The sequence below is a fragment of the Bradyrhizobium sp. SZCCHNR1053 genome (assembly GCF_032381235.1).
In the GTDB taxonomy this organism is placed as follows: domain Bacteria; phylum Pseudomonadota; class Alphaproteobacteria; order Rhizobiales; family Xanthobacteraceae; genus Bradyrhizobium.
Window position 1 is genome coordinate 855644 of sequence record NZ_JAUHJM010000002.1, and the last position, 56570, is coordinate 912213.

General features: G+C 66.3%; 54 protein-coding genes (2 of these 54 running past the window's edge). 37 read left to right on the forward strand and 17 right to left on the reverse strand.

Going from position 1 to position 56570, the window contains the following annotated elements; genetic code table 11:
- Positions 1–266, reverse strand: the 5' portion of a protein-coding gene (locus tag QX051_RS08795) for a xanthine dehydrogenase family protein molybdopterin-binding subunit (RefSeq protein WP_315775785.1). 2017 nt of this gene lie to the left of the window's left edge; the window shows 266 of its 2283 coding nt (coding positions 1–266); it begins with the start codon at positions 264–266; its stop codon lies beyond the left edge, outside the window.
- Complete coding sequence (locus QX051_RS08800; protein WP_315735504.1) at positions 263–751, reverse strand: (2Fe-2S)-binding protein; 489 nt, start codon at positions 749–751, stop codon at positions 263–265. Before QX051_RS08800 ends, QX051_RS08795 begins: the two co-directional genes overlap by 4 nt.
- A gap of 299 nt (positions 752–1050) precedes the next feature.
- Between QX051_RS08800 and QX051_RS08805 the strand changes: the two genes are divergently transcribed.
- Both QX051_RS08805 and QX051_RS08810 read left to right on the forward strand, forming a co-directional pair.
- On the forward strand, positions 1051–1365 hold the full coding sequence (locus tag QX051_RS08805) for a hypothetical protein (protein ID WP_409998078.1): 315 nt from the start codon (positions 1051–1053) through the stop codon (positions 1363–1365).
- A 32-nt stretch (positions 1366–1397) separates the two neighbouring features.
- Complete coding sequence (locus QX051_RS08810) at positions 1398–2069, forward strand: dienelactone hydrolase family protein (RefSeq protein ID WP_315735508.1); 672 nt, start codon at positions 1398–1400, stop codon at positions 2067–2069.
- A 161-nt stretch (positions 2070–2230) separates the two neighbouring features.
- Here QX051_RS08810 and QX051_RS08815 read toward each other — a convergent pair whose 3' ends face one another.
- The 3 genes from QX051_RS08815 to QX051_RS08825 form a co-directional block, all read right to left on the reverse strand.
- Entirely contained in the window at positions 2231–2947 is a 717-nt protein-coding gene (locus tag QX051_RS08815; RefSeq protein WP_315735510.1) for a polysaccharide biosynthesis/export family protein, read from the reverse strand.
- Positions 2948–3129: 182 nt separating this feature from the next.
- Positions 3130–3786, reverse strand: coding sequence for a peptide-methionine (S)-S-oxide reductase MsrA (msrA, locus tag QX051_RS08820; protein ID WP_315735512.1), 657 nt, complete (start codon positions 3784–3786; stop codon positions 3130–3132).
- Between the two features lie 184 nt (positions 3787–3970).
- Positions 3971–4288, reverse strand: a complete 318-nt coding sequence (locus QX051_RS08825) for a hypothetical protein (protein WP_315715027.1) — start codon at positions 4286–4288, stop codon at positions 3971–3973.
- 358 nt (positions 4289–4646) lie between these two features.
- Between QX051_RS08825 and rpsT the strand changes: the two genes are divergently transcribed.
- Positions 4647–4913, forward strand: coding sequence for a 30S ribosomal protein S20 (gene rpsT / locus QX051_RS08830; RefSeq protein WP_315715026.1), 267 nt, complete (start codon positions 4647–4649; stop codon positions 4911–4913).
- A 539-nt stretch (positions 4914–5452) separates the two neighbouring features.
- Here the strand turns inward: rpsT and QX051_RS08835 are convergent.
- Positions 5453–5773, reverse strand: coding sequence for a hypothetical protein (locus QX051_RS08835; RefSeq protein ID WP_315758097.1), 321 nt, complete (start codon positions 5771–5773; stop codon positions 5453–5455).
- A 489-nt stretch (positions 5774–6262) separates the two neighbouring features.
- On the opposite strand from QX051_RS08835, the gene dnaA reads away from it, so the two are divergent.
- From dnaA to QX051_RS08875, 8 genes are all read left to right on the forward strand, one after another.
- On the forward strand, positions 6263–7702 hold the full coding sequence (gene dnaA / locus QX051_RS08840) for a chromosomal replication initiator protein DnaA (protein ID WP_315735520.1): 1440 nt from the start codon (positions 6263–6265) through the stop codon (positions 7700–7702).
- A gap of 323 nt (positions 7703–8025) precedes the next feature.
- Positions 8026–9144: a DNA polymerase III subunit beta gene (dnaN, locus tag QX051_RS08845; RefSeq protein WP_315775786.1), complete on the forward strand. Its 1119-nt coding sequence runs from the start codon at positions 8026–8028 to the stop codon at positions 9142–9144.
- A 69-nt stretch (positions 9145–9213) separates the two neighbouring features.
- Positions 9214–9501 carry a GIY-YIG nuclease family protein gene (locus QX051_RS08850; RefSeq protein WP_315775787.1) on the forward strand — a complete coding sequence of 96 codons (288 nt, stop codon included), beginning with the start codon at positions 9214–9216 and terminating at the stop codon, positions 9499–9501.
- A 62-nt stretch (positions 9502–9563) separates the two neighbouring features.
- The gene (recF, locus tag QX051_RS08855) at positions 9564–10700 is read left to right on the forward strand and encodes a DNA replication/repair protein RecF (protein WP_315775788.1); all 1137 of its coding nucleotides are present in this window, start codon (positions 9564–9566) and stop codon (positions 10698–10700) included.
- A gap of 541 nt (positions 10701–11241) precedes the next feature.
- A complete protein-coding gene (gyrB, locus tag QX051_RS08860) occupies positions 11242–13677 on the forward strand; it encodes a DNA topoisomerase (ATP-hydrolyzing) subunit B (protein ID WP_315775789.1) in 2436 nt (811 codons plus the stop codon).
- Positions 13678–13850: 173 nt separating this feature from the next.
- A complete protein-coding gene (murA, locus tag QX051_RS08865) occupies positions 13851–15146 on the forward strand; it encodes a UDP-N-acetylglucosamine 1-carboxyvinyltransferase (protein WP_315715017.1) in 1296 nt (431 codons plus the stop codon).
- Positions 15147–15325: 179 nt separating this feature from the next.
- The gene (locus QX051_RS08870; RefSeq protein ID WP_315775790.1) at positions 15326–15805 is read left to right on the forward strand and encodes a DUF2867 domain-containing protein; all 480 of its coding nucleotides are present in this window, start codon (positions 15326–15328) and stop codon (positions 15803–15805) included.
- Between the two features lie 803 nt (positions 15806–16608).
- A complete protein-coding gene (locus QX051_RS08875) occupies positions 16609–17994 on the forward strand; it encodes an MATE family efflux transporter (RefSeq protein ID WP_315775791.1) in 1386 nt (461 codons plus the stop codon).
- A 5-nt stretch (positions 17995–17999) separates the two neighbouring features.
- On the opposite strand, the gene QX051_RS08880 is transcribed toward QX051_RS08875, so the two are convergent.
- Positions 18000–19142, reverse strand: a complete 1143-nt coding sequence (locus QX051_RS08880; RefSeq protein WP_315775792.1) for an FUSC family protein — start codon at positions 19140–19142, stop codon at positions 18000–18002.
- A gap of 121 nt (positions 19143–19263) precedes the next feature.
- On the opposite strand from QX051_RS08880, the gene QX051_RS08885 reads away from it, so the two are divergent.
- Positions 19264–20634: an MmgE/PrpD family protein gene (locus tag QX051_RS08885; RefSeq protein ID WP_315775793.1), complete on the forward strand. Its 1371-nt coding sequence runs from the start codon at positions 19264–19266 to the stop codon at positions 20632–20634.
- A gap of 8 nt (positions 20635–20642) precedes the next feature.
- Here QX051_RS08885 and QX051_RS08890 read toward each other — a convergent pair whose 3' ends face one another.
- Both QX051_RS08890 and QX051_RS08895 read right to left on the reverse strand, forming a co-directional pair.
- Positions 20643–22043, reverse strand: coding sequence for a serine hydrolase (locus tag QX051_RS08890; RefSeq protein WP_315775794.1), 1401 nt, complete (start codon positions 22041–22043; stop codon positions 20643–20645).
- Positions 22044–22184: 141 nt separating this feature from the next.
- A complete protein-coding gene (locus tag QX051_RS08895; RefSeq protein WP_315775866.1) occupies positions 22185–23261 on the reverse strand; it encodes a helix-turn-helix domain-containing protein in 1077 nt (358 codons plus the stop codon).
- A 140-nt stretch (positions 23262–23401) separates the two neighbouring features.
- Here QX051_RS08895 and QX051_RS08900 point away from each other — a divergent pair, with 140 nt between their 5' ends.
- Both QX051_RS08900 and QX051_RS08905 read left to right on the forward strand, forming a co-directional pair.
- Positions 23402–24319 carry a pirin family protein gene (locus QX051_RS08900; RefSeq protein ID WP_315775795.1) on the forward strand — a complete coding sequence of 306 codons (918 nt, stop codon included), beginning with the start codon at positions 23402–23404 and terminating at the stop codon, positions 24317–24319.
- Positions 24320–24361: 42 nt separating this feature from the next.
- Positions 24362–25276, forward strand: a complete 915-nt coding sequence (locus tag QX051_RS08905) for a phosphoribosylaminoimidazolesuccinocarboxamide synthase (RefSeq protein WP_315775796.1) — start codon at positions 24362–24364, stop codon at positions 25274–25276.
- Between the two features lie 1149 nt (positions 25277–26425).
- Here QX051_RS08905 and QX051_RS08910 read toward each other — a convergent pair.
- The 4 genes from QX051_RS08910 to QX051_RS08925 all read right to left on the reverse strand — a co-directional run bounded on the left by QX051_RS08910 (position 26426) and on the right by QX051_RS08925 (position 29399).
- A complete protein-coding gene (locus QX051_RS08910) occupies positions 26426–27103 on the reverse strand; it encodes a nitroreductase (RefSeq protein ID WP_315775797.1) in 678 nt (225 codons plus the stop codon).
- 121 nt (positions 27104–27224) lie between these two features.
- Positions 27225–27890 (reverse strand): HAD hydrolase-like protein, encoded by a 666-nt coding sequence (locus QX051_RS08915; RefSeq protein WP_315775798.1) that lies wholly within the window; start codon positions 27888–27890, stop codon positions 27225–27227.
- A 141-nt stretch (positions 27891–28031) separates the two neighbouring features.
- Positions 28032–28661, reverse strand: a complete 630-nt coding sequence (locus tag QX051_RS08920; protein WP_315775799.1) for a glutathione S-transferase — start codon at positions 28659–28661, stop codon at positions 28032–28034.
- Between the two features lie 48 nt (positions 28662–28709).
- Positions 28710–29399, reverse strand: coding sequence for a phytanoyl-CoA dioxygenase family protein (locus QX051_RS08925; protein ID WP_315775800.1), 690 nt, complete (start codon positions 29397–29399; stop codon positions 28710–28712).
- Between QX051_RS08925 and QX051_RS08930 the strand changes: the two genes are divergently transcribed.
- Positions 29398–29577 (forward strand): hypothetical protein, encoded by a 180-nt coding sequence (locus tag QX051_RS08930; protein WP_315775801.1) that lies wholly within the window; start codon positions 29398–29400, stop codon positions 29575–29577. The two genes, QX051_RS08925 and QX051_RS08930, sit on opposite strands and share 2 nt — an antisense overlap.
- A gap of 141 nt (positions 29578–29718) precedes the next feature.
- The gene (locus tag QX051_RS08935; RefSeq protein ID WP_315775802.1) at positions 29719–30321 is read left to right on the forward strand and encodes a hypothetical protein; all 603 of its coding nucleotides are present in this window, start codon (positions 29719–29721) and stop codon (positions 30319–30321) included.
- Between the two features lie 17 nt (positions 30322–30338).
- Here the strand turns inward: QX051_RS08935 and QX051_RS08940 are convergent, their stop codons facing one another.
- Both QX051_RS08940 and QX051_RS08945 read right to left on the reverse strand, forming a co-directional pair.
- Complete coding sequence (locus tag QX051_RS08940) at positions 30339–31832, reverse strand: NAD-dependent succinate-semialdehyde dehydrogenase (RefSeq protein ID WP_315775803.1); 1494 nt, start codon at positions 31830–31832, stop codon at positions 30339–30341.
- A gap of 153 nt (positions 31833–31985) precedes the next feature.
- Positions 31986–32306, reverse strand: a complete 321-nt coding sequence (locus QX051_RS08945; RefSeq protein WP_315758115.1) for a hypothetical protein — start codon at positions 32304–32306, stop codon at positions 31986–31988.
- A 343-nt stretch (positions 32307–32649) separates the two neighbouring features.
- Between QX051_RS08945 and QX051_RS08950 the strand changes: the two genes are divergently transcribed.
- On the forward strand, positions 32650–33843 hold the full coding sequence (locus QX051_RS08950; protein WP_315775804.1) for a serine hydrolase domain-containing protein: 1194 nt from the start codon (positions 32650–32652) through the stop codon (positions 33841–33843).
- 185 nt (positions 33844–34028) lie between these two features.
- Here the strand turns inward: QX051_RS08950 and QX051_RS08955 are convergent, their stop codons facing one another.
- Positions 34029–35030, reverse strand: a complete 1002-nt coding sequence (locus QX051_RS08955; RefSeq protein WP_315775805.1) for an adenosine kinase — start codon at positions 35028–35030, stop codon at positions 34029–34031.
- 70 nt (positions 35031–35100) lie between these two features.
- On the opposite strand from QX051_RS08955, the gene murJ reads away from it, so the two are divergent.
- The 16 genes from murJ to QX051_RS09035 all read left to right on the forward strand — a co-directional run bounded on the left by murJ (position 35101) and on the right by QX051_RS09035 (position 50626).
- Entirely contained in the window at positions 35101–36660 is a 1560-nt protein-coding gene (gene murJ / locus QX051_RS08960; protein WP_315775806.1) for a murein biosynthesis integral membrane protein MurJ, read from the forward strand.
- A 49-nt stretch (positions 36661–36709) separates the two neighbouring features.
- Complete coding sequence (gene trpS, locus QX051_RS08965) at positions 36710–37762, forward strand: tryptophan--tRNA ligase (RefSeq protein WP_015663202.1); 1053 nt, start codon at positions 36710–36712, stop codon at positions 37760–37762.
- Positions 37763–37950: 188 nt separating this feature from the next.
- Positions 37951–38445, forward strand: coding sequence for a universal stress protein (locus tag QX051_RS08970; protein WP_315775807.1), 495 nt, complete (start codon positions 37951–37953; stop codon positions 38443–38445).
- Between the two features lie 108 nt (positions 38446–38553).
- Positions 38554–39123 carry a NifU family protein gene (locus tag QX051_RS08975; protein ID WP_315735567.1) on the forward strand — a complete coding sequence of 190 codons (570 nt, stop codon included), beginning with the start codon at positions 38554–38556 and terminating at the stop codon, positions 39121–39123.
- 438 nt (positions 39124–39561) lie between these two features.
- Positions 39562–40263 (forward strand): tRNA (adenosine(37)-N6)-threonylcarbamoyltransferase complex dimerization subunit type 1 TsaB, encoded by a 702-nt coding sequence (tsaB, locus tag QX051_RS08980; RefSeq protein ID WP_315775808.1) that lies wholly within the window; start codon positions 39562–39564, stop codon positions 40261–40263.
- Positions 40260–40742, forward strand: coding sequence for a ribosomal protein S18-alanine N-acetyltransferase (gene rimI, locus QX051_RS08985; RefSeq protein ID WP_315735571.1), 483 nt, complete (start codon positions 40260–40262; stop codon positions 40740–40742). Before tsaB ends, rimI begins: the two co-directional genes overlap by 4 nt.
- Before the next feature lie 43 nt (positions 40743–40785).
- Entirely contained in the window at positions 40786–41238 is a 453-nt protein-coding gene (locus QX051_RS08990; protein WP_315716937.1) for a Fur family transcriptional regulator, read from the forward strand.
- On the forward strand, positions 41231–41950 hold the full coding sequence (locus QX051_RS08995; protein ID WP_315775809.1) for an HAD family hydrolase: 720 nt from the start codon (positions 41231–41233) through the stop codon (positions 41948–41950). Before QX051_RS08990 ends, QX051_RS08995 begins: the two co-directional genes overlap by 8 nt.
- Before the next feature lie 55 nt (positions 41951–42005).
- Positions 42006–43403 (forward strand): tRNA (N6-isopentenyl adenosine(37)-C2)-methylthiotransferase MiaB, encoded by a 1398-nt coding sequence (gene miaB / locus QX051_RS09000; protein ID WP_315775810.1) that lies wholly within the window; start codon positions 42006–42008, stop codon positions 43401–43403.
- Positions 43404–43467: 64 nt separating this feature from the next.
- Positions 43468–44445 carry a PhoH family protein gene (locus tag QX051_RS09005; protein ID WP_315735578.1) on the forward strand — a complete coding sequence of 326 codons (978 nt, stop codon included), beginning with the start codon at positions 43468–43470 and terminating at the stop codon, positions 44443–44445.
- A gap of 62 nt (positions 44446–44507) precedes the next feature.
- Positions 44508–45017: an rRNA maturation RNase YbeY gene (gene ybeY, locus QX051_RS09010; protein WP_315775811.1), complete on the forward strand. Its 510-nt coding sequence runs from the start codon at positions 44508–44510 to the stop codon at positions 45015–45017.
- A 2-nt stretch (positions 45018–45019) separates the two neighbouring features.
- Positions 45020–46189, forward strand: a complete 1170-nt coding sequence (locus QX051_RS09015) for a hemolysin family protein (protein WP_315775812.1) — start codon at positions 45020–45022, stop codon at positions 46187–46189.
- The gene (gene lnt / locus QX051_RS09020) at positions 46186–47796 is read left to right on the forward strand and encodes an apolipoprotein N-acyltransferase (protein ID WP_315775813.1); all 1611 of its coding nucleotides are present in this window, start codon (positions 46186–46188) and stop codon (positions 47794–47796) included. Before QX051_RS09015 ends, lnt begins: the two co-directional genes overlap by 4 nt.
- 231 nt (positions 47797–48027) lie before the next feature.
- Entirely contained in the window at positions 48028–48444 is a 417-nt protein-coding gene (locus tag QX051_RS09025) for a helix-turn-helix domain-containing protein (protein ID WP_006615449.1), read from the forward strand.
- Between the two features lie 320 nt (positions 48445–48764).
- Positions 48765–49895 (forward strand): M20 family metallopeptidase, encoded by a 1131-nt coding sequence (locus QX051_RS09030; RefSeq protein ID WP_315775814.1) that lies wholly within the window; start codon positions 48765–48767, stop codon positions 49893–49895.
- On the forward strand, positions 49892–50626 hold the full coding sequence (locus tag QX051_RS09035; protein ID WP_315775815.1) for a tRNA (guanine(46)-N(7))-methyltransferase TrmB: 735 nt from the start codon (positions 49892–49894) through the stop codon (positions 50624–50626). Before QX051_RS09030 ends, QX051_RS09035 begins: the two co-directional genes overlap by 4 nt.
- Positions 50627–50647: 21 nt before the next feature.
- Here the strand turns inward: QX051_RS09035 and QX051_RS09040 are convergent, their stop codons facing one another.
- Positions 50648–51724 (reverse strand): DUF2336 domain-containing protein, encoded by a 1077-nt coding sequence (locus QX051_RS09040; RefSeq protein ID WP_315775816.1) that lies wholly within the window; start codon positions 51722–51724, stop codon positions 50648–50650.
- A 423-nt stretch (positions 51725–52147) separates the two neighbouring features.
- Here QX051_RS09040 and rimP point away from each other — a divergent pair, with 423 nt between their 5' ends.
- From rimP to infB, 4 genes are all read left to right on the forward strand, one after another.
- On the forward strand, positions 52148–52909 hold the full coding sequence (gene rimP, locus QX051_RS09045) for a ribosome maturation factor RimP (protein WP_315735592.1): 762 nt from the start codon (positions 52148–52150) through the stop codon (positions 52907–52909).
- 14 nt (positions 52910–52923) lie between these two features.
- On the forward strand, positions 52924–54546 hold the full coding sequence (gene nusA / locus QX051_RS09050; protein WP_315735594.1) for a transcription termination factor NusA: 1623 nt from the start codon (positions 52924–52926) through the stop codon (positions 54544–54546).
- A gap of 80 nt (positions 54547–54626) precedes the next feature.
- Positions 54627–55340, forward strand: a complete 714-nt coding sequence (locus QX051_RS09055) for an RNA-binding protein (protein WP_315773313.1) — start codon at positions 54627–54629, stop codon at positions 55338–55340.
- Positions 55341–55434: 94 nt separating this feature from the next.
- A protein-coding gene (infB, locus tag QX051_RS09060; protein WP_315735598.1) for a translation initiation factor IF-2 crosses the window boundary here: on the forward strand, positions 55435–56570 show its 5' end (the start). Its footprint extends 1624 nt past the window's final position; 1136 of the gene's 2760 nt are visible here — the first part of the coding sequence; its start codon is at positions 55435–55437; the stop codon falls past the right edge of the window.

Genomic DNA, 56570 nt, shown 5'->3' on the forward strand with positions numbered 1-56570 from the left:
CCGAGCTCCTCGCAGACGATCTGCGCCATGGTCGACGCAATGTGCTGGCCCATGTCGGCCTTGCCGCAGGTCACGGTCACGATGCCATCCGGCGCAATCGCGTACCACACGCTGGGCTCGAAGTTCGCAGGTGCCGCTGCTGCGAGCGCGTGATCAGGCAGCCCGGCATAGCCGAGCACGAGGCCGGTGGCGGCGGTGCCGACCAGGAAGGAGCGGCGGCTGAGATCGGTGGCCATCGTCGGCGATGCTTTCACATGCTGGTTCATGTCGCCCTCCGGTCGCTCGTGTTGGACGCGGTGCGCATCTCGGACGCGGCGCGCTGGATCGCCTTCTGGATCCGCGAATAGGTCATGCAGCGGCAGAGATTGCCGTCCATATGCGCGACGATCTCCTCCTTGGTCGGGCTCGTGGTCTTGGCGAGCAGCGAGGCCGCCTGCATGATCTGGCCGGACTGGCAGTAGCCGCATTGCGGCACCTGCTCGGCGATCCACGCCTTCTGCAACGGATGATCGCCCTTCTGCGACAGCCCCTCGATGGTGGTGATCTTCTTGTTCGCGACGTCGCCGACCATGGTCTGGCACGAGCGCACGGCCTCGCCGTTGACATGAACGGTGCAGGCTCCGCACAGCCCGGCGCCGCAGCCGAACTTGGTGCCGGTCATCTGCAACTGCTCGCGGATGACCCATAGCAGCGGCGTGTCATGCGCCGCGTCGACGGACATGGTCCGCCCGTTGATGGTGAGATTGGGCATTTGGTTTCTTCCCCGCCCGGCGTGCGACTTCGCTTAGGGCGAAGTTCGGTTTTATCGATTCGCTGGGACCCACCGGATAGATGCCAGCCATCATAAGAATGATCGCGTTGCCACGACGACGCAACGGGATTTGACCGCCGGCTTGCGAATTGAATTGGCATTTTACGTTGTGCAGCGCGAACGATGCTGGGCTGATGGCGCCGGGCACGCTAGGAAGAGGTGCAGCCAACGCCGACAGCGAAAGGAGATTTCAGCCCATGAGACCATCCGCACGTATGACGCTGTGCCTGGCTGCGGCCATGCTGCCGAGCCTGTCGGCCGTTCCCCCTGCCGCGGCAGGGCAGACGCTGGGCGTCGCCGACGCGCCTTTCACGGCGACGTCATCCAACGTCACGCCGCTTGCCTTCGGCATGGATGTCGGTGAGACATCGCGCGTGCTGGAGCAGCCGTTGATCTATCTGAACGGCACGCCCGGCAACGAGGCCTTTCTGGCACTGCGCAATCTCGGCGGCAGCGGACTGGTCTCGCACCATCACCGCCTCTACCTGAAGTTCCGCAGGGGACGGCTGACCGGCTGGAAAGAGGACTACGGCACCAACTGGATGTGGCGCTGACACGCGCCTGACGACCGCAAAGAGGACAGAACGTGGGACAAGACATCAAGCTGACGGCATCTGATGGCTTCCAGCTCGGCGCCTACCGCGCCGATCCGACCGGAACTGCAAAGGGCGCGCTGGTCGTCATCCAGGAGATCTTCGGTGTCAACCATCACATCCGCAACGTCTGCGACCGCCTCGCCGCCGAGGGTTACGTTGCGATCGCGCCGGCGATCTTCGACCGCGTCGAGCCCGGCTTCACCTCAGGCTATTCGCCCGACGAGATCGCGGTCGCGCGCAAGTTCGTCGCCAATCCGGATTGGGCGGCCTTTTTGCGCGACACCCAGGCCGCAATCGACGTCGTGAAGAATGTCGGGCCGGTCGGCATCATCGGCTTCTGCCTCGGCGGCAGCATCGCCTATGCGGCTGCGACCAAGCTGTCGGGCCTCCGCGCCGCCGTCGGCTATTATGGCGGCGCTGTCGCGCGGTTCGCCGACGACAAGCCGACGGTGCCGACTCAGCTGCATTTCGGCGAGAAGGACGCGGGCATTCCCTTAAGCGACGTCGAGACCATCAAGGCCAAGCGGCCGGACGTCGAGATCTTCATCTACCCCGGCGCCCAGCACGGCTTCGGCTGTGACGAGCGCGCCAGCTACGACCAGCCGAGCGCTGACCTCGCCTGGACGCGCAGCCTGGCGTTCTTTGCCCAGCATCTGCGCTGATCACCGCACCACCGTCATTGCGAGGAGCGAAGCGACGAAGCAATCCAGAGCGTCGCGTGCGACTCTGGATTGCTTCGCCTCGCTCGCAACGATGAAAGAAGAGGGGGGCGCATCGTTCTGCGCCACGCGTCATCGCGAGCGTGCAGCGATTCCTATGGAGGTCAGAACCAGCGCTCGCCGACCTGGATGGTGTCGCCCGGCTTGAGCGAGGTCCCGAGCGGCACCTCGTAGCGCGCGGCGCCGGAGGCATCGGTGTGGGTCAGGGTGACGACGTCGCGCCGCGCCCGCGGCGAGAAGCCGCCGGCAATCGCGATCGCGCTCTCGACCGTCATGTTGGGAACGTAAGGATACTGGCCGGGCGCCTGCACCTCGCCGAGGATGAAGAACGGGCGATAGGCTTCGATCTCGACCGCCACCGAGGGCTCGCGGATGTAGCCGTTGCGCAGCTTGGCGGTGATCTCGGCGGCGAGGCCGGCGGTGGTGCGGCCGCGCGCCGGCACGCTGCCGATCAGCGGCATCGTGATCGATCCGGACGCATCAATCGCATAGGTGTTGGTCAGACCCTCCTGGCCGTAGACGACGACGCGCAGCTTGTCGCCGGCATCGAGATGATAGGCGGAGTCGCGGCGCGTCGGCGCATAGCCGGCGGGAACGACATAGGCGTCTGCGCGGGTGGCGGCAGCGAACGAGTTGCGCAATGTAGGGATCGCTCCACCCTGCCCGGTGGCGGCAACCGGGCCAGTGGAAGGCGTTCCATAGGCCATCGCGTCGAGATCGCTCTGCGGCTGGACGGCAGCGACGGGGGAGATCGTCTGCATGCAGCCCGACAACAGGATCGCGGACAGGACGGTAATGACCGGAACAAACAACGCGCGCACTCGAACAATCCTTGAATGAGGATGTGCGCTAGTCATGCGCGGTTAAGGTTAACAAACCGTTGGCGCGTGTAGTCCCCCCGTCGCAAACGGGCCGCGGTGAAAGCGGCCCGGAAAAAAATCCACCTCCCACGGCGTGGGAGAGGGATCCGATGTTCACGGTGATCGGGCGCGCTCGGCCCGGCCTATGCGCTCACGCCGACACCGATCGGGCACGCGACGCCAGTGCCGCCGAGGCCGCAATATCCGGCCGGATTCTTGGCCAGGTACTGCTGGTGATAATCCTCGGCGAAATAGAACGGCCCCGCCGGGACGATCTCGGTCGTAATCGCTCCGAGCCCCTTGGCGCGCAGCGCCGACTCGTAGGCCGCCTTCGACGCCTCGGCCGCCTCGCGCTGCGCGTCGCTGAACGTGTAGATCGCTGAGCGATATTGCGTGCCGACGTCGTTGCCCTGACGCATGCCCTGGGTCGGGTCGTGGCTCTCCCAGAACGTCTTCAAGAGGCGCTCGTAGGACATGATCTTGGGATCGAACACCACCAGCACGACCTCAGTATGCGCCGTCTGCCCCGAGCACACCTCCTCGTAGGTCGGGTTCGGCGTATGGCCTCCGGCATAGCCGACGGCGGTGACGTGGATGCCGTCACCGAGCTGCCAGAACTTGCGCTCCGCGCCCCAGAAGCAGCCGAGCCCGAACACGGCCTGCTCGAGGCCGTCCGGATAGGGCGGCAACAGGCGGCGACCGTTGACGAAATGCGTCGCGGCGGTCGGGATCGGCAGGGCGCGGCCGGGCAGCGCCTCGGCGGCAGACGGCATGGCAGGGGCTTTGCGCATGAAGAACATGGGATGTCTCCGCTCATGGCCAGCGCCCGCGGGACGGCCCACGGCGCGATGACCTCTTGTCAGGGGAATATATAGGGCTCTACGGGACGAGCAGTAGCGCCGTTACGCCGCGCCGGCGGTTCCCGCGTCACGCTCCGAGCAGAATCCAGTACTGTTGCCGGCGCGGCGAGACGAACCGCCGCGCTCAGTCGCGCCCATAGCCGATCAGCGGCTTGCGCGGCCGGAACAGCAGCATCAGCAGGATTCCGAGCAGGCCAAGCACCGCAAACACCGGCTGGTCCAAAAACACCTTGACGATCCACTCCCACAAGAACGGGGCCTTGGCCTCGATCCAGGCCTTGAAGGCGGCTTGGCTCGCCTGGTGGACGTCGTTCCAGAGCTGGCCGAACCGGGTGAACTGCAGGGTCTGGTCGGCCACCCAGCGCGCGCCGTCATAGACCAGGAAGATGAAGCTTCCGGCCAGCAGCAACAGCCCCACCAGACGGAAAAAACCGCGGATCATGCCTCACCTGCCCTCTCTCGCACGCCCTCTCGGGCAGCAAGGCCATAGCGGGGGCCCCGCAGAAATTCAACCTCGTCAGGGGCTTAGAACCGGGTTTTGGCCGATTCCAGCCGCGGCGGGGCGCTCCGAGACCGTTGACGCTCGCCAGGGCTGCCCCTATAAGGTCGCCAATGGCGGTGGGCGCAATCCCGCCGCCGCTGTTCTTTGAGCAGCGCCGATCCGCCGAGCAACTGCTCCGGTCATGGCATTCTCAGAGAGGCGTCCGAACAACCCACCGCGTCGATGGGGCCGCGTCAAGCGGGCCGCGCGCGTACCCGCAAGAGCGGCGACTGCTCGCCGCCGAAGGATATTTGAGAGCATGGCCAACACGACTTCCGCGAAGAAAGCGACGCGCAAGATTGCCCGCCGCACCATCATCAACAAGTCGCGCCGCACCCAGATGCGCGGCGCGGTTCGCTCCGTCGAGGACGCGATCAAGAAGGGCGATCGCGACGCCGCGCTGAAGGCGATGGCCAATGCCGAGCCGCAGCTGATGCGCGCCGCACAGCGCAACATCATTCACAAGAACAACGCGAGCCGCAAAGTGTCGCGCCTCACGCATCAGATCGCCAAGCTCGCGAAGTGACGCGATCGCGCGGCTGACGAACTATCAAGATGCAAACAGCCCGGCTCGCGCCGGGCTTTTCTTTTGTGCCATTTTCAATTGCGCGTTCCGCTGTCGCGCATCCCTCCATCGCTCGCCGCGCCTTCTCCATTTGATGGTCACATCTTGATGGTGATATCGCATCGCGAATACGATCTTCGCGCGTGGTGGAACCCGCGCGATATCGTGCGCGCCTGACACAGGTTCCGTCGGAACTACGTGAAGTTCCGTATTTTTACGCAGTGACAATATTGTCTCATCTGAAACAGCTGCGAATCTGCGCGCCGCGCTTGCGCATCGCTGTCAAGAGCGCGCAATGCGCCGCTCACTTTGCGCACCGCGCACTGCGGGAGTTACCCGCTTCGAGCAATCGCGAAAAACATCGTTTCGAAAATGACTTAAGTGCATAGCGCGACCAAGTGATTGGAAAAGCGGGTGAGGCCGGTCGAAACATAAAAAAATTATGAAGAAATTTTGGGCAGACGATGTTGTTTGTCACATCCGAGATTCCTCGCGATGATTCAAAACGTTGCTTTCTTAACGCGCAACACCGCGTCGCAACCGCCGCGAAGACTCGTAACGCGTGCTCCGATCTTATGGATTGCGAGTCCCGACGCATCGTGTATTTCTTTAATCACTCGCGGCGCCCACGATCTTGAGACCAGCGCGGTTTTAGAAACGGGGCGGACGTGCAAATCGGCGGCGGTGTGCGCGTTGGCGACGCTTTCCAAAGCGATGGCCGGATCTGTACCCATAGCAATATGGGGAACGACTGAACTTTGTCGAAATTTCTCGGGCGCAGCATCATCGTTGCGCCGCTTTGAACAAGAGAGATACGACATCGGTCGACCCGGCTGAAGCTCGTGGCGGCTTCGCTCACCGAGTGGACAAGTTGGACGGGATGTACGGCGGTGCGGCTGAATCTTGGGGTTCAGGCGCGGCGGCATTGGGATGACAACTTGCCGTGAGCAATCACGGCAGGGCGGGGAGGTTGCATGTTTTACGGACACATTGCGGGCACACACCATAGGCTGGTTCCGGATAACGCACCCTTGGCGGTCAACACTGAAGTGATCGACATCTCCAGCCCGGCCATTGCCAGCACGGCGATCGGCCCTCCGGCGTCCATCGCGCATCTGAGTATGCGCTGACCTCGCGGAGAAGCTTCTTCCACCAGCATTGATGGCCCGACGGCGTCCGCGCCGAACGGCGAGCCATGTCTGGAGTTGAGCCTCCGCTCGAGGTCTCGCTGCGGCACACGTGTCCTTTCACGGGACGTCTGCCCGGCGATCACACGACACCACCACTCAATTCGAAAAGTTGCGACTGCCATGACAAATTCGGAACAGGATCGCTGGTCTCGCGTGAAGGGGCGGCTGCGCTCGACCGTCGGCGAGGACGTCTATACGAGCTGGTTTGCCCGCATGGACCTCGAGGCCGTTCAGAACGAAAGCGTCCATCTGTCGGTGCCGACGCGTTTCCTGAAGAGCTGGATCCAGGCGCATTATGCCGAGCGCGTGCTGTCGTGCTGGCAGGCCGAGATGCCGGAGGTGCACCGCATCGATCTGTCCGTTCGCACCGCAATGCGCTGCGCGACGCCGGTCAAGGAAGCCCCCGTCGCCGTCGAAGCCCGCCGGGCCGAGCGTAACGACAACCGGCCGGCGACGAGCGCCGACACGCGAACTGCGTCGGCTGCGGCTTCGCTCGCCACGAGCCATGACGCGCTCGGCGGCTCGCCGCTCGATCCGCGGCTGACCTTCGCGAGCTTCGTCGTCGGCCGCGCCAACACGCTGGCCCATGCCGCAGCGCGCCAGGTCGCCGACGGCCGCCGCGGCGATCCCGTGATGTTCAACCCGCTCTACATCCATGCCGGCGTCGGGCTGGGCAAGACGCATCTGCTGCAGGCGGTCACCTGGGCCGGCAACGCCGGCGGCGAGCGCAAGGTGCTGTACCTGACCGCCGAGAAATTCATGTACGGCTTCGTCGCGGCGCTGAAATCGCAGACCGCCCTGGCCTTCAAGGAAGCGCTGCGCGGCATCGACGTGCTCGTGATCGACGACCTGCAGTTTCTGCAGGGAAAATCGACCCAGGCCGAGTTCTGCCACACGCTGAACGCGCTGATCGATGCGGGACGACAGGTCGTCATCGCAGCCGACCGGCCGCCGTCCGACCTCGAAAGCCTCGATGATCGCGTCCGCTCGCGGCTTGCCGGCGGCCTCGTCGTGGAGATGGGCTCGCTCGGCGAGGATCTGCGCCTCGGCATTCTCAAGTCGCGCGTCGCCGCGGCCCGCGCGCATCATGCGAGCTTCGACGTGCCGGAGCCGGTGCTCGACTATCTCGCCCGCTCCATCACCCATAACGGCCGCGATCTCGAAGGCGCGATCAACCGCCTGCTGGCGCATTCCAAGCTCAACAACCAGCCGGTCACGCTCGACATGGCCGAGCGCGAGGTGCGCGACCTGGTGCGGCCGCAGGAACCGAAGCGCATCAAGATCGAGGACATCCAGCGCGTCGTGGCGCGGCAATACAACGTCAGCCGCTCCGACCTGTTGTCGTCGCGCCGCACCGCCAACGTGGTGCGTCCGCGCCAGGTCGCGATGTACCTCGCCAAGACGCTGACCCTGCGCTCGCTGCCCGAGATCGGCCGCCGCTTCGGTGGACGCGATCACACCACCGTGCTGCATGCGGTGCGCAAGATCGAAGCGCTGGTCGGCAAGGACATCGCGCTGAACGACGAGGTCGAGTCGCTCAAGCGCCAGTTGCAGGACTAGACGGCACGCACGGCCAGGGGAGCGGACAGAAGGTTCGCCCCCAGCCGGGCCGTTGTCCCGGCCCTTCGACGCTGTCCTCGGACGTCATGCTCGGACGTCGTTCTCGGACCCGGCCTGCGGATCGCGGAAGCACCTGCCGAAACGTGGGAAATCGGCCCGCCATCCCTTGCGCTCGGGCCTCATCCGCGCCACTTTACGCCTCCCCCTCACGCTCCTGGACGCTGGCCAAGCGCCGTTCGGGCGCGAGGTGCCATCGGCCGCGGCGCTGTTCAGCCCGCCGGCATTCCAGGACAAGCTCAGTTGGAACGGGCGGGTATAGTGCAATGAAGGTGACCGTCGAACGCGCACAGCTCCTGAAGTCGCTGGGCCACGTCCATCGTGTGGTCGAGCGGCGCAACACCATCCCGATCCTGGGTAACGTGCTGGTCCGCGCCGAGAATGCCCGGCTGTCGCTGCGCGCGACCGATCTCGATCTCGAAGTGACGGAAACCCTGGCCGCCGAGACTGCCACCGCGGGCTCAACCACCGTTCCGGCGCACATGTTCTACGACATCGTCCGCAAGCTGCCGGACGGCTCGCAGATCGTGCTGGAGAGCGACGGCGAGCGCGCAGTGCTCGCGATCCGCGCCGGCCGTTCCAAGTTCACCTTGCAGACCCTGCCGGAGAGCGACTTCCCGGATCTCGCCGCGGGCGACATGACACATGCGTTCGGGGTTCCCGCCAAGGACGTCAAGAGCCTGATCGACCGCACGCAGTTCGCGATCTCCACCGAGGAGACGCGCTATTACCTGAACGGCATCTATCTGCACGCCGGCGGCACCACCAAGCAACCGACCCTGCGCGCCGTCGCCACCGACGGCCACCGCCTCGCCCAGGTCGACCTGCCCCAGCCTGCCGGCGCCGCCGAGATGCCGGGCGTGATCGTGCCGCGCAAGACCGTGGGCGAGGTGCAGCGGCTGATCGAGGACAATGACAGCGAGATCAGGATCGAGCTGTCGCAGGGCAAGATCCGGTTCACGCTGGGACAGGTGGTGCTGACCTCGAAGCTGATCGACGGCACCTTCCCGGATTACGGCCGCGTCATTCCGCAGAACAACGACAAGGAGCTGGTCGTTGACAAGGCCGATTTCGCCGCCGCCGTCGACCGCGTCTCCACCATTTCCTCCGAGCGCGGCCGCGCCGTGAAGCTCGCGCTCTCCCCCGGCAAGCTGGTGCTCTCCGTCACCAACCCGGATTCCGGCAGCGCGACCGAAGAGCTCGAGGTCGAGTACGCCTCGGACGCGCTCGATATCGGCTTCAACTCGCGCTATCTGCTCGACATCGCCGCGCAGATCGAGGGCGAGGTCGCCGTGCTCCGGCTCGCCGATCCGGGCTCGCCGACCCTGATCCAGGACCGCGACAACCGCAACGCGCTGTATGTGCTGATGCCGATGCGGGTGTGAGGCGAGACTGCTGCGAGATCGAGTTTAACCCGTCATGGCCGGGCTTGACCCGGCCATCCATCCTTACAAATGGCCTACTGGGTTTACATTCTCGCGAGCAAGCCGGGCGGCACGCTGTATGTCGGCGTGACCAATGATCTCGTCCGGCGCGTCTATGAGCACCGCGAAGGTCTCGCAGAGAGCTTTACGCGCCGCTATGGCATCAAGCGCCTCGTCTACTTCGAGACGCATGAAACAATCGCGGCGGCGCTGCAGCGTGAGAAGAATATCGAGCACTGGTCGCGTGAATGGAAGATCGACCTGATCGTCGCGAGCAATCCTGACTGGCGCGATCTATATGATGAAATAGTCCGCTGACGCGGACGATGGATTGCCGGGTCAAGCCCGGCAATGACGAATCAAGGTCCCAGCTCCTCCCGATGACCCCCTCCCGCATCAACCGCCTCGCGCTGACGCATTTCCGCAGCTATCGCGCTGCCAGCGTGAGCGTGCAGGCGGACATGGTCGCGCTGGTCGGGGCCAACGGCGCCGGCAAGACCAATTGCCTGGAGGCGATCTCGTTCTTCGCGCCGGGCCGCGGCCTGCGCCGTGCCACCCTGGAGGACGTCGCCGACAACCAGGGCGACGGGTCGTGGGCGGTCTCGGCGGAGGTCGAGGGCGCGCTGGGGCTGACGACCTTCGGCACCGGCATCGAGCCGCCGCGCAACGATGCGAACACCACGCGCCGCTGCCGCATCGACCGCGAGCCGGTCGGCTCGGCGGCCGCCTTCGGCGACCACATTCGCATGGTGTGGCTGACGCCGGCGATGGACGGCCTGTTCATGGGCGCGGCATCGGAGCGACGGCGCTTCTTCGACCGCCTGGTGCTGGCGATCGACAGCGCGCATTCGAGCCGGGTGTCGGCGCTGGAGCGCTCGTTGCGCTCGCGCAACCGGCTGCTCGAGGTGCGCAATTTCGACGACCATTGGTGTGACGCCATCGAGCGCGAGACTGCGGAGCTCGCGGTCGCCGTCGCTGCCAGCCGCGGCCAGACCGCGGTGAAGCTCGCTGCGATGCTGCGTCAGCGCGGTGCTGCCTCCGCGTTCCCGTCCGCCGAGATTGCGCTCGACGGCTGGATGGAGAATGCGCTGCTGACCGAACCCGCGCTCGCGGTGGAGGACCGCTATCGCGCTGTCCTGCGCGACAATCGCGCGCGCGATGCCGCCGCCGGCCGCACGCTCGACGGCCCGCATCTCACCGATCTCCATGTCGTCTATGCGCCGAAGAACATGCCGGCGCGCGACGCGTCGACCGGCGAGCAGAAGGCGCTGCTGATCGGTCTCATCCTTGCGCATGCGACGCTCGTGGCCGAGACCACCGGCATCGTGCCGATGCTGCTGCTGGACGAGATCGTGGCCCATCTCGATCCCGGCCGCCGCACCGCTTTGTTCGCCGAGCTGGGCACGCTCGGTGCCCAGGTATGGCTGACCGGCGCCGATCCCGCGGCGTTTGCCGAACTACGCGAGCTCGGCGAGATCTTCGACGTCGAGGCGGGGCGGATCAGCGCGCGGCGGTAACTCGCTCCGCCGCTGAACCTGTCAGTTCGCCGGTTCAAGGAGCTGTCGTTGGACGGCAGGCACCTGCCGGCGCCCAAGCGCTCGGCGACGAGCCCCACATCCCTGCCGAGAGCCAGAGCGATGCCCGTGCTCGGCAAGGTCGGCGACTGAAGATCGCCCGGCGGCCCGCCGTGAGCGACACGCTGGAGCTCGCCGCCGGCGTGCCTCGGGCCTGATGGTTGGCCCGGGTGGCACCGCCCTGCCGCTCCCGCTCTACTGAGGAGGCGCCTGCCGCGGCACACGTGACTCGTTCCCTGAATCGCACGCGAAAGCGCCCCGCTGCACGCCTCAAAACCAGCCGCGAGAAGGGCCTGAATCCGGCTTTCGGAGGGGACGAAAACGACCCTCGCCAGGCCTTGAAAAACCGTTAAAAAGCGCTATCTCTTCAATGTCTTACGAAGTACCACTTTGCGCTAGGCGCGTGGCTTCTTTCGTGAGAGAAAGAGCGCTCTCGGCATGCGATCTGCGATGCCGATTCGACCACCCCTTCCGAAGGCCCCACATGACCGAACCCGCCCGGCAAACCATCGCCGACAACGAGCCTGCAACCGCGAACGAGTACGGCGCAGAATCGATCCGGGTGTTGAAGGGCCTGGATGCCGTGCGCAAGCGCCCGGGCATGTATATCGGCGATACCGATGACGGCTCCGGCCTGCATCACATGGTCTACGAGGTCGTCGACAACGCGATCGACGAGGCGCTGGCCGGTCACGCCACTGCGGTCGAGGTGGTGCTCAATCCGGACAATTCGGTCACCGTACGCGACGACGGCCGCGGCATTCCGGTCGACATTCACAAGGGCGAAGGTGTGTCCGCCGCCGAGGTCATCATGACCCAGCTGCACGCCGGCGGAAAGTTCGACCAGAACTCCTACAAGGTGTCCGGCGGTCTACATGGCGTCGGCGTCTCCGTGGTCAACGCGCTGTCGAGCAAGCTGCAGCTTCGGGTCTGGCGCGACAACAAGGAGCATCTCATCGAGTTCGCCCATGGCGACGCGATTGCGCCGCTGAAGGTGGTCGGCGAGGCCAAGGGCAAGCGCGGCACCGAGGTGACGTTCCTCGCCTCGACGGAGACGTTCAAGAACGTCGAATACGACTACGCCACGCTCGAGCATCGCCTGCGCGAGCTCGCCTTCCTCAATTCCGGCGTCAACATCGTGCTCTCCGACATGCGCCACGCGGTCGAGAAGCGCGAAGAGATGCGCTACGACGGCGGCGTCGAGGAGTTCGTCAAATATCTCGACCGCAACAAGAAAGCGATCGTCCCGGCACCGATCATGGTGCGCTCGGAGGTCAACGGCATCACCGTGGAAGCGGCGCTGTGGTGGAACGACAGCTATCATGAGAACGTGCTGTGCTTCACCAACAACATTCCGCAGCGTGACGGCGGCACGCATCTCGCCGGTTTCCGCGGCGCGCTGACGCGCCAGGTCAACGGCTACGCCGAGGCCAATGCGAAGAAGGAAAAGATCGCGCTGACCGGCGACGACTGTCGCGAGGGTCTCACCGCCGTTCTTTCCGTGAAGGTGCCGGATCCGAAATTCTCGTCGCAGACCAAGGACAAGCTGGTGTCCTCGGAGGTGCGGCCCGTGGTCGAGAACGTGTTGAACGAGGCGCTCGCCGCCTGGTTCGAGGAGCATCCGGGCGAGGCCAAGACGATCGTCGGCAAGGTGATCCAGGCCGCGGCGGCACGCGAGGCCGCGCGCAAGGCGCGCGAGCTGACCCGCAAGAGCCCGCTCAGCGTCTCCTCGCTGCCCGGCAAGCTCGCCGACTGCCAGGAGAAGGATCCGGCCAAGTCGGAGCTGTTCATCGTCGAGGGCGACTCGGCCGGCGGCAGCGCCAAGCAGGGCCGCAACCGCGAGTTCCAGGCGGTGCTGCCGTTGCGCGGCAAGATCCTCAATGTCGAACGCGTGCGTCCGGACAAGATGCTGTCGAGCGAGCAGATCGGCACGCTGATCACCGCGCTCGGAACCGGCATCAGCGACGATTTCTCGATCGACAAGCTGCGCTATCACAAGATCATCGTGATGACGGACGCCGACGTCGACGGCGCCCACATCCGCACGCTGCTGCTCACCTTCTTCTACCGGCAGATGCGCGAGATCATCGATCGCGGCCACCTCTACATCGCGCAGCCGCCGCTCTACAAAGTGACGCGCGGCAAGTCCGAGCAGTATTTGAAGGACGAGCGCGCGCTCGAGGACTACCTGATCGGCACCGGCCTTGACGATTGCGTGTTCAAGACGGCGGAAGGCGAGGAGCGCAAGGGCCGCGACCTCCTGGCGCTGGTCGAGGAAGCGCGTCTCGTCCGCAACATCCTGCGCAACCTGCACACGCGCTACGACCGCAAGGTCGTCGAGCAGGCCGCGATCGCCGGCGTCCTGCGCCCCGACATCACCCGCGATATCCCGACGGCGGACGCCGCGGCCGCCTACATCGCAAAACGGCTCGACGTGCTGGCCGACGAGGTCGAGCGCGGCTGGATCGGCCACTTCGTCGAGGGCCAGGGCTTCACCTTCGAGCGCACCGTGCGGGGCGTCAAGGACGTCGCAGTCATCGACGACGCATTGCTCGCGTCCGTCGATGCCCGCAAGCTGGACGAATATGCGGCCCGCCTGCAGGAGGCCTATGCGAAGCCCGGCGCCTTGCGCCGTGGCGACGTCCAGACCGTGATCCATGGCCCGGTCGATTTGTTCGAGGCGGTCACCGATGCCGGCCGCAAGGGCATCAACATGCAGCGTTACAAGGGCCTCGGCGAGATGAACCCGCAACAGCTCTGGGAGACCACGCTCGACACCGACGCGCGCACCCTGCTGCAGGTGAAGGTCAAGGAGGTCGACGAGGCCGACGACATCTTCACCAAGCTGATGGGCGACGTGGTCGAGCCGCGCCGCGAGTTCATCCAGGACAACTCGCTTTCGGCGAACGTGGACGTGTAGTCGCGACGTCCAGCCCGAGGATACCGCGCACTGGCGCGATAGACGACCAGGCGTACCCTGAGTCCGCGGAGCAGTGGCCTGCCCGTCCCTTCCGTGTTAATTCCGTTGAAGATCGATGTTCCGCTTTCGCCGGTCCCCGGGCGAATCACCATCTCAGAACGGACTTTTCGCGCATGGCGCCCATTCAATACATCGTCGAGGGGGGTCACCGGCTCAAGGGCGCGATCGAGCCGTCCGGCAACAAGAACGCCGCCCTGCCTATCATCGCCGCCGCGCTGCTGACCGAGCATCCGGTCACGCTCGACAACGTGCCGCGCATCCGCGACACCGAGACGCTGGTCGAGCTGGTGCGCTCGGTCGGCGCCTCCGCCGAATGGCGCGGCCGGAACAGGCTCACGATCCATGCCAAGGAGATCCGCGCCGCGGACCTCGATCCGGACCTCTGCGCGCGCATCCGCGCGTCGATCCTGCTGGCAGGGCCCCTGCTCGCCCGCTGCGGCGAAGTGGCGCTGCCGCCGCCAGGCGGCGACGTCATCGGCCGGCGCCGCCTCGACACCCATTTCCTCGCCTTCGAGCAGCTCGGCGCCACCGTCACCGCAACCGACAAGATCGAGCTGCGCGCCTCCGGCCTGAAGGGCGCCGACGTCTTCCTCGACGAGCCCAGTGTCACCGCGACGGAGAACGCGTTGGTGGCCGCGGTGGCCGCCCACGGCACGACTTACTTGCGCAACGCCGCCTCCGAGCCGCACGTGCAGGACCTTGCGCATTTCCTGGTGGCGCTCGGGGCCAACATCGAGGGCATCGGCACCAACACGATGGTGATTCATGGCGCCAGCACGCTCGGCCAGGCGAGCTACTCGATCCAGCCCGATCACATCGAGGTCGGCTCGCTGATCGGCCTTGCCGCCGTGACGCGCTCTCCCTTACGCATCGTGCGCGCCGGCACCGAGCATCTACGCTCGATCCGCATGGGTTTCGAGCGGCTCGGCATCGTCTGCGAGGTTGCCGGCGACGATCTCATCGTGCCCTCGGAGCAGACGCTGCGGATCAAGGACGATTTCGGCGGCCACGTGCCGAAGCTGGAGGACCAGCCCTGGCCGGCCTTTCCCGCCGACCTGATGTCGATCGCACTCGTCACCGCCACGCAATGCGAGGGCGTGATCCTGATGTTCGAGAAGATGTTCGAGTCGCGGATGTTCTTCGTCGACAAGCTGATCTCGATGGGCGCGCGCATCGTGCTGTGCGACCCGCACCGTGCCATCGTCGCCGGCCCCAGCCGGCTGCGCGGCGCCCGCGTCGTCTCCCCCGACATCCGCGCCGGCATGGCCATGCTGCTGGCCGCGCTGTGCGCCGAGGGGACCTCGTATATCGACAATGCCGACCAGATCGAGCGCGGCTACGAGCGCATCGACGAGCGGCTGAACGCGCTCGGCGCCAAGATCACGCGCGTGCCGGAACGCGGGCGGTAGCGCCATTCACGCAGCATTTCTCCGACGTCGTTGCGAGCGAGGCGCGAAGCGAAGCAATGACGAATGACCGGCCGTAGCGCTATGCCATTCGCGCGCTGGCTTCGCGAACATGAGCGTGCGATGATGCTCCGCATCGCGCACAGCGCGGGCACAACCGTGACATGTGAGGCTCACTGCACATGGCCATCAGCGAGATCACTCCCAACATCGACCGTACCAGATGGCTCGCGGGCGCGGAGTTCGCCGATGCCTTTCGCATCACGATTGACGAGCCGGACATCGATGCCCGCACGGCGGCCGAGCGCATGCTCGGCCACGCGCCCTGGTGGATGGCGGCGCTCCTGAAGCTCCGCAACCTGCTGGTCAGGCCCTTCGGTCTGAAGACCTCGGGCGCGGACCCAGACAACCCACGTCCTCTGATCGGGATGTTTCCGGTCGTCGACGAAACGCCGGCACGGCTCGTGCTCGGCTTCGACGACAAGCATCTGGACTTTCGCGTCCTGGTCGACGTCTCCTCTCATCGCGCAACGTCGCAGGTGACAGCGACCACTTTGGTGCAGACCCACAACGTTCTCGGCCGCGTCTATCTCACCGTCATCAAGCCGTTTCACCGCCTCGTCGTGAAAGCGATGCTCCGGCAGGTCGCAACGGCCGCCTGATTCCGCGCAAGCGTTTCACTCACTTCCCGCCGCCATTGCGAGGGCACAGCGAAGCAATCCGGAGCTCCGCGGAGGCAATCTGACTGGCCTCGCTGCGCTCGCAATGACGGTGAACACATCGAACTGCGGAGCTATCAGCCAAGCCGCGATTTCACTATTCACGCCTTTCCGAATTTTACGCTTGCTTTTATTCCGAAAGTCAGAAATACTGCGGCCATCCCGTCCTCATGAGAGGGGCGCTTCGCGATCGTCACGGACGTTGAGGGTGGGATGCGATGGATGCGGCGGCTCACAGCGCGCACTTGAGGTTTCCTCGAGGCTGGCGCGTGGACGAAGGAGCGGCCGTGTACGGCGAAATCGTATGGTCCTGGCCTCCCGACGCTGAGGTCAAGCCGGCGGGCGATCCGCAAGGTGACGGGGGCAAACAAGCTCGGTCCCCGGGGAGAGTACGTATAAGCCGTTCCAACCATAGCGCAGGGAAGGCCGGATGTGCGGCCCACCTGTGGTGACTGCCGCCTGCTTATCTTTTGCAGGCGGGCCATGGGTGTGGTCAAGCACCCGGCCTTCCCTGCCCCTCTTCCTGTTCGAGGGGAGCAAATCGAGCATCACCCGGGCGCGCCGTGCCGCGGGAACGTGTGTGGCCGTCCGATCCGATCTGGTTCGGCACGAGAGCAGTCCGCGATGGCCGACGTCGCGAACCCAAGCTCCAACGATGATGTTGCCGCGACGCTCGCATCTCGCACGGCCCATGACGACGACGGCGTGATGTGCACGACACTGCGGGGACTGCTATAGCCTCGATCATGACCTCCACAGCCGGAACCGACCACGCGCCGCCGCCGGCGGCGCCGACACCTTCTCTCGCGCTCGAACTCTGGGAGACGGTCCGCCTCGCCGCGCCGATGGCGCTGACGCAGCTGTCGCAGATCGCGATGATGTCGACCGATCTCGCCTTCATCGGCCGTCTCGGCGGCGATGCCGTTGCAGCGGCCGCGTTAGCGGGCACCGTCTACTTCGTCGGCTCGACCTTCGGCATGGGTCTGATGTCCGCGGTGGCGCCGCTCGCCGCGCAGGCGTTCGGCGCGGCCGATGCCGGGCTGGTCCGGCGCGCGCTGCGCGTCGGGCTGTGGGCCGGGCTGTTCATCGCGTTGCCGATCATGCTGATCGCGCTGAACGGCGAGGTCATCCTGCTCGCACTCGGACAGGCGCCGGGCGTGGCGCATCTCGCGCAGGACTATCTGGCCGGCCTCGCCTGGGGCATTGCGCCGATGCTGTGGTTCCTGGCGCTGCGCAGCTTCATGGGCGCCGTCAACCGCCCTGAGCCGGTGCTTTGGATCACCTTGGCCGCGATCCCGCTCAACGCGCTGCTGGTCTATCCGCTGCTCTATGGCCACTGGGGTTTTCCGCAGCTCGGCCTGGCCGGCGTCGGCCTCGCCACCTCGACCGTCAACCTGGGAACGTTTCTTGCCGGTCTGTGGTTCGCCGCGTTGCGCCCGCCGTTCCGCGACTATCATGTCCTGGCCGGGCTCGGGCGCATCGACTGGCGGCTGATGCGGCAGCTCCTGATCATCGGCGCTCCGATCTCGCTGTCGTTCCTGCTCGAATATGGCTTGTTCTCGGCGGCGGCGATCCTGATGGGACTGATCAGCACGGCCGCTCTCGCCGCGCATCAGATTGCACTGCAGATCACGGCGATCCTGTTCATGGTGCCGTTCGGCATCAGCATGGCCGCGACGGTGCGCGTCGGTCATGCGGCCGGCCGCAACGATGCGCACGGTGTGCGCCGCGCCGGCCTGATGGCGATGCTGCTCGGCCTCGTCCTTGCCATGCTGTTCACGCTCGGCATCATCCTTGCGCGGTTCGAGATCGTGCAGCTGTTTCTTGGCGCCGGCCTCGCCGATGCCGCGGCGACTGCGGCACTCGCCGCCACGCTGCTCCTGGTCGGCACGACCTTCTTCATCACCGATGCGCTGCAAACCATCGCGGTCGGCGCGCTGCGCGGCATCAAGGACACGCGCGTGCCGCTGCTGCTCGCCGTGCTCGGCTATTGGCTGATCGGCTTTCCCGCATCCTACGTGCTTGGCCTGCACACCAAGCTCGGCGCGATCGGAATCTGGATCGGGCTGTCGATCGGCACCGCCATCTATGCGGCCCTGCTGGTGCTGCGCTTCCTGCGGTTGTCGCGATGAGGAGATCAGGCCCCCGCTGTATCCGGCGTCTCGTCGCGCTCCGGTCGATGCGGCTTCCCGGTCGACGCTCCCGCCCATTCGGCAACGACGCGCTCGAGGTCGATCAGGTTCTGGCGCATCTGCTCCAGCGAGAAGCCGAGTGCGAAGAAGCGCTCGGCGGCGTCACCCGGCAGGCCCCGCGTGAGACCGTCGCTGCGGACGGCGGCGACCTCTTCCGCATAGGCCTTCACCGCGACGTGGATCGGCCAGATCGGCGGCGGACCGGAGCCGTTGCGGATGGCCGCGGCACAGCCGCGCAGATAGCTCGCGATGGCATCGCTGACGCGCGACACCGGTCCCGACAAGCGCGCCTGCAGCTCGGATGGCAGCGGCACCACGCTGGCACGGCCGATCATCACGACGTCGTGGCGCAGGCGCAGGATCGTCCGCAGCAGCGGGCCGGTATCGGCGCCGGAGGACAGCCGCGCCGAGCGCTCGCGCTCGGCCTCGGCGCCGGTCGCGTTCAACTCGGTCAGGGCGGTGCCGATGCCGTCCTGAATCCGATGCAGCGCGTCGTTGTCGCGGCCGCGCGACAGGCCGGCCAGCAGCTCGGTGAAGGCGGCTGCGATCAGTTCGAGCAGACGCCCCGCCGCGGCACGCATCTGCACATGCGCGCGCGACGGCAACACGATGAACGATACGGCGAGGCCGGTCAGCGCGCCGACCGCGACCTCGAACACGCGGTCGATCGCCGAGCCGAGCGGATCGAGATGGCCCATCGTCGGCACCAGCAGCACGATGACCGCCGTCACGGTGGCGGCGTTGAGGCTGGGATTGATCGCGGCGACGAAAGCGAGCGGCGTCACCGCCAGGATCAGCATGCCGAGCAGTTGCAGCTCGCCCGAATGCGGGATGAAGACCGTGATGGCGCCGCCATAGATGGCACCGCCGATGGTACCGAACATGTAGTCGCGCGTTGCCTTCAGCGAGCGCCCCACGCTGCCTTGCGTCACGATCAACGACGTCAGCACCGCCCACAGCGGCAGCTTCAATTGAAAAGCCGTGGCGATGGCGAAGGCAAGCGTCGCCGCCACCGTGCCGCGAACCGCCAGCGACATCGGCGCCTTGCGGGCGCGCAACCGGCCAAACAGCCGCTTCAAGGACATCATCAGTCGCTCACCTCGAACAGCACCAGCGCGATCCCGGCATGGCAGCTCCCCACCCGGCCGAACCGGCTTGAAAGGCGGAATCGGCTTGCCTACGGTCATTGCAACGATGCGAGGAAACACGATGGCCCAGGAAACCGCAACGCTCGCCGCCTATGTCGCGGAGCTGAAATATGACGATATCCCGCCCGAGGTGCTCGACCGCGCCAAGGTGCTGACGCTCGACTTCCTCGGCAGCGCCATCCGGGCCCGGCGCGAGGCGGAATCGACGCCGTCCATCGTCAAGATGCTGGCGGCGCTGAAGCTCGATGCGGCGGGCGAGGCGACCGTATTCGGCGACGACAGAACCTGGACGCCGGCGGTGGCGGCGCTGCTCAACGGAACGATGGGCCATTCGCTCGATTTCGACGATACCCACGCCGATTCCTCGCTGCATCCGAGCGCGCCGGTGGTGCCGGCCGCGTTCGCCGTCGGCGAGCTGGTCGGCGCGTCCGGCCGCGAGGTGCTGACCGCGATCGTCGCCGGTTACGAGGTGTGCTGCCGGCTCGGCAACGCGCTCGATCCGACCTCGCATTATGCCCGCGGCTTCCACCCGACGGCGACCGCCGGCACCTATGGCGCGGCTGCCGCTGCCGGCAAGCTGTTCGGCCTGTCGGAGCAGCAGTTGATCTACGCCTTCGGCGTGTCCGGCAGCCAGGCCGCGGGCTCGCTGCAGTTTCTCGTCAACGGCGCCTGGAACAAGCGCTATCAGGTCGGCGCGTCGGCGATGAACGGCGTGATCGCGGCGACGCTCGCCAAGAACGACTTCGTCGGCGCGATCGAATCCGTCGAGGGCAAGCACGGTCTTCTGGTCGGCTACACCGACGCGCCGCATCACGACAAGGCCGTCGCCGGGCTCGGCTTCACCTATGAGACGATGAAGATCGGCGTGAAGCCGTATCCGAGCTGCCGCTATACCCATGCAGCGATCGACGCCATCATCGCGCTGCGCCGCGAGCACAATCTGACTCCGGACCAGGTCAAGCGCGTCGAGGTCGGCCTGCATCGCAACGGCATCACCCTGACGGGCGATGCCGCCACCAAGCGCCATCCGACCTCGATCGTCGGCGGCCAGTTCTCGATGTTCTTCACCGGCGCGCTGGCGCTCGACCAGGGCCGCTTCGGCTGGGACGACTACGTCAGGCTGGGTGACATCGCGATCAATGCGCTCGCCGACAAGTTCGACGTGGTGCAGGACGACAGGCTGGAGGTCGGCCGCAGCCATCCGTTCGGCGCGCGCGTCACCATCACCACGGAAGACGGCGTGCACGAGCGGCTGCACGACGATCCCTCGGGCGAGCCGACCTCGTTCCCCTCGGCGCAGGCGATGAGCGACAAGTTTCTGACGCTCGCCCGGCCGGTGCTGAGCAACCGCGCGCAGAGCTTCGCCGATGCGATCCTGTCGCTGGAGCGGTTCGAACGTGTCGCGCAGGCCACCGCGCTGGGGAGAGCGTAGCGCATGCGTCATTCCCCATGGGTCGCCGCGATCACGTCGCTCACGAGCTGCGCCACGCCGTCGGCCTCCGGCGGCCAGTTCACGGTGCGCCCGAAACGCGCAATGACGAGACGCTCGGAGGGGATGACGATGACATATTGGCCGAGCGTGCCCTTGGCGAAGAACGCGTCGCGCGGCCAGCCATGGGAGCTGCGGTAGTTGGCGCCAAAGCTGTCGCCACTGTTGGTCCAGAAGCCGGCGCCGAGGCCGACGAACGCGCCGGGTGTCGGCGCGCTGACATACGCGACCCAGCCGGCGGGCAGGATGCGGCGGCCAGCCACGACGCCGTCGTCGAGATACAGCTGGCCGAGTCGCGCCCAGTCGCGCGCCGACGCCAGCATCTGGCTCGATCCGTCCGGCGTGCCGGCGGCGTCGAACTCGAGCGTGACGCTGGTCATGCCGAGCGGATCGAGCAGCTCGCGATGCGCAAAGCGCAGCACGTCCGCGGCGCTGCCGCCGGCGGCATCGCGGATGAGATGGGAAAGGATGATGGTGTTGCCATCGTGATAGTTCCAGGCCGCGCCCGGCGTGGTTTCGAGCTGGATGGACTCGGCATAGGCGGCGCGGTCGGGCTCGACGAACTTCATGCGGTTGACCGGCTCGAGCGCCGACACCAACGAGGCCTGCAGCGAGCTGCCGAGCGCGAGCCCGGCGGTGTGGCGCAGGAGGTGATCGACGGTGATGGCATGGCGCGGATCGCTCTCGTTCTGCCACGCCGCGACCGGCGCGGGCGCATGCAGCGCGAGCTTGCCCTGGCGGACGAGAATGCCGATCAAGGTCGCGGTCATCGACTTGGTCGCGGAGAAGCCGAGCAGCGGCGTGTCGACCGCAAAGCCCGGCGCGTAGCGTTCGGCGATGACCTTGCCGTCCTTCATCACCACGACGGCATGGGTGCGCCGGAACGGCGGCACCTCCGGCTCGGCAAAGGCGCGATCGAGCGCCGCAGTCAGCGCCGGTGTCACCGGCGCCACGCCGTGCGGCAGAGCGGTGCCGGGCAGCAAGGCCGGCTGGGACGGCCGGATGGCCGGCCAGTCCAGACTCTCGCCATGATCCATATGGCAGCCGAGCCCGTCGCGAAACACTGCACGGCTGCGGCCGAGCCCGAGTAGGGTCACGGTGACATCCTTGGCCGCGCGATCGACGCGGACATCCATCGCCCAGCTCAGCAGGCCGGCGCCGGGCATCGCGGCCCGCGTCTCGGAGAGCGTGCGGTCCGGGTCGAGACCGGAGACGAAGGTCTCCGAGCACAGCACGCTGGCGATGAAGCCTGTCGCCACCTGGGGCACGTCGCGCGCCCGGGCGGCGCCCAAAGCGAGGGCGGTCAGGGCGACGGTCGAAACGAGGACGGGCAGCAGGCGGCGGCGGGTCATGGAAAGCTCCGGCAAGTGGACCGGCGGGACGACACCGCAAGCGCAGCCCCGCCGCTCGCCGATTTCGAAACGCGCACTTGCCGAAACCCACAACAACCTCGCCGATTTCGGAATTCCTCCGCGATTTCAATGCCGAAAACATCACGCCGCCGACAGCCTCATGCGCCGGTATTCGGTGGGCGTCACCCCGGTCACCGCCTTGAAGGCGCGGTTGAACGGGCCGAGCGACTGGAACCCGGCGTCCATCGCGATGGTGATCACGGGCACCTCGGCCTGGGCGGGATCGGCCAGCGCGGCCTTGGCCTCCTCGATGCGGTGGGCGTTGAGGAAGGTATTGAAATTGCGGTAGCCGAGCTCGCCATTGATCAGCCGCCGCAGCCGGTATTCAGGAATGGAGAGCCGCGTCGCCAGCATGCCGATGGTGACGTTCTCCTGGCGGTAGATCCGCTCGTCCGCCATCAGCCGCATCAGTGCGTCGACCAGCTTGCGGTTGGCCGCCGTCTCCGCCCCTGGGACGACCACGGTAGCCGCTGCCACGCTCGGCGTCTCGACCTGCGGGGTCTCCGGCGCGAGCACGTCGCCGGCACCGACCTTGAGCAGCATCAACGCAACGGCGCCGACCACGCCCAAGAACATCGCCGCATTGATGACATTGGCGAGCTCCGACGGCCCGCTGCCGGCGGACGCGATCTGCAGCAGCGCGTTGACGCCGCCGTAGGCCATCGCCGCGATGACGACGAAGGCGCGGATGCGCCGCCGCCCCTCGACGAGATCCGCCGCCCAGGAACGGATGGTCTGCGCCAAGGTCAGGCCAAGGAAGCCGAGAGCCAGCACATTATTGGCGACGATCACGAGCCGTCCATGTCCGGCAGGCCCCAGCACGAGACAGCTCAGCAGGCTGAAGCCGAACACCGCGAGCCAGATCAGGCCGTGCAGCCAACGCAACGCAAAGCCGTCGTCGAACAGCGCGCGGCAGAACAGCCAGAGCACGACGATATCGGCGGTCGCCAGCGCAATCAGCGGCGCGGAAGCGAGCGATGGCGCAGCCGTGCCGCCGATGTTGAAGGTCGCGGCATGCGCGGCCGAGCCCAGCGCCAGCGCGATCGCGAGCCGGCCGCGCCATTGCCTGCCGAGATCGCGTCCCAGCGCGACGGCGAGCACGGCCAGCAGCGCGATGGCGGCGGCGCGAAGCGCGAGATCGAGGCTTTCGAGCGTCATCGTCATGGGTCCGTTGTCAGCGCCGGAACTCTAGGCCGGAGCTTCGCTTCGTTCAAATCGCGCCGCCACCGCGACCTCCTGCCCTGCCGTCGCCTCAGCAAAGCTGCTAAGCTCGCGCGACCGCATTGCAGGAGCGCCCCATGAGCTGGCAGCCATCGATCGATCCCGAGTTCGGCGATCCCACCTCCTGCGATGCGCTGGAGCACGTCATCGTGCCGCGCACCCGCGATCTCGGCGACGGCTTCGCCGTGCGGCGCGCGCTGCCGCATGGCCAGCGGCAGATGGTCGGCCCGTTCATCTTCTTCGATCATTTCGGCCCGGTGCAGTTCGTCTCCGGCAAAGGCATGGACGTGCGGCCGCACCCGCATATCGGCCTCGCCACCGTCACCTATCTGTTCGACGGCTCCATCATGCATCGCGACAGCGAGGGCAACGTGCGGGAGATCCAGCCCGGCGCGATGAACCTGATGACGGCGGGCCGCGGCATCGCCCATTCCGAGCGCACGCCCGACCTGCAGCGGCAGAACGGGCAGAAGATGCTGGGCCTGCAGAGCTGGATCGCGCTGCCGGTCGAATCCGAAGAGATCGCGCCGAGCTTCCAGCATTATGCGGCCGACGCGCTGCCGACGGTCAGCGACACCGGCTTCTCCGCGCGCATCATCGCCGGCCGCGCGTTCGGCGCGGCCTCGCCGGTGACGATGGTCTCGCCCTGGTTCTATGTCGAGGTCACCGCGCAGGCCGGCACGGTCGTGCCGCTCGATCCCGACCACGAGGAGCGCGCGATCTATATCGTCGACGGCGAGGTCGAGATCGCGCGCGAACGCCACGAAGGACCGCGGCTGCTGGTCTTCCGCCCTGGAGACGCCATCAGCGTGCGCACGGTCAAGCCGACCCGGATGATGTTCCTCGGCGGCGACGCGCTGGAAGGGCCGCGCCACGTGTGGTGGAATTTCGTCTCCTCCAGCAAGGAACGCATCGAGCAGGCCAAGCAGGATTGGAAAACCGGCCGCTTCGCCGCCGTTCCCCAGGAGCACGAGTTCATTCCGCTGCCGGAATAGGCTATTGAGAGCGCAACGCTCCCGTTTCGAAAGCCCCGCACGATGACCACGCTCCTCACCAGCAATCTGCCGCTCCCGGAAATCGGCCGCGGCAAGGTCCGCGACATCTATGCCGTCGGTGACGACCGCGTGCTGCTGCTCACCACCGACCGCATCTCCGCCTTCGACGTGGTGATGAACGAAACCATCCCGATGAAGGGCGCGGTGCTGACGCAGATCTCGGCGTACTGGTTCAATGCGCTCGAAGGCGTCGTGCATCACCACATGATCTCGGCCGATACCGATGAGATCATCGACCAAGTGCCTGAGCTCAAGCCGCACCGGCAGGAGATTCTCGGGCGGGCGATGCTGTGCAAGCGCACCAATGTGTTCCCGATCGAATGCGTGATCCGCGGCTATCTCTCCGGCTCGGCGTGGAAGGAATACGCGGCGAGCGGCACGCTCGCCGGCGAGCAGCTGCCTGCGGGCCTGGTCGAGAGTCAGAAGCTGGAGCCCGCGATCTTCAGTCCGGCGACCAAGGCCGAGACCGGCCATGACGAGAACATCACGATCGCGCGGATGCGCGAGGTGGTCGGCGACGAGACGGCCTACACGCTGGAGAGCATGACGCGCGCGGTCTATACGCTCGGCGAGGCGCTCGCCCGCGAACAGGGCATCATCATCGCCGACACAAAATTCGAGTTCGGCCGCGACAAGGACGGCCACATCATCCTGATCGACGAGGTGATGACGCCGGACTCGTCGCGCTTCTGGGCGGTCGACGCCTATCAGCCGGGCCAGCCGCAGCCGAGCTTCGACAAGCAGCCGCTGCGCGACTATCTCGACGCCGAGCGCAAGGCCGGCCGCTGGAACGGCGAGGCCCCGCCGCCGCCTTTGCCGCAGAGCGTGGTGGATGCCACCAGCCAGCGCTATCTCGAAGCGTTCCGGCGGGTGACGGGAAGCGAGCTGAAGATCTGAGGATCGCAGGTTCACGCGTCGACGTTCGCGCTTGGGTTTGAGCTATCTCGTAGGAGCTCATAACTAACAGAGTGCTTCGGGGACCCCCACCCCCGCCCCCTCCCCGCAAGGGGGAGGGGCCAATCCGCGGCCGCGTTCTTCGCTGACACGAAACTTCTCCGCTCTTCTGCGAGTGAATTTGGCGAGAGGCTCGCTCTCTCTTCTCCCCTCCCCCTTGCGGGGAGGGGTCGGGGGTGGGGGGGACCACTCGACGAGACCATCATGATGCGCACAGACGCATCAACACGTCCCGCGGCGCCATCGCGCCCGAGTTGATCGCATCAAGACCCTCGAAAATGCCGAGGGCGCAGGGAAGGCCGGGAGCTGGCTGCCCCCATGGCCCGCCTGCTCAAAAAAATGCAGGCGGCAGGTACCACAGGTTCAGCCGAGACATCCCGGCCCTCCCTGCGCGATGGGCTTAACGGCTGCTCCGTACTCTCCCCGGGGACCGGCTTGTTTGCCCCCGTCGCCCGCCACGACGCACGAACGTCATCGCGAACTTGGCGCCAGCATCGGGGCGCCAGGACCACACGGCTTGACCGTCCGCGCGCTGCCGTTCGTCAGCGCAAGAGCGCCTGACAGGCACGCGGCCACCGCTCCCGCCTCTACGTATCGTGACGACGCGTACGTCCCTCTGCATGAGGACGGGATGCGCGGACAAGAGCACGACTTCGGAAAAATAGCAACAACAAAATCCTGCAAGAGGAATTCGACGTCAAATTTTTCGATAGCTGACGCAAGACGTGTGCTCCTCGCCTCGATCGGCAGCGCCGAATGACGCCCTGACTAGGTTCTTTTTTGGCCGGAGTTTCTTCTGCTAGATCTCTTTGACGCGGAGCGGCACGACCATATCGGCCGAATGACCTCGTCCGGGCCAGTTTCCCCAGACGACTTCCGCGCGGAATGTCCGCCCGCGACAGTGCACGGTCAGAACCTCTCCGACGATCGGCGCGATACCTTCGCAATAATTTTCATCGCGACGGAGCTCCTTCTCGGTAACGAGCTCTCCAGACTTGAGAAGTATCCGTCTGATCCAATAAGGCATCTGTGATTTTTCGAGCTATCGAAGCCACGACGTCTGTTGTTCCCTGCGGTCCCCGAGGTGCCCGTCTAGTCCTCGAACCCCACGAACACCGTCGCTTCCTTCACCGGCTTCCGCTCCGACACTACGGCATTGGCCGGGAAATCATGATCCGGCCAGCCGAGCGCGATGCTCTTCATGATGACCTGATCGTCGGCGATGCCGGCGTGCTCGCGGACCACGGGCGATTGCATGATGCCCTGGCTGTTGATGACGGCGCCGAGGCCGCGCGACCAGGCGGCGTTGACCAGCGCATTGGTGACGGCGCCGCAGTCGAACGGCGTGTCGTCGCTGCCATCGAGCGCACGATCATAGGTGACGATGATGCAGACCGGTGCGTCGAACTGGCGGAAGCCGCGCAGCACCCAGTCCTGTCGCTTGTCCTTGTCGTCGCGCGCGATGCCCATGGCGGAGAACAACTGCTTGGCGACCTGCACCTGGCGCTCGCGATGCGCGCCCGCGAAGGGCTGGCCGATACGGAATTCACGCGACTGCGGGACGCCGGCGACCATCCGCTCGGTGTTGCCGGCGCGGATGCGGTTCAGCGGCTCGCCTGTGATGACGTAGAAATTCCAGGGCTGGCTGTTCATCGACGACGGCGCGCGCATCGCCAGAGCAATGATTTCCTCGATCAGCGCCCGCGGCACCGGATCGGGCTTGTAGCCGCGGATGCTGCGGCGGCCGAGGATGACGTCGTCGAACTGCATGTGTGTGATAGTCCCGTGATGACAACTGATCTGCCGCGAATATTCGCGGCTTTCCGGTTCCGGCGCAAGGTTGACGCGCGAACCGATCGGGGTGTCGCGAACACAGGAGGTTGTGATCGAGCTAGACCTTCAGTATCGACAGCACGGCGCACGCGAGATCGGCGGGACTTTCCACGAGGCGGTCCGCGCCGGCCGTCTCGAGCTCGTCGCGACTGCCATAGCCCCAGAGCACACCCAGGCTGCGCATCCTGACAGCGTGGGCGCCAGCAATGTCATGCCGGCGGTCGCCGACCATGATCCCGTGGGACGGCGCGATATTCCGCTCAGTGAGAATATGCGCGAGCAGCTCCGGCTTGTGGTCCAGCAGGCCTGACGGCACCGAGCCGTGGATGGCGTCGAACAGCGACGCAAGATCCAGATGCTCGAGGATGCGGCGCGCGAACACCTCCCGTTTGGATGTCGCGAGATAGAGCCGCAAACCCGCGCCATGCATCTCGTGCAGAGCGTCGCGAATGCCGGGATAGAGTTCGCTGCCGAACAGTCCGCTCTCGCCGTAATGCTGGCGATAGGCGGTCACCGCTTCGTCGACGCGGTCGTCGTCATAGGCCTGCAGCAGCGTCCGCAACATGTCCTGCAGCGGCGGCCCGATGACACTGCGGATATCGAGCGTCTCGTCCGGCGCATGCCCGAGCGCGCGCAACGCCGCCAGGGTGCTCGCGGCGATGCCGGGCTGGGAGTCGATGAGGGTGCCGTCGAGGTCGAGCAGGACAGAGTGAACCGAAGACATGTCCAAGCATAGCGGCGGGCGTGAGAGGCGTAAACGCCCGCTCCGTCCTGCGCACACGCACGGCGTTCGAGAGCGTGCTACGGGACCTCAAATCCCGGCGCGCGAACCTGCCGCTGCGGTCTCGCGCGCCGCACGGCCGGACTAAGCCTTTGCGCTCGGACGGCTCGACACCTCGCCGTACCATCGCTTGAGATGGCGGAGATGATCCGGTGGGTCGAGCTTGGCGCGGGCCGCGAAATCCGCCGTCACCATGGCGCTGATGTCGGCAATGGTGAAGTCGGAGTCGCAGACGAAGGCGTGATCGGCCAGCCGCGCGTCGAGCCAGGCGAAGTAGTGCGCGACGCGCAGACGCCCCCGCTCGGCGAGCGCCGGGATCTGCTCGAGCGGCAGCGGGCCGGGCAGTGCGCGGCTCTCCAGCCCCGGCGCACTGTTTCGGAACGCTTCCTGAATGGCATAGATGCCGTCCCACTCGATCCGCCGGACCCAGCATTCGATCACGGCGCGCTCCTCCGCATTGCGTCCCATCAGAGCCGGCTCGGGATGCAGCTCCTCGACGTAGCGGCAGATCGCGATGATGTCGGTGATCGCAGCGCCGCTGTCGAGCTCCAGGACCGGAACCGTGCATTGCGGGTTCAGCGCGCGAAATTCCGGCCGAAACTGCTCCCCGGCGCGCAGGTCGAGCTGGACGGTGGGAATCGTGAGGCCCTTCTCCGCAAGGAAGATGCGCACGCGGCGCGGGCTTGGCGCGGTGGCGGAATCGTAGAGCCTCATGAGCGTCCTCTCTGCGGGATTTTGGCTGGAAGCAGCGGGATGGTGCCGCTACTCGGCGCCGAAGATCTCGTCCTGATCCATGCGCACCGCACGCAAGGCGCGGGTCCGGCGCCACTCGTCCAGCTGCACCCATGTGGCGTAGGTGATCAGCAGTGAGCGGCGGCGCGCGCCGCTGCGGTTGCGCGTCGCACCGTGCAGCATGTTGACGTCGAACAGCAGGATGTCGCCGGCCTCGCCCGCCGTGACGAACGCCGAGGACGCGGCCTGCGCATCGTCCGTGTCGGGGCGATGCGAGCCTGGCGCCACTTGCGTGGCACCATTGTCGGGGCCGAAGGAATCGAGAAAGGCCAGCGCGGAGACGGAATCGGTGCGCCGGCGCTCGACGCTGTCGCGATGCAGCGGCTGCGCGCCGCCATCGGCACACGGCTCGCGCCCTTCGACCTGGCCGAGGAAGAACGGCGCCTTCAGGACATGATGCACGGCGGCAAGCATCACCGGCAGGCGGCAGACCTGTTGCACCGTCGCATCGAGATCGACCATGGCGTGCCGCCAGTCGCGGCCGCGCGGCACCGGCCATTGCTCCGAGGGCAGCGTGCCGGACTCGAACGCATCGCGCAGTGGCGCGATCCAGTCCGCCGGGATCGCACCGCGCAGCAGCAGATAGCCGTCCTCCTCCAGCCGATGCGCATCGGCTTCAGAAAGCCGGCCGACGCCGGTGCGCGCGGGTGCCGCGGTCATGGTTGAGCTCGCAATCTCGAGGTCAGTGGAAACATTCGGCATCGTCGATGATCAGACGGCTCTCGGCAAGCGGCTGTCCTGGATGGGCACGGCGCGTGGCGGCGCGCGCTTGCGTTCATCCGGATACGGCCGTGACATGACGGCGCGACGGCTGAGCCTGAAGGAGATCCCGCACTGAGGCGATAGGTCGCGCGCGGCGCATCGGCCCGGCAAGGCGCCATTAATCACCCGTTAACCTCATCGACCTACGTCTTCTTGCAACAGACGGCAACGATCAGAAACATAGAGAAGAGAGCGTTCAGACTTTTCGGAAGAGCACATGGCGATCGTCCAAAGCACCAGCCAGATCTCTCCCGCGATGGAGCGGGTCTATCACCAGAGCAACCTGCTCGGCGAATGGAAAGGCAGCTGGACGGCCAGTGGCCAGGCGGTGAGCTTCAAGGTCGTCAACATTCGCGGCGCCGCGGCGACGGTGGAATACACCCACAATGGACGGACCGAGCGCGGCATCGGCCAGGTCAACGGCTCGACCATCGACTTCGGGTCCGTCACGCTCGGCACCAAGAACGGCAAGAACGCGGTACTGCTGTTCTCGGCCGGCGGCGGCAAGGCCACGGCGATGCTGGAAAAGCAGGCGCCTCCCGCCGAACAGAGCAACCTGACCGGAAGCTGGGCCGGCTATTCCGGCGAGAACGGCATGAGCGCGAGCTTTCGCGTGCTCTCCGTCAACGGCAAGGAGGCGCAGGTCAGCGTCACCGCCGATGGCGTGACGCGCCAGGGCACCGGCATCGTCTACAAGAACGTCATCATGTTCGGCCAGACGCAGATCTCGACCGACGACGGCAAGACCGGCAAGGTCATCTACCAGGTCGGCAACAAGTCCTACATGGTGCCGGTGGACAAGCTGCCCAAGACGGCCTGAGCGCAGGCGTCCAAAGTTCACACCCCCGCCATCATCACATACTTGATCTCGAGATATTCCTCGATGCCGTGGTGCGAGCCCTCGCGTCCGAGGCCGCTCTCCTTGACGCCGCCGAACGGCGCCACCTCTGTCGTGATCAGGCCGGTGTTGACGCCGACCATGCCGGACTCCAGCGCCTCCGCGACACGCCAGACCCGGCCGAGATCGCGGGCGTAGAAGTACGACGCCAAACCAAATGGCGAGGCGTTGCACATCGCGATGACGTCGGCCTCGTCCTTGAACCGGATCACCGGCGCGAGCGGGCCGAACGTCTCCTCCTGCGCGACCAGCGCGTCCGACTTCACGTCCGACAACACGGTAGGCTCGAAGAAGGTGCGGCCGAGCGCATGGCGTTTGCCACCAGTGACGATCCTGGCACCGCCCTTGACCGCATCGGCGATGTGGCGCTCGACCTTCTCGACCGCTTCCTCGTTGATCAGCGGGCCCTGCGTCACGCCGGCCTCGGTGCCGTCGCCGATCTTCATCGCCGCGACCTTGGCGGCGAGCCTCTCGACGAACTGGTCGTAGATGCCGTCCTGCGCATAGAGGCGGTTGGCGCAGACGCAGGTCTGACCCATGTTGCGGTATTTCGAGACCATGGCGCCTTCGACCGCCGCATCGATATCGGCATCGTCGAACACCACGAACGGCGCGTTGCCGCCGAGCTCGAGACCGAGCTTCTTCACCGTGCCGGCGGACTGGCGATACAGGATCTTGCCGACCTCGGTCGAGCCGGTGAAGCCGACGAAGCGCACGGACGGATGCTCGCACAGCACCTTGCCGATGTCAGGTGCATCGCCGGTGATGATGTTGAGCGCGCCCTTCGGCAAGCCGGCGCGTTCGGCCAGCACGGCGAGCGCCAGCGCTGATAGCGGCGTCTCGTTGGCCGGCTTCAGCACCACGGTGCAGCCGGCGGCGAGCGCGGGAGACACCTTGCGGGTGATCATCGAGTTCGGGAAATTCCACGGCGTGATGGCGCCGCAGACGCCGATCGGCTGCTTCAGCGCCAACAGGCGCGCATCCGGCTTCTGGGTTGGGATGGTCTCACCATAGACGCGGCGCGCCTCCTCGGCGAAGAACTCGATATAGGCGGCGCCGATGTCGACCTCACCGAGCGCCTCCGTCAGCGGCTTGCCCTGCTCGGAGGTGAGGATCAGCGCGAGGTCCTCGCGGTTGGCCGTGATCAGCTCGAACCATTTGCGCAAGGTATTGGAGCGCTGCTTGGCGGTCAGCCTGGCCCAGGCCGGGAACGCGCGCGCGGCAGCTTCGACGGCCCGCGTCGTCTCTTCAGCACCGAGCTGCGCCACCTTGGCGAGCTCGGCGCCGGTGGCTGGGTTGACGACGGGGAACACCGGCGAGCCGACCCAGGCACCATCGATGTAGCACTGCTCGCGCAGCAGCGACGGATCCTTCAGGCGGTCACGCAGGCTCGGGGCGGCAGTGGAGGCGCGAGCGGCGGCGGGCGGTGTCATCGGGTTCCTCCTCGAAAGCGAGCGATCTTTCCCCCGAATATAGCCACGCGCCAGCCGAGGCGCACGACTCGTGCGCCTCCTCAACGGTACATTCGATCCGGCGATCCGTGCCTGTACGGCACCAAATGCTGAATGACGAGGAGTCGACCAGGATCAGGCCGCGCCGCTCAAATAGGTCTCGCGGCGGCCGATCATGCGCTCCGCCGCCGCCTTGGCGTCGGCCTTGGTCGAGGTCGCGCAGGTGCGGTATTCGAGATCGGGCAACGAGGCGGGATCGCGGCGCCCGAACCACGATTTGTGGCCGACGGGCAAGAGCGCCAGCGCCTGCGCCACATTGTCGACCGCTCCGAACGAATACAGCGCACCGGTCGCAGCGATGCGCACCTCGTAGATGCCGGGCGTGATCGGTGCCTCGATATTGTCACCGCGCCCCGGGCGGGGATACCGCTTCCACTCGCTCCACGTCGAAATCATATCGCCCCCAACGGCGGACATTGCCGCCAAAAACACGTCATCGGCTCGAAAAAGCCGGTCCTTCAACCCTTTAATGCAAAAATGGTTGCAACTCACAACAGTCGCAAGCCCATGGTGGGAACATGGCCCCCATGTGTCGGCCTCGCGGCTGGGTGGAACTAATCATGATTCTGGCGAAAAATTGAAGCGCTGTGGCCTTGCCGCGGCGCTGTTGTCCCCGCCTGCTTCGTCCGCGCCGCATCATCACGAGATCGCGACCGGCCGTTCGACCGACTGTCCTTGCTGGCCGGGCCGGCCCGAGGAACAATCGCCTACCGTCATCAAGAACGGAACGGAGGAGACCATGCAGAACAAGACCGACATCGACGGCGTGCTGCGGCAGAAGGCGGAGGCGGGAGAGATTCCCGGCGCCGTCGCCGTCGCCGCTGACAGCAACGGCATCATCTATGAAGGCGCCTTCGGCAAGCGCGACCTCGGCCGCGACGATCCGATGACCGCCGACAGCGTGTTCTGGATCGCCTCGATGACCAAGGCCATCACCTGCGCGGCCGGGATGCAGCTGGTCGAGCAGGGCCGGTTGTCGCTGGATGCCCCGATCGGCGCGGTGCTGCCCGACCTCGCCGCGCCCAAGGTGCTCGACGGTTTCGACGCCAATGGCGAGCCGATCCTGCGGCCGGCCAAGACCGCGATCACGCTGCGCCATCTGATGACCCACACCGCCGGCTTCTGCTACGACATGTGGAACGGCGACATGGCCACCTATGTGCAGAAGGCCGGCACGCCCGGCATCATCACCTGCAAGAACGACGCTCTCAAATTGCCGCTCGCCTCCGATCCCGGCACGCGCTGGGAATACGGCATCAACATCGATTTCGTCGGCAAGGCGATCGAGGCCGCGAGCGGCCAGACGCTCGACGCCTATATGCGCGACCATCTGTTCGCGCCGCTCGGCATGGACGATACCGGCTTCAAGCTCGGCCCGTCGCAGCGCGCCCGCCTGGTCGGCATGCATGCCCGCGGTGAGGACGGCACCCTGGCGCCGATCCCGTTCGAGCTCGAGCAGGAGCCGGAATTCCACATGGGTGGCGGCGGGCTCTACGGCACCGCCGGCGACTACGTCCGCTTCACCCGGATGATCCTCAACAACGGCCGCGGCAACGGCAACCAGGTGCTCAAGCCTGAGACGGTCGCGGCGATGCGCGACAACCATATCGGCGAGCTGGAGATGACGAAGATGGCCGCGGCGGTGCCCGGCGTGACCAACGACGTCGATCTCTATCCCGACATCGTCAAGAAATGGGGCTTGAGCTTCATGATCACGACGGCGCAGACGCCGGAAGGCCGCAGTGCCGGCAGCCTCGCCTGGGCCGGCCTCGCCAACACCTACTACTGGATCGATCCGGCGCGCGACGTCACCGGCGTGATCCTGATGCAGCTCCTGCCGTTCGCAGACCGGCTGTGCCTGGAGACGTTTGCAGGCTTCGAGCGCGGGGTCTATGCCGGACTCGATGCCGCGGGCGGACAGAAGGCGGCGTGAGCAGACTGCCAACTGACCGGAGTGAGCTCGGAATGAGTTAGTTGGCGTCATGCCCGGGCTTGGCCCGGGCATCCACGTCTTCGGTCCCGCAGCTCAATAAAACGTGGATGGCCGGGTCAAGCCCGGCCATGACGGTGGAGAGAGTTGTGTCTCCGGTGAAAAGAACGCGTGACCACAGCTTCGACCTACACCTTCAGTCCGTTCTGGGCCGCCAATTCCTTCAGCGACACCTGCGGCCTTGCGCCGATGTGCTGGATCACCTCGGCCGCGGCAAGGCCGCCGAGGCGGCCGGCCATCTCGTAACCGGTCTTGCGCACCAGCCCGAACAGGAAGCCGGCGGCGAACAGATCGCCCGCGCCGGTGGTATCGACCAGGCTCTCGATCGGATGCGCCGGCACCGAGATCACGCCGTCGTTCGACACCACGACGCAGCCCTTTTCGCTGCGGGTGACGATGCCGAGCGTGGCGTCCTCACGCAGCTGCTTCAGGGCGCCGTCGAAATCCGAGGTCTGGTACAGCGAATGCAGCTCGGCCTCGTTGGCGAAGACGAGATCGACGGTGCCGCCGCGCATCAGGTCGAGAAACTCCTCGCGATAGCGATCGACGCAGAACGAATCCGACAAGGTCAGCGCGACCTCGCGTCCGGCGTCATGCGCGATCGCTGCCGCCTTCACGAACGCATCCTTGGCGTCCTTCGGGTCCCACAGATATCCTTCGAGATAGATGAAGCGCGCCGCCGCAATCTGCGCGGGATCGATGTCCGCGGCGGTGAGATTTTGCGCGGCGCCCAGATAGGTGTTCATGGTGCGCTCGCCGTCGGGGGTCACCAGGATGTAGCAGCAGCCGGTCGCCGGGCCGTCGGCAGCGGGCGCGGTATCGAAGGTCACGCCAGCGGCGCGGATATCATGCCTGTACATCCGGCCGATCTGGTCGTCCTTGACCTTGCCCACGTAAGCGGCACGCGCGCCCAGGCTGGCGAGGCCAGCGATGGTGTTGGCCCCCGAACCGCCGGACATCTCGGTGGCCGGGCCCATATCGGCATAGATCGCGGCCGCGCGGGCCTCGTCGATCAGCGCCATGCTGCCCTTGGTCATGCCGTGCCGGGTGAGAAAGGCTTCATCGGCATGCACCAGCACGTCGAAGATCGCGTTGCCGATCCCGAGAACATCGTATTTCGCGTCAGTCATCCACTGGCCCCGTTTACGGCGTTTTGCAAACGCTGCGGCCTATCACAAGCGGCGCTGCTATAGAAGCCTGATGATCCGCTCATTCGTGACTGTGTTGTCAGGAACACTGGCCTCGCGCCTGCTCGGCTTCGTCCGGGATGCGCTGATGGCCGCGCTGCTCGGCGCCGGTCCGGTCGCGGACGCATTTCTCGCGGCGTTTCAGCTCGTCAACGTCATCAGGCGATTGCTGACGGAGGGCGCGCTCAATGCAGCTTTGGTGCCGGCCTGGCTGCGAATATACCAGCACGGTGGCACAATGCAGGCGGCAGCCTTTGCCGGGCGCGTGCTCGGCACGGTCAGCGCCGGCCTGCTCGCGGCAACGCTCGTGCTGGCGCTGCTGATGCCGTTCGCGATGACGGTGCTCGCACCAGGCTTCGCCGGTGAAGAGACGCTCACCCTGGCCGTCAATGATGCCAGGCTGATGCTGCCCTATCTCGCCTTCGCCGGCCCCGCGACCGTGCTGCTCGCACTCTCCAGTGCACGAGGCCGCTTCGCGCTGGCCGCGTTTGCGCCGCTGCTCTTCAACGTCGCGCTGATCGTCGTGACCATCGTGCTGCTGACGCAACATCCGGATCCTGCGAACGCCGCACTGCTGCTCGCCGCCACGATCGGCGTCGCCGGGCTGCTGCAGCTCGCCGTCCTCGCGCGGCGAGGCCGCGATGGCCCCCTCGCCTCGCCGGTGCGCGTCACCTTCCATGCGGAAATGCGCGGCTTCTTCGCCAAAGCGCTGCCCGGCATGGTCGCCAGCGCCGGCCCGCAACTGATCGCGGTCGGCGGCGCGATCATCGCCTCCGCCTCGCCTTCCGCGGTCTCGTGGCTGTATTTCGCCAACCGCCTCATCGAGCTACCACTTGGGCTCGTCGGCGTTGCCATGGGCACGGTGCTGGTGCCGGAGCTGACGCGCGCGCTGCACGAGGGCAACAAGCAGGCGCTGGCGGAGGTGCAATCGCGCGGCCTCGAGCTCACGATCGGGCTCGCGCTGCCTGCGGCGCTCGGACTGATGATCCTGAACGAGCCGATCATTCGTTTGCTGTTCGAACATGGCGCGTTCAGCTCGGACGATGCCGCCGCGACGGCGAAGGTGCTGACATGGCTCGCGGCGGCATTGCCGGCGCAAGTACTGACCAAGGCGCTGCAGCCCGCCTTCTTCGCGCGCGAGGACACGCAGACACCGCTGCGCGCGACGCTGATCGGATGCGGTGTCGCGATCGCGCTGGCGTTCCTGCTCGCACAATTGTTTGCGGCAAGTGGCATCGCGGCAGGGCTCGCGCTCGGTGCCTGGGCCAATGCGGCGGTCCTGATCCGGCGTGGCGCCACGAGCTTCGGCTTCGCGCTTCCTCCCGCCTCGCGGCGCCGGCTGCCGCGCATCACCCTGGCCGCCGCGATCATGGGCACCGTCCTCTGGACCGTCGCCGGACGCTTCGCCGGCACGTGGAGCAGCAGCCATCTCGGCGCGGCCGTGCTGCTCGCCGCCCTGATCAGCGGCGCCATCATCCTCTACGGAGTGCTTCTATTGTCCCTGGGCGCCGTAAGCTGGCGCGAAACCGTCCGGGCGATCCGGCAAAAGCCTGCCGGCGACTTGCACCTTTGAGGCGCTCGTGCCAAACGACCCCCCAAAATCATCATCCGGAACAGTGACCATGGCTTTCGTGGAACGGGTTTTCTCGGGCGTCCAGCCGACCGGCAACCTGCATCTCGGCAACTACCTCGGCGCGATCGTCAACTTCGTGAAGATGCAGGAGACGCACAACTGCATCTATTGCGTCGTCGACATGCACGCGATCACCATGCCGATCGATGTCTGGGGCGGCCCGGCCGAGCTCGCGCGCAACACCCGCGAGGTCACGGCCGCCTTCATCGCCGCCGGCATCGATCCGAAGAAGCACATCGTGTTCAACCAGAGCCAGGTCTCCGGGCATGCCGAGCTCGCCTGGATCTTCAACTGCGTCGCGCGCATCGGCTGGCTGAACCGCATGACGCAGTTCAAGGAGAAGGCCGGCAAGGATCGCGAGAACGCATCGGTCGGCCTCTACGACTATCCGGTGCTGATGGCCGCCGACATCCTGCTCTACCGCGCCACCCATGTTCCGGTCGGCGAGGACCAGAAGCAGCATCTCGAGCTCTCGCGCGACATCGCGCAGAAGTTCAACAATGACTACGGCGACTCGATCCGCAGCCACGGCTTCGGCGACGGCCTGTTCTTCCCGCTTCCGGAGCCCTTCATCACCGGTCCCGCGACGCGCGTGATGTCGCTGCGCGATGGTACCAAGAAGATGTCGAAGTCCGATGCCTCGGACTATTCGCGCATCAACCTGACCGACGATGCCGATACGATCGCGCAGAAGGTCCGCAAGGCCAAGACCGATCCGGAGCCGCTGCCGACCGAGGAAAAGGGGCTGGACGCACGTCCCGAGGCCGACAACCTCGTCGGCATCTACGCCGCGCTGTCGGACCGCAGCAAGGCCGACGTGCTCAGGGATTTCGGCGGCGGCCAGTTCTCCAGCTTCAAGAACGCGCTGGTCGAGCTGTGCGTCACCAAGCTCGGGCCGATCGCCGCCGAGATGAAGCGCCTGACCGCCGATCCCGGCTACGTCGAGTCCGTCCTGGTCGACGGCGCCGACCGCGCCCAGGCCATCGCCGCGGAGACCATGAAGACGGCCAAGGACATCGTCGGCTTCATCCGCAAGCCCTGAGCGGCACGGCGCGCTCCGGAGTTGGCCTTGCGGCCGTAGCCAGGATGAGCGAAGCGACATCCGGGCTACTAGGAGCCGCACCACCGGTGTCATTGCGGGCGCAATGGAACCCGCAGCCCTCTCCCCAACGGAGATGGGCTGTGGCAGCATCGCGGCCGGATCGACTTGCAGCAGCAGGCGGGAACGCGATGGCGGCGCAGCGGCAGAGCTACCAGACCGGCCATGCGCCGAAATGCCTGGTCGTGGTCGACGACAGCGAGGAGTGGGACCGCGCGGTCCGCTATGCCGGCCGCTGGGCGGTCCGTTCCGGCGGCCGTATCGTCATGCTGCACGTCATCGAGACGGAGGACCAGAACCAGCAATGGCTGGGGGTCGCCGACCTGATGCGGGCCGAGGCGCAGGAGCAGGCGCATGCCGAGCTCGACCAGGCCGCGGCGCTGCTGTCGGCGATCGGCGTGACCGCGCCGGAACGGGTGATCCGCGAGGGTGAGCCGACGGCGCAGATCCTGGAGACGATCGAGCACGACAGCGACATCGCGCTGCTGGTGCTCGCCGCCCATTCCGGCCCCGAGGGCCCCGGCCCGCTGGTCACCCATGTCACCAAGACGAGCGGCGCCTTCCCGATCCCGCTGGTGATCGTGCCGGGCGATCTCGGTGACGACGATCTCGACGCTCTTTCATAGGCTTAGATCGGAAACGCCGGCCATGCCCCCTTGATCGTGCGCGCGTTCGCGCCATCTGCTATGAGGACACCACAGGCCGGCCTTGAACCGGCGCTGCCGGAGAAAACCATGTTCATCCAGACCGAAGCCACCCCCAATCCCGCCACCTTGAAGTTCATCCCGGGCCGCGTCGTGCTGCCCACGGGCACGATGGAGTTCGGCAGCCGCGACGCCGCCGCGCGCTCCCCGCTGGCCGAGCGCCTGTTCGCCGTCGATGGCGTCACCGGCGTGTTCTACGGCGCCGATTTCATCACCGTCACCAAGAGCGACGGTGAGTGGCAGCACCTCAAGCCGGCGATCCTCGGCGCGATCATGGAGCACTACATGTCGGGCGCGCCGCTGCTCGCCGACGGCAGCGCCGCCAATGATGAATCCGCCGACGAGGACGACGAGTTCTACGACGAGGCCGACACCGAGACGGTCGGCATGATCAAGGACCTGATCGAGAGCCGCGTGCGTCCGGCGGTGGCCAATGACGGCGGCGACATCACCTTCCGCGGCTTCAAGGACGGCATCGTCTATCTCAACATGAAGGGCGCCTGCTCCGGCTGCCCGTCATCGACCGCGACCCTGCAGCACGGCATCCAGAACCTGCTGAAGCACTTCGTGCCCGAGGTGGTCGAAGTCCGGCCGATGTAGCAAGCCAACGGCGAACGGGGTTGGCGAATAGATCTGCGCGCCAATCGCCATCTGCCTCTGCTCACGCTGCGTTGCCGACGGTGGCGGCCACGGCCGCCGCCCGCCGAATGCTCCACGATACCTCGCTGGCTGCCGCGCTCTGCGCGCCATGCCGTCGGTGCCGATCCCGAGCACGGGCTTGCGAGCGATTGATCGCCTCGACCTGGACCGTCGGGCATGGCCTTTGCGACCGGATGGCGCGGCGGCCTGAACGTCGAACGGGACGATCATTCCAATAGCCCGGAAAGATTTGCTTAAATGAGCGCCAATTCAGTAGTTTGCGTTCTTGGTCGTGCGTCTTGATGCGTTTTTCCCGATCAGGATGTAAGAAAGCGGCAACCGACTTTATCAAAGCCCCAAAAAGGTATTCGGCGCTCCCTTCAATGCGAATCTGACCGGATGTTGATCCTCGCCATCGATACTTCCCTCGACCATTGCGCGGCTGCCGTTCTGGACACTGATTCGGCCGCGATGCGCGCCGAGGAAACGCTGCCGATGAAGCGCGGCCACGCCGAGGCGCTGATGCCGCTGATCGCGCGCGTGATGCGCCAGTCGGGCGTCGGCTTCCACGAGCTAGACCGCATCGCGGTAACGACGGGTCCTGGTAGCTTCACCGGACTGCGCGTCGGCCTCTCCGCCGCGCGCGGCATTGCATTGGCGGCGCACAAGCCGGTCATCGGCGTCACCACGCTCTCGGCCTACGCCGCACCCATTGTCAGCGAAGACCGTACCAACCCGGTGATCTCGGCGATCGATGCCCGGCACGACCATGTCTACTACCAAGTCGTGAGCGGCAGCGGCGAAGAGCTGGTCGCGCCTCAGGTCGCTGCGATCGACGACGTCTTGGCGGTCGCGCGGCTCGGCGCCCCGCACCTCGTCGGCAACGCCGCAGCGCTGCTGGCCGAACGGTGGCCTCCGGAAGCCGCCGCGCCAGTTGCGGTCGACTCGCAAAACGGACCCGACATCGCCTGGGTTGCTTGGCTCGGCGCGGCCGCGGACCCGGCGCACGCACCGGCGCGGCCGTTCTATCTGCGCGCGCCCGACGTCAAGCCGCCTGCCGGCGCGGCGCGCGCGCCGGCGCAGACGGCCGTCTCGTCATGAACATGTTCTTCCGCTGGCTCGGCAGCCCCAAACCGTTGATCGAAGCGGCCGCGCCGCGCGACGCCGCCAGGCTCGCCCAGATCCACGCCGCCTCGTTTCACCGCGGGTGGGGCGAAGGCGAGTTCGAGGCCATGCTGGCCGAGCGCAACACCATGATCCATCGGCTGCGGCTCGGGCGGAAACTCGTCGGCCTCATCGTCTCGCGAATCGGCGCGGACGAAGCGGAAATATTGTCGGTTGCACTTGACCCAAATCAGCGCGGCCGCGGATTTTCTCGTGATCTGTTGCTGCAGCATCTCGGGCACCTCGCGGGACGCGGGGTCCGGACGGTCTTTCTCGAAGTGGAGGAAAACAACCAGCCGGCCCGCCGACTCTATGAACGCGCCGGATTTGCGACCGTGGGCCGTCGGGAACGTTATTACCTTCAGCCCGGCGGGGAACAGTTGAATGCGCTTCTGATGCGCCGGGACTTGTCGTAACCTGCGCTTGGTGGCAGAAAGCGCATCCTTGAGGCGAGACACGATGACCTCCTTGAAAACCACGCCAGCGCTCAATTCCACGGGAATCGAGGCCCGCTGTGCCGCCACCGGCATGCGCATGACCGAGCAGCGCCGCGTCATTGCCCGCGTGCTCGCGGAAGCCTGCGACCATCCCGACGTCGAGGAGTTGTACCGGCGCTGCGTCGCCGTCGACGACAAGATCTCGATCTCCACGGTCTATCGCACCGTGAAGCTGTTCGAGGATGCCGGCATCATCGAGCGCCACGATTTCCGCGAGGGCCGCGCCCGCTACGAGCAGATGCGCGACAGCCATCATGATCATCTGATCAATCTGCGCGACGGCAAGGTGATCGAGTTCACCTCCGAGGAAATCGAGAAGCTGCAGGCCGAGATCGCCCGCAAGCTCGGCTACAAGCTGGTCGACCACCGGCTGGAGCTGTATTGCGTGCCCCTCGACGAAGAGACGAATGGCTGACGCAGCGCCGGCTTCCAGCTTCGATCTCGTCATTTTCGATTGCGATGGCGTGCTGGTCGACAGCGAGGTGATCTCCTGTCAGACCCACGCCGACGTGCTCAGCCTGTGCGGCTATCCGATCACGACCGAGCAGGTGTTCGCGCGGTTCCTGGGCCGCTCCCTGAAACAGGCGAAGCTCGAGGTCGAGGCCGAGCTCGGCCACAGCCTGCCCGACGATTTCAACCCGAAACTGCAGGACCGCCTGTTCCGCGCCTTCGAGCAGGACCTCGCGGCGATCGACGGGATCACGGAGGCGCTCGACACCATCGACGTGCCGGTCTGCGTCGCCTCCTCCGGATCGCACCAACGCATGCGCGTCAGCCTTGGCGCCACCCGGCTCTACGATCGCCTCGCCCCGCACATCTTCTCGTCCTCCCAGGTCGAGAACGGCAAGCCCGCGCCCGATCTGTTCCTGTTCGCCGCAGCGCAGATGAGGGCGCGTCCCGGGGCCTGCGTGGTGGTCGAGGATAGCTTGGCCGGCATCCGGGGTGGTGTCGCCGCCGGCATGACGGTGCTCGGGTTCCATGGCGGCAGCCACTGCCGGCCTGGGCACGCCGACAATCTGCGCGCGGCCGGCGCCACCCTGGTTTTCGACGACATGCGGCAGCTGCCGGCGATTCTGGGCCGGCTGTCCGAGAAAAAGCCCGCGGTCGCTGGATTTTCGGCCCCCTAGCCTATATTTGAGCGCGGCGCCGCATTGGCGCGCCTCCGACTGCATGCAAGGGTTCATGACGCCGCCGCGCAAGCTGCACATCAAGTCCTATGGCTGCCAGATGAATGTCTACGATGCCCAGCGCATGGTGGACACGCTGGGCTCCGAGGGCTTCGTCGAGACCGCCGAGGCCGGCGACGCCGATCTCGTGATCCTCAACACCTGCCACATCCGCGAGAAGGCCTCCGAGAAGGTCTATTCGGAGCTCGGGCGGCTGCGGGTCGCGAAGGAGGACGCCGCAAGGGCCGGCCGGACGATGCAGATCGCCGTGGCCGGCTGCGTGGCTCAGGCGGAAGGCGAGGAGATCATCGCCCGCGCCCCCACCGTCGACGTCGTGGTCGGCCCACAGAGCTACCACCATCTGCCGCAGCTCCTGGCCCAGGCCCGCCGCGGCGAGCGCGCCATCGAGACCGAATTCCCGGCCCAGGACAAGTTTGGCTTCCTGGCGAAGCCCAGCCGCGAGGCGATTCGCGCCCGCGGCGTCTCGGCCTTCGTCACTGTGCAGGAGGGCTGCGACAAGTTCTGCACCTTCTGCGTGGTGCCGTATACACGCGGCAGCGAGATGTCGCGCGCAGTGGCGCGCATTGTCGACGACGTGACGCAGCTCGCCGAGAACGGCGTTCGCGAGATCACCCTGATCGGCCAGAACGTCAACGCCTATCACGGCGAAGGCCCTGACGGCCGGCCCTGGACGCTGGGGCGGCTGCTCTACAGGATCGCCGAGATTCCGGGCGTGGCGCGGCTTCGCTACTCGACCAGCCATCCCAACGACGTCGACGACAGCCTGATCGCGGCGCATCGCGATCTCGGAGCGGTGATGCCGTTCGTGCATCTTCCGGTTCAGTCGGGATCCGACCGAATCCTGAATGCCATGAACCGCAAACACACTGCGTCCGATTACCGGGATGTCGTCGACCGTTTTCGCGCCGCCCGTCACGACATTGCATTCTCTTCGGATTTCATCGTCGGGTTCCCGGGCGAGACCGAGGAAGATTTTCGCGCCACCCTCGCGCTGATCGATCAAATCGGATACGCTGCAGCCTATTCATTCAAGTATTCGCCGCGTCCGGGAACTCCGGCAGCGGACATGCAGGAGATGGTGTCAGCGACCGAGATGGACGAGCGATTGGAGCGCCTCCAGAGCTTGATCGACAGCCAGCAAGCAGCCTTCAACAAGGCCGCGATCGGCCAGGTTGTCGACGTGCTGTTTGAGCGCGCGGCGCGCAAGCCCGGACAGCTGGTCGGACGGACCGCGTATCTGCAGCCGGCCCACGTCATGGCCTCCGACGACATCATCGGTCAGGTTCTGCCGGTGCGGATCGACAGCCTCGAACGCTACAGCCTGCTCGGCGAGCTCATCACGGCCGCGCCGGCAGCGATCTCCCCCACGCCCCTTGTATCCATCGGAGGCTGAGCACTTGCCCAAGAGCGCATCGGATTCGTCTTCCCTCGCTCCCAGCCGCAAGTTCGATCGCGACATGTCCATGCCTCCCGAGACCCAGGTCGTCATCGATTTCGACGACAACCGCGCCGCTTCCGCCCTGGTCGGCCCCTACGGCCAGAATCTGGCCCTGGTCGAGCGAAGGCTCGGCGTCGTCGTCGATTCCCGCGGCAACCACATCACCATCGGCGGCAGCCGCGACGGCTGCGATGCCGCGCGGCGCGTGCTCGAATCGCTCTATGCGCAGGCCGTCAAGGGCCAGGATCTGGCGCAGGGCGACGTCGAGGGCGCGATCCGCGCCGTGGTGGCGCAAGGCTCGCTGTTCGAGTTCGACGCCAAGAACGCCAAGAACGCGTTCGAGAGCATCAACCTGCGCAAGCGCCCGGTGCGCGCCCGCACCGCCGCGCAGGATTCCTACATCCGCGCGCTGAAGCGCCACGAGCTCGTGTTCGGCATCGGCCCGGCCGGCACCGGCAAGACCTGGCTTGCGGTCGCGCATGCGGCGCAGCTGTTCGAGCGCAAGGAAGTCGACCGCATCATCCTCTCGCGCCCGGCGGTCGAAGCTGGCGAGCGGCTCGGCTTCCTGCCTGGTGACCTCCGCGAGAAGGTCGATCCCTATCTGCGTCCGATCTACGACGCGCTGTACGATCTGATGGATGCGCGCATCGTCGAACGCGCGCTGCAGGCCGGCGAGATCGAGATCGCGCCGCTCGCCTTCATGCGCGGGCGCACCTTGACCAATGCCGCGATCATTCTCGACGAGGCGCAGAACACGACGTCGATGCAGATGAAGATGTTCCTCACGCGTCTGGGGGAGAACAGCCGCATGATCATCACCGGCGATCCGTCCCAGATCGATCTGCCCAACGGCCAGACGTCGGGCCTTGCCGAGGCCGCGCGGCTGCTCGACGGCGTCGAAGGGATCGCACAGGTCAGGTTCACCGGCGAGGATGTCATTCGCCACGAATTGGTGGCGCGTATCGTCGCCGCCTATGAGAGCCCAAAGGCGCGCTGACCCCCGGAGCAAGCTCGCCGATCGGCGCATGATCCGAGCGCCATCCGCACAGAACGACCAGGATGCCACAAAGTCCCATTCCAACCACCGAGGTGATCGTCGCAGCCGACTGCTGGCAGGACCAGCCCGACGCCGAGGACGTCATACATCGCGCCATCGTCGCCGCCGCTGAGACGGTCGACGCGGACGTCGGAGACGCCGAGATCGCGGTGATGCTGACGGACGATGACGGCATCCGCACCCTGAACAGCAATTGGCGCGGCATCGACAAGCCGACCAACGTGCTGTCGTTTCCGGCGCTGCAGCCGACCGGGCCGCGCGGCGAGGACGACGCACCGCGCATGCTCGGCGACATCGCCATCGCCTACGAGACGATGCGGCGCGAGGCCGACGAGGAGCAGAAGCCGTTCGCGCACCATTTGAGCCATCTGACCGTACACGGATTCCTGCATCTCGTCGGCTACGATCACGAGACCGATGACGAGGCCGAGGAGATGGAAGCGCTCGAGCGCGAGATCCTCGCCCATCTCGGCATCCCCGATCCCTATGCCGACCGGGAGCGGACGAATTGATCATGGCCGACTCCGAACCCATTCACGACAATCCGCGCAACACGCGCAATCTTCCGGCCGTGGTGCCGGCATCCGAACTCGGCCGCTCGCCGAGCGAGAATTGGCTCCTGCGCGCGCTGCGTAATCTGTTCGGATGGAAGGGCGGCGGATCGGTGCGCGACGATCTGCAGGTCGTGCTCGACGCCTCGACACCCGACGACATCGGCTTCTCCGCGGTCGAGCGCACGCTCCTGCGCAACATCCTCGATCTGCACGAGCGGCGGATCGCCGACGTCATGGTGCATCGCGCCGACATCGTCGCGGTCAGGCGCGACATCACGCTCGGCGAGCTGATGAGCCTGTTCGAGAGCGCCTCGCATTCACGGCTCGTGGTCTACAACGACACGCTCGATGATCCCGAGGGCATGGTGCACATCCGCGACCTGCTCGCCTTCACCACCGCGCAGGCGCGCGTCTCGGACGAGGTGAAGGCGCGGCGCAAGAAGCCGCTGCCGGCCGGTCTCGACCTGAAGGCCGTCGACCTGTCGATGCCGCTGTTCGAGGCCAACATCATCCGCAAGCTGCTCTATGTGCCGCCGTCGATGCGCGCGATCGACCTGCTGGCGCAGATGCAGGCCTCGCGCATCCATCTGGCGCTGGTCGTCGACGAATATGGCGGCACCGACGGGCTGGTCTCGATCGAGGACATCGTCGAGCAGATCGTCGGCGAGATCGACGACGAGCACGACAGCGACGAGCCGCCGGCGATCGTGCGGCAGGCCGACAACGCCTTCATCGCGGACGCCCGCGCCAGCCTCGACGACGTGCGCCGGGTGATCGGCGAGGAGTTCGTGACCGGAGAGGCAGGCGAAGGGGTGGAGACGCTCGGCGGATATCTCGTCAATCATGTCGGCCGGCTGCCGGTGCGCGGCGAGTTGATCTCCGGCCCCGGCAATTTCGAGGTCGAGGTGCTCGATGCCGATCCGCGCCGGGTCAAGCGGCTGCGCATCGCGCCGCGCAAGGAGCGTCCCACACCCCGCCCGCCGCGCGAGAGCCGGCGCCGCGAAATGGCGCCGGAAGCGGCCCCGCCGGACACGGACGTCCCGGCCGAGCCGCCGCCAGCAGAGGCCGGCCCGGCGCCGGGCCATGACGATAGCAGCCCGCCACGCGGCGACGGAGCCAGCTCACAGTGATCCGCCCATCGACGATTCGCGGCCTCGCCATCGGCGTTGTCCTGGCCTGGGGCTGGAAGCGCGCGGCGATCGCGCTCGCCGCCGGCGCGCTCTCCTCGCTTGCGATGGCTCCGTTCAACGCCTGGCCGGTGCTTGCGATCACCTTCCCGGTGCTGGTCTGGCTGATCGATGGTGCGGCGGCGGGACGGCGGCGCGGCATCCCGGCTGCCGCCTTCAGCGGCTTCTGCTTCGGCATGGGCTATTTCGTGCCCGGCCTGTACTGGATCGGCAACGCGTTCCTGGTCGATGCCGACACCTTCGCCTGGCTGATGCCGTTCGCCGTGCTGGGTCTGCCGGCCTATCTCGCGCTGTTTCCGGCACTGGGCTTCGCATTGGCGCGGTTGATCTGGACGCGTGGTGCAACCCGTATCCTGGCGCTCGCCGTCTGCCTGACCGCGAGCGAATGGCTCCGCGGCCACGCGCTGACCGGCTTCCCCTGGAACACGTTCGGCTATGCCCTGTCGCAGCCGCTCGCGCTGGCGCAGGCGACGTCGCTGATCGGGATCTGGGGCATGACGTTCCTGGCGATCGCGATCTTTGCCAGCCCTGCGGTGCTGATCGACGGCAAGACCTGGCGCGAGCGCTGGCGGGCGCCGGCCGCGGCGGCCGCCTTGCTGGTGGTGATGGGCGTGTTTGGCGTCATCCGGATCGGCCTGCATCCGACCGCCTTCGTCGCCGATCTCAAGCTGCGGATCATGCAGCCGAACCTGCAGCAGGACGTCAAATTCAACTATGGCGCCAAGGCCGACGTCATGCGCCGCTATCTGGCGCTGTCGGATCGCGCCTCCGGTCCGACAGCCACCGGTGTCCGCGACACCAATATCCTGATCTGGCCGGAATCGGCGTTCCCGTTCTTCCTGACCCGCGAGGCGGACGCGATGGGCCAGATCGCCGACCTGCTGTCGCCGGGCGCGGTGCTGATCACCGGTTCGGTCCGCGCCCCCGACGTGCCTCGGAACGTTCCCATCACCCGGGCCTACAATTCGATCTACGTGATCGGCCACGACGGCACCGTGCTGTCGGTCTACGACAAGCTCCATCTGGTCCCGTTCGGCGAGTTCCTGCCGTTCCAGACTCTGCTGGAGCGGATCGGGCTCGAGCAGCTGACGCGGGTGCAGGGCGGTTTCATCCCGGGCACGGCGCGACGCAATCTGGACGTGCCACACGCTCCGCGTGTTCTTCCTTTGATCTGCTACGAGGCGATCTTTCCGAGTGACAGCGTGCCGAGCGAAGAACGCCCGGGCTGGATCGTCAACTTGACCAACGACGGATGGTTCGGCATTTCGACCGGTCCTCATCAGCATCTGCAGCAGGCGCAGTGGCGCGCGATCGAGCAAGGACTTCCATTAGTTCGATCTGCGAACACCGGCATCTCTGCAGTGATCGATCCCGTCGGCCGTATCGTTAAGCAATTGCCACTCGGTGCAGAGGGCGTGCTGGATTCCGCGCTGCCTGTTGCGTTGCAGCCGACAGTCTATGCAAAGCTCGGCGACATTCCGGTTGCGATTCTGTTAGTGATCGCCCTGAGCACCGTCGTTCGCAGACGTGTTGCTCAAAAGCTTCCCTGACGACAGCAAGATCTCGATTCTTTCCGGCTCCGTAAGATTTTTTTTGACAAGCAAAACCCCAAGTGTTGACAGATAGCTGCTGCAATTCGCATTCTCGCGCGGCAGCATGAGCCGTCCAGATCGTTGCTCGGCCGTCTTCGTTAGTACGCATGCGAACAGAAATTGACGGTGTGAGCGCCTGAGGCATACTGCGACCGCCTCGTTCCGAGGCCCATTCTAAGGAGTTGAGAGATGTCGACGAAAGCGCCCAACCCTGTTGACAAGCATGTCGGCAGCCGGGTGCGGATGCGCCGTATCATGTTGGGCATGAGCCAGGAAAAACTTGGTGAGGCTCTCGGACTCACGTTCCAGCAGATACAGAAGTACGAAAAAGGCACCAATCGAGTCGGCGCCAGCCGGATTCAGCAGATCTCGGAGGTTCTGCAGGTCCCGGTCTCCTTCCTGTTCGAAGGGGTCCCGAGTGGCGGGACCAACGGTGAAGCTTTCGGCGAAGGCGCTTCGCCCGCCTATGTGTCTGATTTCCTGGCAACCTCAGAAGGACTGGCGTTGACCCGCGCATTCACGCGGATCCACGATTCAAAGCTTCGTCGCAGCATCGTCGACCTGGTCGAGCAGATCGCTGATCGCGAAGCTCCGGAAGAAGGCTAGCTTATGCGCCGGCGCTGACATTCCTATCGCGATTTCCTCTCATATGAATGTCAGCGCCTCGGGGGGCCATTAGCAGAACGCGTTTTGCGAGCGTCGCGCTGGGCATGCAACGCTTCGCAGGACGAATGGGCCGATAGACAACTTCGATTGCGACCAATAGAGCGCGATGGCTCCCCTTCGGGAAACGCTATCGCGCTCTAAATCGTTTTATGCACATGTGGCCTGGAACTCCGGCGTCCCAGCCGCCAACCCGCCCTGCGACGCGCCAACGCGTCCACCGCCTGCTACCACTTCGTAACCATCGAGAACGATTTACAGCTATGACCACCAGCAGCAGCCCGTTCGATAGTCGCACAATTCTCGAAGGCATCCGCCAATGGGTCGAGATCGAGACCCCAACCGAGGCGCCTGATCAGGTCAACAAGCTGGCTTCCCTTGTCGCGGATGGCTATCGCGGGCTTGATGCCACGATCGAACGGATCGCCGGACGCGACGGCTGCGGCGACCATCTCATCGCGCGCTCGTCATGGGGACAGGCCGAGCCCGGAATTCTGGTCCTCAGCCATCTCGATACGGTGCACCCGATCGGGTTCATCGCGCGGCTGCCGTTTTCGGTCGACGGTGACGTCGCGTACGGTCCGGGGATCTACGACATGAAGGGCGGCGCGTATCTCGCCTTTCACGCCTTTCGTCAGCTCTGCGCAGGCGGTGAAGAATCGCCGCTCGGCATTACTCATTTGTTCGTCTCGGATGAAGAGATCGGCAGCCCGACCTCGCGCGCGCTGATCGAGGAGGAGGGCCGCAAGGCCAAATACGTCCTCGTCACCGAGCCGGCGCGTGACGGCGGCAAGATCGTGACCGGGCGCAAGGGCGTGGCGCGGTTCGACGTGGCCATCCGCGGCGTGCCCGCGCATGCCGGCGCGCGTCCACAGGATGGACGCAGTGCGATCCGCGAACTCGCCAACGTCATCCATGCGCTCGAAGCGCTCAACGACCCCGCGCGCGGCATTACCGTGAATGTCGGCGTGGTGCGCGGTGGCACACGTCCCAACGTCATCGCAGAGGAAGCCCATGCGGAGGTGGATGCGCGGCTACCGACGCCAGCCGATGCAGAGGAAATCCTGCCCAAGATCCTGGGGCTGACCTCGCGCAGCGATGGCGTCACGGTTGAAGTCAGGGGCGAGGTGAACCGGCCGCCTTACGTCAAGGGCAACGCCGGCGCGGCCTTGTTCGAGCATGCGAAATCACTGGCCGAAGAGATCGGATTCGAGCTCGTCGACACCCACACGGGCGGCGGTTCCGACGGCAATTTCACCGCACCGTTCACGGCGACGCTCGATGGGCTCGGCGTCGACGGCAAGGGCGCGCATACGCATTACGAGCAGATGTACATCTCCTCGATCGAGCCGCGGACAAGGCTGCTCTACCGTCTCTATCAAACCCTGCGATGAGCACCGCGATCAACATGCCTGTCGACGACGATCACGCCAGCACCGAGGCCTTGCATGGTCAGGGCTCGTTCTTCGGCCGGCGCAAGGGCCACAAGCTGCGGGCGCATCAGGCCGGCCTGGTCGACAACCTGCTGCCGCACCTCGCGCTCGATCTCGCCGCGCCCGCGGAAGCCGTGCTGCCCACGCTGTACCATCCGCCGGTCGACGCGCTGCGGCTGGAGATCGGGTTTGGCGGCGGCGAGCATCTTGCCGCCGAAGCAAAGGCGTTTCCGACCACCGGCTTCATCGGCTGCGAGCCCTATGTCAACGGCATGGCCAAGATCCTGTCGGCCATCGAGGCCGACAACATCGGCAATATCAGGCTGCTGGCGGGCGATGCCGCCGAGCTGCTGGCCTGGCTGCCGCCGCAGTCGCTGCAGCGGATCGACCTGATCCATCCCGATCCCTGGCCGAAGCGGCGGCACTGGAAGCGGCGTTTCGTGCAGGATGCAACGGTCGCCGCGATGGCGCGCGTCCTGAAGCCCGGCGGCGAGTTCCGCTTCGTCAGCGACATCGCCGACTATTGCGCCTGGACGCTGTGGCATCTGCTGCGTTCGCCCGACTTCGCCTGGACGGCCGAGCGCGCCGACGACTGGCGCCTGCCCTGGCCGGGCTACACCATGACGCGCTACGGACGGAAGGCGACGCGCGAAGGCCGCGTCGCCAGCTATCTGATCTTCCGCCGGCGCTGACCGCTATGCCGGCGACGTCGTTCAATGTCGTGTCTTCCAGAACGCGACGATACGCTCGGCGGTCGATGGCAGCAGGCGCGCGTAGTTGACCCTGATCGCATCGATGTCGCGCTGCGCCGGCACGCGTTTCGGTCCGAGGCGCAGCAGGATCAGTGCATGCACGGTGCGCCAGTCGAGCCCGATCATGCGCCCCAGGATCAGAAGCGGATCGTGACGATCGCCCGACACCAGCCGGTCGAGCGTCGCGATCTTAAGTCCGGTCATTGCGGCGAGCGCCGCGATGACCTCTTCGTATTCGTGCTCGGATGCGAAGCGGAACAGCGCCGACTGGTCCAAGGCGTCGGCTTCATACAGCGACAGGATGGTCCGCTGCGCGGGCACGAAATTGCGCGTGCTGTTCGTTGCGCGCGCCGCATCGGCAAGCTCGGCGAGAGCCTGCTTGATCCTCGCCTGCTTGTCCGGCCGCACGACATCGAACAGCCGCCGCCTGACGACATCGAGCGAGCCGGCCAGCAGTTGTTTCAGATGATCGTCGGAAACATCGTCGCGCCGACCGACCGTGAGGGTCAGCACGCCGTCGGAACTCGCGCGGTGGATCAGCGCGGCATAGCCGCGCGGGGAAAACGCTGCGCCGTCATTGGCAGCGGCCCGCCGCACCACGTCGCGATCACCTCGGCGCACCAGCACGTCCGTCATATCAGCCGATAGGCGCGTCCGCTCTGCCATCGCGAGCAAATGACCCTGGCTCTTGTCGCGCGCAATAGCGATGAGCACGGGATCGTCGAGCACGAGCGAACGGCGCAACAGCGGACCCGCCACCGCAACCTCGTCGTCGCGCGCCAGCCGGCTGACGACGGCACGGGGCGCCTTGAGGAGCTGCGACAACCGCTCCGCCAGATCGATCCGCGTCGGCAGATCCGCGAACGGGACCAGATCGATCAGGAGACCGTCGAACAGATTGATGTGCTCGGGACGCAGCTTCGTCGCATCCTCGAAGAACAGGTCGGCGATGCGGCGCGTGGCCTCAAGGCCGCGTTCAGCATTGCCATGCCTGACGATCCCGCCGAGGCCGGGGATCAGCGCGGTAGCGGGGGTCATGACGTCTACTCGATACGCAACACGACACGTTTCCGTGCGCTCCGCTCCTTGCGGCATGACGACGGGGCGAAAAGCGCGAACTCAGCTTATTTTTAAGCGATCTTGGTGAATGAAGGGTTAGACCCTGCGGCATTCAGCCGTTGCCGGTCGGGGAAAACGATCCGATCCGCGGTCTCGGCGCGGAATGAATTCCCAGTTCCAGGTCCCGTTTGAGCCGACACGACCCTTGCCGTCTGGCGGCAAAGCGGCTATATGAGCGCCATCAAACATCATCTCATATACGATCGCGTAGTGAGGGTGGGCCCTTCCGGACCCGCTCTTTTTTGTTACCTGGATCGCTCCGCCACGGGCGGGATCGGTCCGGTGAGCGCGATCGAAGAGGCCCCACGGCCCAACCAAGCAAGACACGCGATCGACGCCTCGATGACGGAACCTACGTTCGCAGCCGCTGACACCGACCTCCTGACCGAGCCCCGTCTCGTCGTCGAGCCGGGGGTTGCGGCGCGCGTGGCGGCGGTGGCCGACCCGGTGCTGCAGGGAATGGGGTACCGCCTGGTGCGTATCCGCATTTCGGGCGAGGGCGGTTGCACGGTCCAGGTGATGGCCGAGCGTCCCGACGGCACGATGCAGATCGAGGATTGCGAGGCGGTGTCGCGGGCGCTGTCGCCGGTGCTCGACATCGCCGACCCGATCGACCGCGCCTACCGGCTCGAGATCTCCTCGCCGGGCATCGACCGGCCGCTGGTCCGCCGTTCCGATTTCGCCCGCCACGCCGGTCATCTGGTCAAGATCGAGATGGCGGTGGCACATCAGAACCGCAAACGCTTCCGCGGCATCATCGCCGGCGTCGAAGGCGATGGCGTGCGCATCATCCGCGACGACGTGGCCAAGGACCAGGAGCCGGACGTCGTGCTGCCGATGGCCGACATCGGCGACGCCAAGCTGGTGCTGACCGACGAGCTGATCGCCGAATCCATGCGCCGCGGCAAGGCCGCCGAGCGCGAGAAGAAGCGCGACCTCGGGCTGGCGCCACCGTTGGCGCCGCACGCCAAGCCGGCGGCCCAGGCCAAGCCAAAACCGAAATCGAAGGACAAGCAGCCGGTCAAGAAGCCGCTGCCGACCAACACCAAGAAACATCGCCTCGCCGCCGACCGCGCGCGCAGAGGCGAGATCGATCCTGATTAGAGGAGATTTGAGCCATGGCCGTCAGCGCCAACCGGTTGGAACTGCTGCAGATCGCCGACGCCGTCGCACGCGAGAAGTCGATCGACCGCGGCATCGTGATCGCTGCCATGGAAGACGCGATCGCCAAGGCCGCCCGCGCTCGTTATGGCAGCGAGACCGACGTTCACGCCGAGATCGATCCGAAGAAGGGTGAGCTGCGGCTGTCGCGCCACATGCTGGTGGTCGAGAAGGTCGAGAACCCCTCCAACCAGATCTCGCTGGATGATGCCCGCCGCGCCAATCCGGGCGCGCAGATCGGCGACACCATCGCCGACACCCTGCCGCCACTGGAATATGGCCGCATCGCCGCGCAGTCGGCCAAGCAGGTCATCGTGCAGAAGGTGCGCGAGGCCGAGCGCGACCGGCAGTATCAGGAGTTCAAGGACCGCATCGGCGACATCGTCAACGGCGTCGTCAAGCGTGTCGAATATGGCAGCGTGATCCTCGACCTCGGCCGCGGCGAGGCCATCATCCGCCGCGACGAGATGTTGCCGCGCGAGGTGTTCCGCAACGGCGACCGCGTCCGCGCCTATGTGTTCGACGTCCGCCGCGAGACCCGCGGCCCGCAGATCTTCCTGTCGCGCACCCATCCGCAGTTCATGGCCAAGCTCTTCGCGCAGGAAGTGCCGGAAATCTATGACGGCATCGTCGAGATCAAGGCGGTCGCTCGCGACCCCGGCTCGCGCGCCAAGATCGGCGTCGTGTCGCGCGATTCCTCGGTCGATCCGGTCGGCGCCTGCGTCGGCATGCGCGGCTCGCGCGTGCAGGCCGTGGTGAACGAGCTGCAGGGCGAGAAGATCGACATCATCCCGTGGTCGCCCGACATCGCGACCTTCGTGGTCAACGCGCTGGCGCCGGCTGAAGTCGCCAAGGTCGTCATCGACGAGGACCGCGAGCGCATCGAGGTCGTGGTGCCCGACACCAACAACCAGCTCTCGCTCGCCATCGGCCGCCGCGGCCAGAACGTCCGCCTCGCCTCGCAGCTGACCGGCTGGGACATCGACATTCTGACCGAGCAGGAGGAATCGGAGCGCCGTCAGGCCGACTTCGAGAATTCCACCCGCGTATTCATGGAATCGCTGAACGTCGACGAGGTCGTCGGCCAGCTGCTGGCGTCCGAAGGCTTCACCTCGGTCGAGGAGCTCGCTTTGGTCGACCTCAAGGATCTCGCCGGCATCGAGGGCTTCGACGAGGAGACCGCGACCGAGCTGCAGACCCGCGCCCGCGAATTCCTCGAGCAGCAGGAAGCCGAGCTCGAGGCCAAGCGCAAGGAGCTCGGCGTCGAGGACGCGGTGAAGGATGTGCCCGGCGTGACCACCAAGATGCTGGTCAAGTTCGGCGAGAACGACATCAAGACGGTCGAGGATCTCGCGGGCTGCGCCACCGACGATCTGGTCGGCTGGACCGAGCGCAAGGAGGGCGGCGAAGCCACCAAATTCGCCGGCATTCTCGACGGTCTCGATGTCTCCCGCGACGACGCCGAAGCCATGGTGATGCAGGCTCGCGTCAAGGCCGGCTGGATCAGTGAGGCCGACCTCGCCAAGACCGAAGCGGAAGCCGAGAATGAGGACGAAGCGACCGAAGGACAGCCCGCCTGACCCGTTTGGCTCGCCCCATGGACGGCACGATGACCCCCACCCTGACCCAGCTCGCTTGAGATGAGGAGCCGCATCACCGCATGCTCGCTTTGGCCGACCCCGAGCTCGACAATGGACCGCGGACCGAGAAGTCCGCGACCATGCGCATGTGCGCGGTCAGCCGCGACGTGCGGCCGATCGGCGAGCTGATCCGCTTCGTCGTCGGCCCGTCGGGCGAGGTCGTGCCCGACATCAAGCGCAAGCTGCCCGGTCGGGGATTGTGGATCACCGCCTCGCGCCAGGCGGTTGCGGAGGCGGTGCGGCGTCACCATTTCAGCCGAGGCTTCAAGACCAACGTCCGCGTCCCGCCGACCCTTGCCGAAGACCTGGAAGCCTTGCTGGCCCGCAGCGCGATCGAAGCGCTGGGGATTGCCGCCAAGGCCGGCCAGGCCGTCTCCGGTTTCTCCAAGGTGGAAGCGGCGCTGTCGCAGCGGCAATCGCGGTCGACATTGGCTGCCCTCGTCCATGCCGCGGATGGCGCAGCCGACGGGATCCGCAAGCTCGACGCGCTGGTGCGGCCGAACGACGGGGACCAGGGCCAAGCCCCGACAATTCCGATCATCTGCTGTCTCACTTCGGCAGAATTGGATTTGGCACTTGGGCGCTCAAATGTGATACATGCTGCCGTGCTCGCAGGCCCGGCGAGCAGGACATTCCTGTCGCGCAGCCAGACACTGGTCCGATACCGGTCGGCCGACGCTGACAAGATTGCCGGAACCGCGGCCACGAAATCTGCTTCGACTTCGAAGACATAGCACTTTGAAGCCATAGCTACGAAGACATCGCGACGATTGCACGAATGAGACGGTGCGGTAGCCCGCACGCTGGTAACGAGATTAGGACGACTGAATGGCCGACAACAACACTCCGGGCGACAAGAAACTGAGTGTCCCGAGCAAGACCTTGACGCTGAAGCCGCGCGTCGAGACCGGCACGGTACGCCAGAGCTTCCCACATGGCCGGAGCAAGCAGGTGGTGGTCGAGAAGCGCGGCAAGCGCCGCGTCGGCGATGGGGGGCCCGATGCTCCGCATGCGCCGGAGCCGACCGTCGCCAAGGCGCCGCCGCCCCCGCCATCGCCGCGCTCATCCGGACCGCGCCCATCCGGCTCGTCGCAGCGCGGCGGATCCGGGGTCGTGTTGCGCACCCTGACGGAGGACGAGCGGTCGGCGCGCGCCAGCGCGTTGGCCGATGCCCGCGTGCGCGACATCGAGGAACGCCGCCAGGCCGAAGAGGAAGCGCGCCGCCGTGCCGAGCGCGAAGCCGCCGAACGCGCCGAGCGCGAGGCTGCCGAGGCGCGCCGCAAGGCCGAGGAAGAGCGGCACCGCCACGAAGAGGAAGCCAAACGCAAGGCCGAGCTCGAGGCCAAGAAGCGGTTCGGCGAAGGCGAGGCGCCCCGTCCGGCGACATCCGCGCCGCAGCCCGCGGCGACCGCACCGGCCCGCTCGACGCCCGCCCCCGGCAGGCCCGTCGGCGCACCGGGCAGCCGGCCGCAGCAGATTGGTGGTCCGAGCTCGCGGCCCGGCGGCGCTCAGCCGGCGGGCGCACGCCCGGCCGGCGCCCGTCCTGCCGCCGGCGGTCCGCTCGGCCGCGCGCCGGCGGCAGTTGCCGCCGGTCCGGACGAGGATGAGGGTCCGCGCCAGATCCGCAGGGGTCCCGGCGGAGCCGCACGTCCTGCACCGCCGCCGAAGACCACGCACAAGCCGGGTCCGCAGAAGCAGCGCGGCCGCCTGACGGTGGTCACGGCACTGACGGCCGACGATGTGCGCGAGCGCTCGATCGCCTCGTTCCGCCGCCGCACGCAGCGCCTGAAGGGCCATGCCGCCAACGAGCAGAAGGAGAAGCTCGTCCGCGAGGTGACGATTCCGGAAGCCATCACCATCCAGGAGCTGGCGAACCGCATGTCGGAGCGCGCGGTCGACGTGATCCGTCTGCTGATGCGCCAGGGCGCGATGCACAAGATCACCGACGTGATCGATGCCGACAC

What these genes read in the sequence shown, in the direction of transcription:
- QX051_RS08800 (WP_315735504.1), bottom strand. Translation starts at nt 751, where the DNA reads ATGCCCAATCTCACCATCAACGGGCGGACCATGTCCGTCGACGCGGCG.
- QX051_RS08805 (WP_409998078.1), top strand. Translation starts at nt 1,051, where the DNA reads ATGCTGCCGAGCCTGTCGGCCGTTCCCCCTGCCGCGGCAGGGCAGACG.
- msrA (WP_315735512.1), bottom strand. Translation starts at nt 3,786, where the DNA reads ATGTTCTTCATGCGCAAAGCCCCTGCCATGCCGTCTGCCGCCGAGGCG.
- QX051_RS08825 (WP_315715027.1), bottom strand. Translation starts at nt 4,288, where the DNA reads ATGATCCGCGGTTTTTTCCGTCTGGTGGGGCTGTTGCTGCTGGCCGGA.
- rpsT (WP_315715026.1), top strand. Translation starts at nt 4,647, where the DNA reads ATGGCCAACACGACTTCCGCGAAGAAAGCGACGCGCAAGATTGCCCGC.
- QX051_RS08835 (WP_315758097.1), bottom strand. Translation starts at nt 5,773, where the DNA reads ATGTCGTATCTCTCTTGTTCAAAGCGGCGCAACGATGATGCTGCGCCC.
- dnaA (WP_315735520.1), top strand. Translation starts at nt 6,263, where the DNA reads ATGACAAATTCGGAACAGGATCGCTGGTCTCGCGTGAAGGGGCGGCTG.
- dnaN (WP_315775786.1), top strand. Translation starts at nt 8,026, where the DNA reads ATGAAGGTGACCGTCGAACGCGCACAGCTCCTGAAGTCGCTGGGCCAC.
- QX051_RS08850 (WP_315775787.1), top strand. Translation starts at nt 9,214, where the DNA reads ATGGCCTACTGGGTTTACATTCTCGCGAGCAAGCCGGGCGGCACGCTG.
- recF (WP_315775788.1), top strand. Translation starts at nt 9,564, where the DNA reads ATGACCCCCTCCCGCATCAACCGCCTCGCGCTGACGCATTTCCGCAGC.
- gyrB (WP_315775789.1), top strand. Translation starts at nt 11,242, where the DNA reads ATGACCGAACCCGCCCGGCAAACCATCGCCGACAACGAGCCTGCAACC.
- murA (WP_315715017.1), top strand. Translation starts at nt 13,851, where the DNA reads ATGGCGCCCATTCAATACATCGTCGAGGGGGGTCACCGGCTCAAGGGC.
- QX051_RS08870 (WP_315775790.1), top strand. Translation starts at nt 15,326, where the DNA reads ATGGCCATCAGCGAGATCACTCCCAACATCGACCGTACCAGATGGCTC.
- QX051_RS08875 (WP_315775791.1), top strand. Translation starts at nt 16,609, where the DNA reads ATGACCTCCACAGCCGGAACCGACCACGCGCCGCCGCCGGCGGCGCCG.
- QX051_RS08880 (WP_315775792.1), bottom strand. Translation starts at nt 19,142, where the DNA reads ATGATGTCCTTGAAGCGGCTGTTTGGCCGGTTGCGCGCCCGCAAGGCG.
- QX051_RS08885 (WP_315775793.1), top strand. Translation starts at nt 19,264, where the DNA reads ATGGCCCAGGAAACCGCAACGCTCGCCGCCTATGTCGCGGAGCTGAAA.
- QX051_RS08890 (WP_315775794.1), bottom strand. Translation starts at nt 22,043, where the DNA reads ATGACCCGCCGCCGCCTGCTGCCCGTCCTCGTTTCGACCGTCGCCCTG.
- QX051_RS08895 (WP_315775866.1), bottom strand. Translation starts at nt 23,261, where the DNA reads ATGACGCTCGAAAGCCTCGATCTCGCGCTTCGCGCCGCCGCCATCGCG.
- QX051_RS08900 (WP_315775795.1), top strand. Translation starts at nt 23,402, where the DNA reads ATGAGCTGGCAGCCATCGATCGATCCCGAGTTCGGCGATCCCACCTCC.
- QX051_RS08905 (WP_315775796.1), top strand. Translation starts at nt 24,362, where the DNA reads ATGACCACGCTCCTCACCAGCAATCTGCCGCTCCCGGAAATCGGCCGC.
- QX051_RS08910 (WP_315775797.1), bottom strand. Translation starts at nt 27,103, where the DNA reads ATGCAGTTCGACGACGTCATCCTCGGCCGCCGCAGCATCCGCGGCTAC.
- QX051_RS08915 (WP_315775798.1), bottom strand. Translation starts at nt 27,890, where the DNA reads ATGTCTTCGGTTCACTCTGTCCTGCTCGACCTCGACGGCACCCTCATC.
- QX051_RS08920 (WP_315775799.1), bottom strand. Translation starts at nt 28,661, where the DNA reads ATGAGGCTCTACGATTCCGCCACCGCGCCAAGCCCGCGCCGCGTGCGC.
- QX051_RS08930 (WP_315775801.1), top strand. Translation starts at nt 29,398, where the DNA reads ATGGTTGAGCTCGCAATCTCGAGGTCAGTGGAAACATTCGGCATCGTC.
- QX051_RS08925 (WP_315775800.1), bottom strand. Translation starts at nt 29,399, where the DNA reads ATGACCGCGGCACCCGCGCGCACCGGCGTCGGCCGGCTTTCTGAAGCC.
- QX051_RS08935 (WP_315775802.1), top strand. Translation starts at nt 29,719, where the DNA reads ATGGCGATCGTCCAAAGCACCAGCCAGATCTCTCCCGCGATGGAGCGG.
- QX051_RS08940 (WP_315775803.1), bottom strand. Translation starts at nt 31,832, where the DNA reads ATGACACCGCCCGCCGCCGCTCGCGCCTCCACTGCCGCCCCGAGCCTG.
- QX051_RS08945 (WP_315758115.1), bottom strand. Translation starts at nt 32,306, where the DNA reads ATGATTTCGACGTGGAGCGAGTGGAAGCGGTATCCCCGCCCGGGGCGC.
- QX051_RS08950 (WP_315775804.1), top strand. Translation starts at nt 32,650, where the DNA reads ATGCAGAACAAGACCGACATCGACGGCGTGCTGCGGCAGAAGGCGGAG.
- QX051_RS08955 (WP_315775805.1), bottom strand. Translation starts at nt 35,030, where the DNA reads ATGACTGACGCGAAATACGATGTTCTCGGGATCGGCAACGCGATCTTC.
- murJ (WP_315775806.1), top strand. Translation starts at nt 35,101, where the DNA reads ATGATCCGCTCATTCGTGACTGTGTTGTCAGGAACACTGGCCTCGCGC.
- trpS (WP_015663202.1), top strand. Translation starts at nt 36,710, where the DNA reads ATGGCTTTCGTGGAACGGGTTTTCTCGGGCGTCCAGCCGACCGGCAAC.
- QX051_RS08970 (WP_315775807.1), top strand. Translation starts at nt 37,951, where the DNA reads ATGGCGGCGCAGCGGCAGAGCTACCAGACCGGCCATGCGCCGAAATGC.
- QX051_RS08975 (WP_315735567.1), top strand. Translation starts at nt 38,554, where the DNA reads ATGTTCATCCAGACCGAAGCCACCCCCAATCCCGCCACCTTGAAGTTC.
- tsaB (WP_315775808.1), top strand. Translation starts at nt 39,562, where the DNA reads ATGTTGATCCTCGCCATCGATACTTCCCTCGACCATTGCGCGGCTGCC.
- rimI (WP_315735571.1), top strand. Translation starts at nt 40,260, where the DNA reads ATGAACATGTTCTTCCGCTGGCTCGGCAGCCCCAAACCGTTGATCGAA.
- QX051_RS08990 (WP_315716937.1), top strand. Translation starts at nt 40,786, where the DNA reads ATGACCTCCTTGAAAACCACGCCAGCGCTCAATTCCACGGGAATCGAG.
- QX051_RS08995 (WP_315775809.1), top strand. Translation starts at nt 41,231, where the DNA reads ATGGCTGACGCAGCGCCGGCTTCCAGCTTCGATCTCGTCATTTTCGAT.
- miaB (WP_315775810.1), top strand. Translation starts at nt 42,006, where the DNA reads ATGACGCCGCCGCGCAAGCTGCACATCAAGTCCTATGGCTGCCAGATG.
- QX051_RS09005 (WP_315735578.1), top strand. Translation starts at nt 43,468, where the DNA reads ATGTCCATGCCTCCCGAGACCCAGGTCGTCATCGATTTCGACGACAAC.
- ybeY (WP_315775811.1), top strand. Translation starts at nt 44,508, where the DNA reads ATGCCACAAAGTCCCATTCCAACCACCGAGGTGATCGTCGCAGCCGAC.
- QX051_RS09015 (WP_315775812.1), top strand. Translation starts at nt 45,020, where the DNA reads ATGGCCGACTCCGAACCCATTCACGACAATCCGCGCAACACGCGCAAT.
- QX051_RS09025 (WP_006615449.1), top strand. Translation starts at nt 48,028, where the DNA reads ATGTCGACGAAAGCGCCCAACCCTGTTGACAAGCATGTCGGCAGCCGG.
- QX051_RS09030 (WP_315775814.1), top strand. Translation starts at nt 48,765, where the DNA reads ATGACCACCAGCAGCAGCCCGTTCGATAGTCGCACAATTCTCGAAGGC.
- QX051_RS09035 (WP_315775815.1), top strand. Translation starts at nt 49,892, where the DNA reads ATGAGCACCGCGATCAACATGCCTGTCGACGACGATCACGCCAGCACC.
- QX051_RS09040 (WP_315775816.1), bottom strand. Translation starts at nt 51,724, where the DNA reads ATGACCCCCGCTACCGCGCTGATCCCCGGCCTCGGCGGGATCGTCAGG.
- rimP (WP_315735592.1), top strand. Translation starts at nt 52,148, where the DNA reads ATGACGGAACCTACGTTCGCAGCCGCTGACACCGACCTCCTGACCGAG.
- nusA (WP_315735594.1), top strand. Translation starts at nt 52,924, where the DNA reads ATGGCCGTCAGCGCCAACCGGTTGGAACTGCTGCAGATCGCCGACGCC.
- QX051_RS09055 (WP_315773313.1), top strand. Translation starts at nt 54,627, where the DNA reads ATGCTCGCTTTGGCCGACCCCGAGCTCGACAATGGACCGCGGACCGAG.